The 42,552-nt window shown below is 58.9% G+C and carries 42 protein-coding genes and 7 pseudogenes; 12 read left to right on the top strand and 37 right to left on the bottom strand.

Annotated elements, in window-relative coordinates:
• Positions 1-65: 65 nt before the first annotated feature.
• The 4 genes and pseudogenes from ACCD05_RS28045 to ACCD05_RS28030 all read right to left on the bottom strand — a co-directional run bounded on the left by ACCD05_RS28045 (position 66) and on the right by ACCD05_RS28030 (position 3,880).
• Positions 66-1,283 carry an arsenic transporter gene (locus ACCD05_RS28045; protein ID WP_413396836.1) on the bottom strand — a complete coding sequence of 406 codons (1,218 nt, stop codon included), beginning with the start codon at positions 1,281-1,283 and terminating at the stop codon, positions 66-68.
• A 19-nt stretch (positions 1,284-1,302) separates the two neighbouring features.
• Positions 1,303-2,103 (bottom strand): efflux RND transporter permease subunit, encoded by an 801-nt coding sequence (locus tag ACCD05_RS28040; RefSeq protein WP_413396834.1) that lies wholly within the window; start codon positions 2,101-2,103, stop codon positions 1,303-1,305.
• Between the two features lie 89 nt (positions 2,104-2,192).
• A pseudogene (locus ACCD05_RS28035) lies at positions 2,193-3,143 on the bottom strand (efflux RND transporter permease subunit); the annotation flags it as partial.
• A 236-nt stretch (positions 3,144-3,379) separates the two neighbouring features.
• Positions 3,380-3,880: a hypothetical protein gene (locus ACCD05_RS28030; protein ID WP_112436322.1), complete on the bottom strand. Its 501-nt coding sequence runs from the start codon at positions 3,878-3,880 to the stop codon at positions 3,380-3,382.
• A 137-nt stretch (positions 3,881-4,017) separates the two neighbouring features.
• On the opposite strand from ACCD05_RS28030, the gene ACCD05_RS28025 reads away from it, so the two are divergent.
• The 3 genes from ACCD05_RS28025 (at position 4,018) to ACCD05_RS28015 (ending at position 6,581) form a co-directional block, all read left to right on the top strand.
• On the top strand, positions 4,018-4,683 hold the full coding sequence (locus ACCD05_RS28025; protein WP_111564790.1) for a response regulator transcription factor: 666 nt from the start codon (positions 4,018-4,020) through the stop codon (positions 4,681-4,683).
• The gene (locus ACCD05_RS28020; RefSeq protein ID WP_112436323.1) at positions 4,680-6,044 is read left to right on the top strand and encodes a sensor histidine kinase; all 1,365 of its coding nucleotides are present in this window, start codon (positions 4,680-4,682) and stop codon (positions 6,042-6,044) included. The genes ACCD05_RS28025 and ACCD05_RS28020 overlap by 4 nt, the downstream gene beginning before the upstream one ends.
• Before the next feature lie 219 nt (positions 6,045-6,263).
• Entirely contained in the window at positions 6,264-6,581 is a 318-nt protein-coding gene (locus tag ACCD05_RS28015; RefSeq protein WP_112436324.1) for a hypothetical protein, read from the top strand.
• 93 nt (positions 6,582-6,674) lie between these two features.
• Here the strand turns inward: ACCD05_RS28015 and ACCD05_RS28010 are convergent, their stop codons facing one another.
• On the bottom strand, positions 6,675-6,869 hold the full coding sequence (locus ACCD05_RS28010) for a hypothetical protein (protein WP_413396830.1): 195 nt from the start codon (positions 6,867-6,869) through the stop codon (positions 6,675-6,677).
• A gap of 73 nt (positions 6,870-6,942) precedes the next feature.
• On the opposite strand from ACCD05_RS28010, the gene ACCD05_RS28005 reads away from it, so the two are divergent.
• Positions 6,943-7,320, top strand: a complete 378-nt coding sequence (locus ACCD05_RS28005; protein WP_413396828.1) for a zinc-binding dehydrogenase — start codon at positions 6,943-6,945, stop codon at positions 7,318-7,320.
• Positions 7,321-7,576: 256 nt separating this feature from the next.
• Here the strand turns inward: ACCD05_RS28005 and ehuA are convergent, their stop codons facing one another.
• From ehuA to ACCD05_RS27950, 11 genes are all read right to left on the bottom strand, one after another.
• Positions 7,577-8,356 carry an ectoine/hydroxyectoine ABC transporter ATP-binding protein EhuA gene (gene ehuA, locus ACCD05_RS28000; RefSeq protein ID WP_112436325.1) on the bottom strand — a complete coding sequence of 260 codons (780 nt, stop codon included), beginning with the start codon at positions 8,354-8,356 and terminating at the stop codon, positions 7,577-7,579.
• Positions 8,353-9,045: an ectoine/hydroxyectoine ABC transporter permease subunit EhuD gene (ehuD, locus tag ACCD05_RS27995; RefSeq protein ID WP_112436326.1), complete on the bottom strand. Its 693-nt coding sequence runs from the start codon at positions 9,043-9,045 to the stop codon at positions 8,353-8,355. The genes ehuA and ehuD overlap by 4 nt, the downstream gene beginning before the upstream one ends.
• A 12-nt stretch (positions 9,046-9,057) precedes the next feature.
• Positions 9,058-9,723, bottom strand: a complete 666-nt coding sequence (gene ehuC, locus ACCD05_RS27990; protein ID WP_111564786.1) for an ectoine/hydroxyectoine ABC transporter permease subunit EhuC — start codon at positions 9,721-9,723, stop codon at positions 9,058-9,060.
• Positions 9,724-9,784: 61 nt separating this feature from the next.
• Entirely contained in the window at positions 9,785-10,636 is an 852-nt protein-coding gene (gene ehuB / locus ACCD05_RS27985; protein ID WP_112436327.1) for an ectoine/hydroxyectoine ABC transporter substrate-binding protein EhuB, read from the bottom strand.
• A gap of 61 nt (positions 10,637-10,697) precedes the next feature.
• Complete coding sequence (gene doeB, locus ACCD05_RS27980; protein WP_162718130.1) at positions 10,698-11,714, bottom strand: N(2)-acetyl-L-2,4-diaminobutanoate deacetylase DoeB; 1,017 nt, start codon at positions 11,712-11,714, stop codon at positions 10,698-10,700.
• Positions 11,715-11,718: 4 nt separating this feature from the next.
• The gene (doeA, locus tag ACCD05_RS27975; protein WP_112436328.1) at positions 11,719-12,897 is read right to left on the bottom strand and encodes an ectoine hydrolase DoeA; all 1,179 of its coding nucleotides are present in this window, start codon (positions 12,895-12,897) and stop codon (positions 11,719-11,721) included.
• Positions 12,894-13,907, bottom strand: a complete 1,014-nt coding sequence (gene eutC / locus ACCD05_RS27970) for an ectoine utilization protein EutC (RefSeq protein WP_111564783.1) — start codon at positions 13,905-13,907, stop codon at positions 12,894-12,896. Before eutC ends, doeA begins: the two co-directional genes overlap by 4 nt.
• A complete protein-coding gene (eutB, locus tag ACCD05_RS27965; RefSeq protein ID WP_162718131.1) occupies positions 13,904-14,917 on the bottom strand; it encodes a hydroxyectoine utilization dehydratase EutB in 1,014 nt (337 codons plus the stop codon). Before eutB ends, eutC begins: the two co-directional genes overlap by 4 nt.
• 69 nt (positions 14,918-14,986) lie before the next feature.
• A complete protein-coding gene (locus ACCD05_RS27960) occupies positions 14,987-16,435 on the bottom strand; it encodes a PLP-dependent aminotransferase family protein (protein WP_112436330.1) in 1,449 nt (482 codons plus the stop codon).
• 155 nt (positions 16,436-16,590) lie between these two features.
• On the bottom strand, positions 16,591-17,994 hold the full coding sequence (locus ACCD05_RS27955) for an aspartate aminotransferase family protein (protein ID WP_112436331.1): 1,404 nt from the start codon (positions 17,992-17,994) through the stop codon (positions 16,591-16,593).
• Between the two features lie 14 nt (positions 17,995-18,008).
• On the bottom strand, positions 18,009-19,487 hold the full coding sequence (locus ACCD05_RS27950; RefSeq protein WP_111564780.1) for an NAD-dependent succinate-semialdehyde dehydrogenase: 1,479 nt from the start codon (positions 19,485-19,487) through the stop codon (positions 18,009-18,011).
• Between the two features lie 121 nt (positions 19,488-19,608).
• Between ACCD05_RS27950 and ACCD05_RS27945 the strand changes: the two genes are divergently transcribed.
• On the top strand, positions 19,609-20,076 hold the full coding sequence (locus ACCD05_RS27945; protein WP_111564779.1) for an Lrp/AsnC family transcriptional regulator: 468 nt from the start codon (positions 19,609-19,611) through the stop codon (positions 20,074-20,076).
• Here the strand turns inward: ACCD05_RS27945 and ACCD05_RS27940 are convergent.
• The 3 genes and pseudogenes from ACCD05_RS27940 to ACCD05_RS27930 form a co-directional block, all read right to left on the bottom strand.
• Positions 19,989-20,432 (bottom strand): carbonic anhydrase, encoded by a 444-nt coding sequence (locus tag ACCD05_RS27940; RefSeq protein WP_283193905.1) that lies wholly within the window; start codon positions 20,430-20,432, stop codon positions 19,989-19,991. The genes ACCD05_RS27945 and ACCD05_RS27940 overlap by 88 nt on opposite strands.
• Before the next feature lie 25 nt (positions 20,433-20,457).
• A pseudogene (locus tag ACCD05_RS27935) lies at positions 20,458-20,780 on the bottom strand (AtaL-like protein).
• 37 nt (positions 20,781-20,817) lie between these two features.
• Positions 20,818-21,687, bottom strand: a complete 870-nt coding sequence (locus ACCD05_RS27930) for an NmrA/HSCARG family protein (protein WP_112436333.1) — start codon at positions 21,685-21,687, stop codon at positions 20,818-20,820.
• Positions 21,688-21,792: 105 nt separating this feature from the next.
• On the opposite strand from ACCD05_RS27930, the gene ACCD05_RS27925 reads away from it, so the two are divergent.
• Complete coding sequence (locus tag ACCD05_RS27925) at positions 21,793-22,683, top strand: LysR family transcriptional regulator (RefSeq protein ID WP_112436334.1); 891 nt, start codon at positions 21,793-21,795, stop codon at positions 22,681-22,683.
• Between the two features lie 37 nt (positions 22,684-22,720).
• On the opposite strand, the pseudogene ACCD05_RS27920 reads toward ACCD05_RS27925, so the two are convergent.
• Positions 22,721-22,865: pseudogene (locus ACCD05_RS27920) on the bottom strand (SDR family oxidoreductase); the annotation flags it as partial.
• Between the two features lie 32 nt (positions 22,866-22,897).
• Here ACCD05_RS27920 and ACCD05_RS27915 point away from each other — a divergent pair.
• Positions 22,898-23,134, top strand: a complete 237-nt coding sequence (locus tag ACCD05_RS27915) for a hypothetical protein (protein WP_283193537.1) — start codon at positions 22,898-22,900, stop codon at positions 23,132-23,134.
• 22 nt (positions 23,135-23,156) lie between these two features.
• Here ACCD05_RS27915 and ACCD05_RS27910 read toward each other — a convergent pair whose 3' ends face one another.
• The gene (locus tag ACCD05_RS27910) at positions 23,157-23,717 is read right to left on the bottom strand and encodes a hypothetical protein (protein ID WP_413396838.1); all 561 of its coding nucleotides are present in this window, start codon (positions 23,715-23,717) and stop codon (positions 23,157-23,159) included.
• A 70-nt stretch (positions 23,718-23,787) separates the two neighbouring features.
• Positions 23,788-23,922 (bottom strand): annotated as a pseudogene (locus tag ACCD05_RS27905) (CrpP-related protein); the annotation flags it as partial.
• A gap of 251 nt (positions 23,923-24,173) precedes the next feature.
• Here ACCD05_RS27905 and ACCD05_RS27900 point away from each other — a divergent pair.
• The 4 genes and pseudogenes from ACCD05_RS27900 (at position 24,174) to ACCD05_RS27885 (ending at position 28,703) form a co-directional block, all read left to right on the top strand.
• The gene (locus tag ACCD05_RS27900) at positions 24,174-25,154 is read left to right on the top strand and encodes a FecR domain-containing protein (protein ID WP_112436335.1); all 981 of its coding nucleotides are present in this window, start codon (positions 24,174-24,176) and stop codon (positions 25,152-25,154) included.
• Positions 25,155-25,234: 80 nt separating this feature from the next.
• Positions 25,235-27,919 (top strand): EAL domain-containing protein, encoded by a 2,685-nt coding sequence (locus ACCD05_RS27895; RefSeq protein WP_413396822.1) that lies wholly within the window; start codon positions 25,235-25,237, stop codon positions 27,917-27,919.
• A 124-nt stretch (positions 27,920-28,043) separates the two neighbouring features.
• Positions 28,044-28,259, top strand: a pseudogene (locus tag ACCD05_RS27890) (DUF1236 domain-containing protein); the annotation flags it as partial.
• A 318-nt stretch (positions 28,260-28,577) separates the two neighbouring features.
• Positions 28,578-28,703, top strand: a complete 126-nt coding sequence (locus ACCD05_RS27885) for a hypothetical protein (protein ID WP_283193941.1) — start codon at positions 28,578-28,580, stop codon at positions 28,701-28,703.
• An 82-nt stretch (positions 28,704-28,785) separates the two neighbouring features.
• Here ACCD05_RS27885 and ACCD05_RS27880 read toward each other — a convergent pair whose 3' ends face one another.
• The 6 genes and pseudogenes from ACCD05_RS27880 to ACCD05_RS27855 form a co-directional block, all read right to left on the bottom strand.
• A complete protein-coding gene (locus ACCD05_RS27880) occupies positions 28,786-29,565 on the bottom strand; it encodes a sulfite exporter TauE/SafE family protein (protein WP_413396820.1) in 780 nt (259 codons plus the stop codon).
• Entirely contained in the window at positions 29,562-29,993 is a 432-nt protein-coding gene (locus ACCD05_RS27875) for a DUF6691 family protein (protein ID WP_413396818.1), read from the bottom strand. Before ACCD05_RS27875 ends, ACCD05_RS27880 begins: the two co-directional genes overlap by 4 nt.
• Positions 29,990-30,400, bottom strand: coding sequence for a YeeE/YedE family protein (locus ACCD05_RS27870; RefSeq protein WP_112436338.1), 411 nt, complete (start codon positions 30,398-30,400; stop codon positions 29,990-29,992). Before ACCD05_RS27870 ends, ACCD05_RS27875 begins: the two co-directional genes overlap by 4 nt.
• Complete coding sequence (gene bigR, locus ACCD05_RS27865; protein WP_111564772.1) at positions 30,397-30,744, bottom strand: sulfite-sensing transcriptional repressor BigR; 348 nt, start codon at positions 30,742-30,744, stop codon at positions 30,397-30,399. Before bigR ends, ACCD05_RS27870 begins: the two co-directional genes overlap by 4 nt.
• Positions 30,735-32,033, bottom strand: coding sequence for a bifunctional sulfur transferase/dioxygenase Blh (gene blh / locus ACCD05_RS27860; protein ID WP_413396816.1), 1,299 nt, complete (start codon positions 32,031-32,033; stop codon positions 30,735-30,737). Before blh ends, bigR begins: the two co-directional genes overlap by 10 nt.
• Positions 32,034-32,375: 342 nt before the next feature.
• Positions 32,376-32,540, bottom strand: a pseudogene (locus ACCD05_RS27855) (IS3 family transposase); the annotation flags it as partial.
• Between the two features lie 234 nt (positions 32,541-32,774).
• On the opposite strand from ACCD05_RS27855, the gene ACCD05_RS27850 reads away from it, so the two are divergent.
• Positions 32,775-33,974 carry an IS256 family transposase gene (locus tag ACCD05_RS27850; RefSeq protein ID WP_112949848.1) on the top strand — a complete coding sequence of 400 codons (1,200 nt, stop codon included), beginning with the start codon at positions 32,775-32,777 and terminating at the stop codon, positions 33,972-33,974.
• A gap of 40 nt (positions 33,975-34,014) precedes the next feature.
• Here ACCD05_RS27850 and ACCD05_RS27845 read toward each other — a convergent pair.
• From ACCD05_RS27845 to ACCD05_RS27805, 9 genes and pseudogenes are all read right to left on the bottom strand, one after another.
• Positions 34,015-34,176 (bottom strand): annotated as a pseudogene (locus tag ACCD05_RS27845) (IS3 family transposase); the annotation flags it as partial.
• Between the two features lie 71 nt (positions 34,177-34,247).
• Positions 34,248-35,771: a cryptochrome/photolyase family protein gene (locus ACCD05_RS27840; RefSeq protein ID WP_112949849.1), complete on the bottom strand. Its 1,524-nt coding sequence runs from the start codon at positions 35,769-35,771 to the stop codon at positions 34,248-34,250.
• Positions 35,772-36,001: 230 nt separating this feature from the next.
• The gene (locus ACCD05_RS27835; protein ID WP_112949850.1) at positions 36,002-37,315 is read right to left on the bottom strand and encodes an ABC1 kinase family protein; all 1,314 of its coding nucleotides are present in this window, start codon (positions 37,313-37,315) and stop codon (positions 36,002-36,004) included.
• Entirely contained in the window at positions 37,312-37,659 is a 348-nt protein-coding gene (locus ACCD05_RS27830) for a thiol-disulfide oxidoreductase DCC family protein (RefSeq protein WP_413396813.1), read from the bottom strand. The genes ACCD05_RS27835 and ACCD05_RS27830 overlap by 4 nt, the downstream gene beginning before the upstream one ends.
• Positions 37,656-38,789 carry an FAD-binding domain-containing protein gene (locus ACCD05_RS27825; RefSeq protein WP_413396811.1) on the bottom strand — a complete coding sequence of 378 codons (1,134 nt, stop codon included), beginning with the start codon at positions 38,787-38,789 and terminating at the stop codon, positions 37,656-37,658. The genes ACCD05_RS27830 and ACCD05_RS27825 overlap by 4 nt, the downstream gene beginning before the upstream one ends.
• Positions 38,790-39,039: 250 nt before the next feature.
• On the bottom strand, positions 39,040-39,240 hold the full coding sequence (locus tag ACCD05_RS27820) for a DUF2256 domain-containing protein (RefSeq protein ID WP_413396809.1): 201 nt from the start codon (positions 39,238-39,240) through the stop codon (positions 39,040-39,042).
• A gap of 472 nt (positions 39,241-39,712) precedes the next feature.
• Positions 39,713-40,918, bottom strand: coding sequence for a tryptophan synthase subunit beta (trpB, locus tag ACCD05_RS27815; RefSeq protein WP_112436343.1), 1,206 nt, complete (start codon positions 40,916-40,918; stop codon positions 39,713-39,715).
• Positions 40,919-41,032: 114 nt separating this feature from the next.
• Positions 41,033-41,479: an NUDIX hydrolase gene (locus tag ACCD05_RS27810; protein WP_112949851.1), complete on the bottom strand. Its 447-nt coding sequence runs from the start codon at positions 41,477-41,479 to the stop codon at positions 41,033-41,035.
• Between the two features lie 286 nt (positions 41,480-41,765).
• Positions 41,766-42,552: SDR family NAD(P)-dependent oxidoreductase (locus ACCD05_RS27805; RefSeq protein ID WP_413396806.1), on the bottom strand; the 787-nt coding region annotated here is incomplete at its 5' end.

Here is a 42,552-nt window from a genome sequence, read left to right as displayed (position 1 = left end):
AACGGATGGCCCGCGCAGGATATCGACGCTCTGATGCCGTGGAACTTCCAGTCGAGCGTGGTCGGCTAACCGCTTACGAAGCATCCGATTTTCAGGAATGACAGCGCGCTCACGTGGACCCCTTCGCGTCTGAGAGCCGCCAGCCACAAAATTGTCGCAAGGGATCCCGTTACCGAAAGGTTGGGTCCGAGATCAACGCCGATAAGAACCGCGCCCGCCACCCGATCGGAAACGTGCGCTAGGCCAACGGCACTACCGGCGAACAGCCCCGCGGGAAGGTTGTTGACGACATTCGATAACAACGCCACGCTAACCCCTGCGACTGCAATTGCTCGTGTTTCGGAATGAGCACTCAGGGTTTGTAACGTCTGTGCGAGCATCGCTGTTACGCCTGTCTGGTTGATGGCCTCCACGACAACAAACAGACCCGCGACCAGTGGTATAACACTCCAACTAATCTCACGGATGATGTGAATTGGACTTTGCCGGACAACGGAAAGAACAATCAGCGTTGTGATTGTGCCGGCAATGAAGGTGGGAATGCCCAAGTCCAGATGGGCGCAGGACGCCCCCAGAAGGACGATGGCGGTAATGACCAGCCCTGCGCCGGCGACGAGAGCCGGTAGCGAAAGATCGGGGCGGGGAATGTCGATGGCCAACGTCTCGCAAGAGAGCGCCTTACGCTGGGTAAGGTAAAGGGCCACAAATGTCGTGATGATCGCTCCGATCGAAGGCGCAAGGAACGTTGTCATCCAGCGACCCAGCGATGGCATCTCGCCGCCGGCGAAAATAACCAGGTTCGCCGGATTCGAGATCGGCAAGACGAAGCTTGCGGCGTTGGCGATAAACGCGCAGATCAGCAGATAGGGGAGAGGGTTGTCGACCTTGGCCGCACGGCAGGCGGCGTACACTGCGGGCGTCAGCACTACCGCCGTCGCGTCATTAGACAACAGCGCTGTGACGATGATGCCAACTCCGTAAACTAGGAAGAACAGCTTTTTTGCAGAACCGTCCGCGCAAGAAGTGGCGATAGCCGCAACCCAACCGAACAGGCCTTCCTTGCGCGCAAGTTCTGAGAGCAACATCATCCCGATCAGGAAAAGATAGACGTCGGTCCCCTTCGTGACGCCCGTCCAAACCTCCTCAGGCGTAAGAATTCCAAGCGCAAGGATCAAGCCTGCGCCTGCGACAGCCCATATCGCCTCGGGAAGCCGGAAAGGGCGCACGACGACACCAGCTGCCGTCGCGGCCGCGATTGCAAACGTATAGACCGATGGGTTCATCTTGTTTCCGATTCGAGTTTCAGGCCGCTTTCTGGACGGGGGTCTGGTCGGGGTGGGGCTTGTTCGTTCGGCGGAGGCCGTCAAGCAAGAGGTAAATGACCGGGGTCGTATAAAGGGTAAGCAATTGGCTGACCAGCAGGCCGCCGACAATTGCGTATCCGAGCGGCTGCCTCAGTTCAGATCCCGCTCCATGCCCAATGGCAAGCGGCCGCCCCCCAAGCAGAGCCGCCATCGTGGTCATGAGGATCGGTCGAAAACGCATTTCCGCCGCTTGGACAATTGCCTCCTCACTCCTAAAGTCATCCCGCTCGGACTGTATGGGAAAATCAACGAGCATGATGCCATTCTTTTTGACGATCCCGATCAGCAGAATGACTCCAATCATCGCAACCAGCCCAAAATCAAACCCCGCCACATTCAGAGCGAGCAAAGCTCCGAGACCAGCGGATGGGAGTGTGGAGAGGATGGTGAGCGGGTGGATCAGGCTTTCATAGAGAACGCCAAGAATGATGTAGACGACGATGAGTGATGCAAGGATCAGGAGCGGCACGGTTCCGAGGGAATCCTTGAATGCTTTGGCGCTTCCCGAAGAACTCGTCTGTAACGAGGCCGGCGGATGCATTTCGGCCACCGCGGCTTCGATTGCCTTTGTGGCCTCTCCCAGAGCGACATTGGAAGCAAGATTGAACGAGATCGTGACGGATGGGGACTGATCCTGGTGAGAGATGGAGACGGGTGAAGCGCCATCTGTCGACCATTTAGCGACGACGGAAAGCGGTACCGGCGTGCCGTTGCTTGCTCGAACTGAGAGCCGGTCCAATGTCGCGATGTCGCGATGTCGCGCTGCAGGCTCGGAAGGACCTCGAGGATGACCCGGAACGTGTCGGTCTGGGTCGAATAAGACGCCACCTGACGTTGCCCAAAGGCGTCATAAAGCGTGTCGTCGATCGTTGAGGGAAGCACGCCGTAAAGGGTGGCGGCCGCGCGATCGATTTTGATCGAGAGGTTGGGCGCCTTCGCCTGCTGATCACTGCCGACGTCGTGCGATTCCTCGGGGCTTTGAAGTCGGCTCGTTATTTTCGACGCCCATTCGCCAAGCTCGGCGATATCGCCGTCCTGCAGGGTGAACTGGTATTGGGTCTTGGCCGGCCGCGCGCCGATATTGATATCCTGGGCGGATTGCATGAAGAGCTTGATGCCCTGCTGGGCGTTGAGCGCGGTCCCAGGCCGGTCAATGACTTGCTTGGCGCTCGCATCGCGCTCTACAAGCGGTTTCAGAGTAATGTTGACGTGGCCCTGGTTGAGAGCATTGCCACCATTGCCGCCGCCGATATCCATGAAGACCGAATAGACCGCGGGATCTTTCATGATGATGGCGCTGACGCGCTCCTCCAGCTTTGCCATTTCGGCAAAAGAAATGTCGGGCGAAGCCTGAGACAATCCGCCGATGAAACCGGTATCCTGTTCGGGGAAAAAGCCCTTGGGAACGATGAAAAATAGATACGCTGTCGTGGCAAGGGTGGCGATGAACAAGGCAAGCGTCAGCAGGCGATGACGGATGAAGGGAATTAGTGATCTGATATAGGCCGCCGTCAGTCTCTCGAAAAACAGCTCGCCCGCGCGGTAGAACCATCCTTGTTGCGATCGCTCGATCGGGCGAATGAATTTCGAGGCCAGCATCGGCGTCAGCGCAAGCGAAAATAGCGCGGATATGATTATGGCAATCGTCAGCGTCAAAGCGAATTCGCGAAATAGTCGTCCGACTGGGCAGAGGTGAGCTTGCCCGTCGCGGCAAGCGGTTGAACCAGATGCTTGATCATGCCCGCTTCTCCGTGAAAGTTGCCGAGTAACGCGCGCCATCGACTTTAGTTTCAATCATACGCGCTACTCCCTTAGACCTGAGCCACCGATGCAATTTATCGAGCGCGTCAGCGTTCGGTCCCGCCATGTGACTGTAGGAAGGCGACGGCCTACCAGAGACAACGATTGACAGGCTAACGGCCCTCAATGTGGAAGCTGGAGACCACGTTAAAAGAAACGTCCTCTCCGGCTCCCCCAAACTTGTTAATTAAGGCAGTGCTGAGCACGAGAGCCGACTACGGCTTCATATGACGCAAGGCCTCTTCCATGGGGCCACCATGCGGCCGAGGGCCGGGCGGGGGGCGTAGCGCGTCGGTCTTCCCATCTCCATGCACGATATAGCTCGCGTGTACAAATCCGTCTTCAAACCTGCCCTGGACGCTGACGGGTTCGCCGACCGCGACGAGCTTCCCATCATCCCCGGCAGATCCGGTCTCGATCAGCGCTCGGCCGCTGTCGTCCTGCACGATGAACTTGTTGCCATAGACTTCTGCAACATTGCCCTTGATCGTTACGATGCTGCGACCATCTTTGAGGCTGGTGATTACGACGGGGGCAAGTGGCGCCATTTCGATGCTTGGTCTGGTGAGTTTCATCGCTGTTGCACCGCCTGCCGCGCCGACTGCCAGGACGGCGAAAGCCGAGATGGCGAACGCGGCAAAGTGTTTCGTAGGCCGTTTGCGGGGGCGGGGCTTGTGGTCGGGGTGAGCTTCCGGAGTGTTGTCTTCGATGGACATCGCGGTGTCTCCTGTTGGTTTCGACAGGCTGACGATACGACCGTCGGTCCACACACAGACTGAATGGCGCGGTTCAGTTTCAGTTAAGCGAGTGCGCCCTAGTTCATAGTCAGATCACACAGAACACTCGGGTGCCTATGAGAATACTTCTTGTCGAGGATGATGCTGATCTTTCCCACCGAATTGCAGCCAGCCTGCGATTGGAGAACTTCGTCGTTGATGTGGCCCGAAACGGCGAAGACGGAGAGCATGCCGGGCTCACGGAAATATTCGACGCGTCCGTCTTGGATCTTGGCCTTCCGAAGATTGACGGGGTCACGGTTTTGAAATCGTGGCGCGATGCCGGGCGTACACTCCCTGTGCTCGTGCTGACAGCCCGTGACGGCTGGCCGGACAAGGTGGCGGCGTTCAAGGCAGGGGCGGACGATTTCCTGACGAAGCCGTTCCGGATCGAGGAACTCGTCCTTCGACTGCGCGCGCTCGTTCGACGCTCGGCAGGCCATGCGGCGTCCGTCATCACCTGCGGCGACTTATCGTTCGATGCCCAACTCGGAACATTCGAACTCGCAGGACTACCGTTGAAGCTGACCGCGTTCGAGTGGAGGGTGCTTTCTTGCCTGATGCTCCGCAAGGAGGTCATCGTTGACCGGAGAGAACTGATTGAACGGGTATACGAGGGCGACGCCGAGGTTGATTCCAACTCGATCGAAGTCATCATTGCGCGGCTTCGACGGAAGATTGGCACCGACAGGATCGAGACGGAACGTGGACGTGGCTACATGCTGACGGCAGGCGCGAAATGATTTCGTCGCGGATACGAAAGCCAACGACGATCGCGGGGCGTCTCATCGCCTTCTCCCTGGTCTATGCCACTGCAGCGTTGGTTGTTGCGTCCGCTGTCCTTGGGCTGATCGTTGCCAATGTAGTGAGGGATCAGGTCGACCAGCGGCTAAGTGTCCAAATCGAAGCTGTCAGGAACGCCATGAAGATCGGCGCAGACGGTTCGCTTGGCGTCGACGGCAATCTCGACGGCCCTCCATTCGATCGCCCCGGCTCCGGGTGGTATTGGCAGGTGACTGCTGCTGGAAAGCGGGTGACATCTCGTTCCCTTGCCGGAGCAAGCCTGTCGAACCCTCCTAAACCATTCGAATGGCGGAGCCTGATGACTGCAACCCCACGCGCTGGAGACGGGCGGGGCAACCGAGGGCAAGCGCTGCATTTCCTCACCTCGCAATCGTTCGCAGACGGAGAGCAGGTCGAGATCATTGCCACCGCGCCGCGCTCGGCTCTTATCAGGCCAATTATGCGATCGCTGTTGCTTCTCGTTCCGGCGATGTTTGTCCTTGGAGGTCTTCTTATCGCTGGTATCCTGCTTCAGGTGCGTTACGGTCTCGCGCCGCTCAGAACACTGGCCGAGAAGGTTGCCGACGTTTCCTCCGGCCAGGCAGGAGGGCTCGATCAGCCCCAGGCGGAAGAGCTGCGGCCACTCGTCGGGGAAATCAATCGTTTGGTCGATCAGAACCAAAAGCGGCTCGCGGAGACGAGGCTTCAGTTCGCGAACATGGCACATGGCCTAAAGACACCTGTAGCAAGTCTCTACCTCGCACTGAACGATAACGCCGACCCGACTGGCGAGGCACGGCTACAGGTGGACCGGATCGACCGTCAGATCAAGCACCACCTGGGGAGAGCCAGAGCAGGAGTGTCGGCAGCGGGCTTGGCTCCCACCACTCAGCTCCGCCAGAATATCGATGATATCGTAGCCATGATGCAAAAGCTCTACGTGGACAGGAAGCTCGCGACCACGATCGACGTGGAGCAGACTCTGAGCGTTGCGTGTGCGCCGGAGGACGTTGACGAGATCGTTGGAGCAATTGTTGACAATGCATTCAAGTGGGCGAGATCGTCTGTCTGGATCCTTGGCAAGGCCGAAAACGGCGAGATTGCTATTGTGATCGAGGATGATGGTCCTGGCATCGAAAGGGAGGACATCACTGAAGTTGGGAAGGCAGGTGTGCGCCTAGATGAGACTGTACCGGGAGACGGTTTTGGCTTGTCGATAGCCAATGAGGTTTCGAAGCTTTATGGCGGCCGCGTCACGCTCAAGACCCGGTCCGGAGGAGGCCTGTCGGCGACCGTCGCGCTACCGAAAGCGCCGGGCTGAGTTCCGGGAAGCTAGGCATTGATCTCACAGGCACCCAGGAGCTTGGGACCGGTTCTATATGAGAACATCGCTGCCAATCACCTCCACGTTTTACGCGGGGACGTCATGGTGGGGTCAACGTAGCAAGCCGTCACCGCCGAATTCTTCCCATCGGAGGACTGTGAACGCGTCCTGGTCACGCTTATACGGGGACCTCGGCCATGGCGTGTCTCGATCTTCTTGATTGGCGGGCTCACGCCGCGTTATCTGATCGAGAAGAAGCCGCCGGAGATTCTCGCACACGCAGGTACCGGCGATGTCGATGTCGTCATACAGCTCCACATGCTAGCGGATACCGACGCCTATCACACGCTTGAAGATAATTTTAAGCTCGGTTTCGAGCGCGGAACTAACAGCGCGGGTAAACCCGTTTCCTGGCGCTGGGAGATCAAGGCTGACGCGAAAACCAAGGCCATTCTCGAACTGCTCGCCGATGACCCTGAAAAGTCGGCGGCAAGGTCATGGTGTTGCCGACAGATTGCAATGTCTCGGCGCTGAATATACACCACTCCGGCATCGTCTCGACCACCACGAGACGAAGGAAATTACTGCGGAGCTCATGGGCGAAAATGGAGTTGCGACCGGTACGCTTCACCGCGCGGACCTCGTCGCCTTCACCTGGAGAAGCGCGCGAAGGCCGAAGCACTGGTTGCGGATGTCTCGGTCGATTACACCAAGCCAGACTAGGCTGACGATGTTCGCCTGATCAGCGATGGGCGAGGCGTCGACATCGGTCTCGAGACGGCGGAGGGCGACACCTGAACCAGGCACTTGATGTAATGGCATCGTTCGGCCTCAAGATTTTTCCGGCCGGTCCAGTGGAAAGACCGCGCTGGTTGACCCCTGGCGGCTTACGTCGATGAACCATAGCGTGGTCGGCTTCTACATTGGTGCCGACCTGGCAAATGCTGACTTGCTGATGGCGGCCATTGGTGAACTGATTGGCTTCGTGGCGAGCGGTCAGGTCAAGATCCAGGTCGGCACGGTACTCCCATTGTCGCGGGCCGCTGAAGCGCACCGCCTGCTTGAAGGTCGCCAGACCACTGGAAAGGTGGTGCTTCAGCCCTGGGCGCACCGCCTGACATTGGAAGCGCCGTGGAGGTCTGACCGCCGCGCTTGCGCTCCCGAAGGTGCCAGTATGCGCTCGGCTCTTGATCATCTCATGTGCCAGTCAACCGACCGAATGAAAGCGCAAAGCGGCCGTGGCGACGCCAGCCTTCACCTGTACCGGTTATGAACCGTCAACGCTACCCGCGCCATCCTCTAAGCAACCAAATTTTTGCCCACGTACTGTAGCGTCACATCAAGACGATCCGCCCTACATGAACCTGTTCTCCCGCCACCGTCGGCCATCATCTGCCTGTGCACAGACGTCTGATAATTGCCTTGGGCTGCGCGGTACCTAGTCATCTTCAACGGGACATTGTCAGGCAGACAAGTTAGGTTGTCATGCCGAAAATTCGCTTCTGCCCTCCGCCCGTTGGGTTTCCGTGTTATCCTAGAACCGATGACAGAAATTCGCGCGTCCGCTCCCTTTGGGGCGCGCCGAATATCTCCTCGGGCGCTCCCTGTTCGCAGATCCGGCCCTTGTCGAAAAAGCAGACCCGATCCGAAACTTCCCGAGCAAAACGCATTTCATGGGTGACGAGCAGCATCGTTAGGTCGTGCTCATGGGCAAGGCCGCGGATCACCGAGAGCACTTCGCCAACGAGTTGCGGATCGAGCGCCGATGTCGGCTCATCGAAGAGAAGCACCCGCGGGCGCATCGCCAGCGCACGGGCGATCGCCACGCGCTGCTGCTGACCGCCGGAGAGCTGCGAGGGATAAAAGTCCTTCTTGTCGGCAAGACCCACCATGTCAAGAAGTTGTAGCGCGCGCGCCTCCGCTTCTGCGCGGGCAATACCGAGCACCCGCAGCGGCGCCTCGACGACATTGCGCAGGACTGTCATGTGAGGGAAAAGGTTGAAGCTCTGGAACACCATCCCAACATGGTTGCGGATCTGGCGCAGATGGCTTTCCGTGGCCTTGAAAGGGCCTTTGCCATTCGGTTCATGATAAGACATGTTCTGTAACGTCAGCTTCCCATCCTGAAACGGTTCGAGCGTCATCAGGATGCGCAGGACGGTCGATTTTCCCGACCCGGACGGTCCGATCAGCGTCACCTTTTCGCCCTTCCGGACAATGAAATTGAAGTCGTCGAGCACCGTCAGGTGGCCGAAGCGCTTGGCGACGTTGGAAAATTCGATGATGGGCGGATTGTTGTTCTCAGTCATCGCAAGGGGATTCCTGCTTTCGGAAGAGCTTTCTGCAGCCGGTGGAGACCGGCCGAGCAGATCAGCGTCAGGAGGAGGAAGATCAGGCCGACAAGCGTCAGCGGCACGAGATATTCGAAGGTGCGTTCGCCGATCATGTTGGCAAGGCCCATCATTTCCATGACGGTGACAACGGAAAGGACCGGCGTTTCCTTGATCATGGCGACGAGATAATTGCCCATGGCGGGGACGATCCGCGGGATGGCCTGCGGAATGATAATGTCGCGGTAGGCCTGCATGCGGCTCAGATTGAGCGCCGTTGCCGCTTCCCACTGGCCGCGGGCCACGGCCTCGATGCCGCCGCGATAGACCTCGGATGTGTAGGCGGCATATTGCAGGCCAAGGGCGATGGCGCCCGTCAGGAAGGCCGGAAGCACGACGCCGAAGTCGGGCAGCACGTAATAGAGAAAGAACAGCTGCACCAGAAGCGGCGTGTCGCGCAGGAACTCAACGATGAAGGCGGTGGTCCAGGAGATCGCGATCACGCGGCTGCGGCGCAGCAGCGCGAAGACGAGGCCGAGCACGAGCGCGATGGCAAAGCCTGCCGCCGCTGCCTTCAACGTCACGGTCAAGCCGATCAGGATGATCGGCAGGATCGAGCTTGTATAGGTGAGCCAGGTCGTCGTATCCCATTCGTATCCATACATCATGTGGTCATATCCTCACGAACGGGGCATCTGCGGGAAGGCATGTCCTCGCCGCGCGAAACGCTCGATCAGCCGGATCGCCACCGTCAGCACCAGCGACATGGCGAAGTAGCAGAGGAGCGTGATCGAATAGATGCTCGCGCTATCCAGCGTGATGTTGCGGATCGACTGGGCCGCGAAAGTGAGATCGGCAATCGATATCAGCGACACGAGCGAGGAGAGCTTGAGGGTCTCGATCGCCAGATTGCCGAAGGCCGGCATCATCTCCACGATCGCCTGCGGCAGCGAGATGCGAAACAGCGTCTGGAAGCGGCTGAAATTCAAGGCGCGGGCGGCCTCCAGCTGCTGCACGGAAACGGATGACAGCGCCCCGCGCACGATCTCGGCGCCATATCCGCCGGCGTGGGCCGCCAGCACCAAGATGCCGGTGGTGATCGGATCGAAGCTCAGGCCGACGAGCGGCAGCGCGTAGTAAAACCAGAAAAGCTGAACGAAGAGCGAGGTCCCGCGGAACACCTCTGTGTAACACAGCGCGACAGCCGAGAGGATCGGTCCTCCCTCGACGCGCAGGATGCCGAAGATAAAAGCGAGCATCGCGCCGACGGCAATGGACGCCAGCGTGATCGTCATCGTGATGAATGCGCCATGCCAGAGCATCGGCAGGTAGGCTGTCCAGTTCATACGGAAGTCTCCTGATCGTTAGGAGCGGCGCCCGACCGATGGGATCGGGCGCCTTCTGCCGTTACTTGCCGGCGCAGAGGTCATCGACCTTCTTGTCGGCGGCAGCAGCGATACTCTGTTCGGACAGGCCGTATTTGGTGAGGATCGCCTTGTACTCATCCGTCGTGCGGAACTTGACGAGGGCGGCGTTGAAGGCGTCGCGCAGTTCCTTGTCTTCCGGGCGGAAGGCAAAGCCACCATAATTGCGAACCGGCGCATCCTTGACGATCGGGTCCGTGAACGGCGCGACCTGCTCGACCTGGGCCTGGCCCTTGGCGAGCGCCGCGACAGTCAATTCGGTCGCGGCATAGGCGTCGGTGCGGCTCTGCACGGTCGGGATAGCATCGGCATTGGCCGGAATGAAGACGATCTGCTCATCCTTGACACCGACGGCGCGCAGGAAGTCGACATTGTTGGCACCGGAGACTACGGCCACCGTCAGCGACTGGTCCTTGGCGATGTCGGCATAGGTCTTCAAGCCCTTCGGATTGCCCTTCTTAACGAGCAGGCCTTCGCCATAGGACGAGTTCGGCTCCGTGAAGGCGACCTGCTTGCAGCGCTCCGGCGAGATGTTCTGCTCGGCCGCGGCAAAGTCGAAACGCTTTGCCTTGAGGCCTGGGATCAGCGTGCCGAACGGCGTCACCGTCCAGTTGATCTCCTCGATCCCCATGGATTTCAGCACCGCGCTAGCGACATCGGGACCGATGCCGGCAGAGGTGCCGTCGGGCTGCATGTAGGAATAGGGCACTTCATTGGCGGTCGCGGCGCGGATGTAACCCTGCTGCTTGACCTCCTCGAGTGTCAGTGCGCTGGCAGACGTTACGCCCATCATCAGTGCAAGGGCGGAAAGGCCGGCGATTGTCTTGATTGGCATGCGAATTCTCCTCTGGTTAGGGTTTTCCTGTCCGTTTTCGGATCTCGCGGGGTCTCTTCGGTTAGGTCTCCTCCGTGAACGTCGCGATCACGGAAAGGCAGTCGCCGGCCTTGATCAGGCCGGGTACGTGGCGAGCCGCGAGCACGCCATCCATCGCGGCGCGGTACTCGATTGGCGCAATGCCGGTTTTGCCGACAGGGTAGACGCGGGCGATGACCTCGCCTCTCCTGACCGGGTCGCCGAGATCGGCGGCGAAGGCGATCAGTCCCTCATCCTGGGCAAAGGTGAAGCAGTCGCTCGATGGCATATCCAACCAACGAGTGGGCGCGGCATTCGGTTCACCCGAAAGAATCCCGGCATGCCGCAGCAAGTTGAGGCTGCCCTTGCGGGCAATCTCGATTGACCGCGCCGTGGCCGTCCCGGCACCGCCAAGTTCGGTGGTGACGAAGACCTTGCCCATTTCCTCGACGGTCGTATCGAGCATGCCGACAGCATCGATCTCCAGCATCTTCATCGAAAACGGTGCCGCGAAGGCGGCGACGGCGTCGAAGCAGCGCGCTTCCTGGTCTTTGTCCGGTAGCTCGTGGGCCGCTGCATAGGGCAGGAAATCCAGTGTCCTGCCGCCGGAATGGAAGTCGAGCACGATATCGGCGAGTGGTATCACATGGCGCGTGACGTAGTCGGCGATCTTCTCCGTCACCGTGCCATCCGGACGGCCCGGAAAGCTGCGGTTCAGGTTTCCCCGATCGATCGGCGAGGTCCGGGTTCCAGCACGAAACGCGGGATAATTGAGCGCCGGGACGATGATGACGCGTCCGTTAATCTCGGCGGGATCAAGCGTCTGTGCCAGTTCGAAGAGTGCCGCCGGCCCCTCATACTCGTCGCCGTGATTGGCCCCGGTCAGGAGCGCGGTCGGGCCTTCGCCATTGGCAATGACGCATATCGGGATCATCACCGAGCCCCAGGCGCTGTCATCGCGGCTATAGGGCAGGCGCAGATGTCCGTGCTGCACACCCTTGGCGTCGAAATCGACGGAAGGGTTGATCGGCGAGGGACGGAGCGCGGCGCTGGTCAGCATTGCATCACCCCTTCACGAAAAGCTGTCGAGGCACATTCGACAGGCATTCGACGCCGGTTTCTGTGATCGCGATGCTCTCGGTGATCTCCAGCCCCATATCCTCAAGCCAGAGACCGGTCATGAAGTGGAAGGTCATGCCGGTCTTCAGTTCCGTCCGGTCGCCGGGGCGCAGGCTCATGGTGCGCTCGCCCCAGTCCGGTGGATAGGAGAGCCCGATCGGGTAACCGGTGCGGTTGTCCTTGATGATCCCGTATTTCTTAAGCACCGCAAAGAAGGCGTTTGCGATGTCCTCGCACCTGTTGCCCGGTTTGGCCGCGGCAAGACCGGCTTCCATGCCTTCGAGGGTCGCCTTTTCGGCATCGAGAAAGGCCTTCGTCGGCTTGCCGAGAAAGACGGTGCGCGACAGCGGGCAGTGATAACGCTTGTAGGCGCCGGCGATCTCGAAGAACGTGCCCTCGCCGATGCGCATCGGTTTGTCGTCCCAGGTGAGGTGGGGCGCGGAAGCATCGGCGCCCGACGGAAGAAGCGGCACGATTGCCGGATAGTCGCCGCCGAAATCCGGCGTTCCCCTGATGCCCGCGTCATAGATCTCGGCGACGAGATCGCATTTGCGCATGCCGGGTTCGACGACATCGACGATGCGCTTGTGCATCAGTTCGACGATCCTGCCGGCCTTGCGCATATAGTCGAGTTCGGTCGGGCTCTTGACAGCACGCTGCCAGTTCACGAGGCCGGCTGCGTCCTTGAAGCGGGCATTCGGCAGGTTCTTCTGCAGCGAGGCGTAGGCTGCCGCCGAGAAGTAGTAGTTGTCCATCTCGACGCCGAAAGTGAGGCCCGACCATTTGTGCTCGTCGAAGATCTGCGAGAGCAAATCCATCGGGTGTCGCTCGGTCGATTGCACATAGTTGTCCGGGTAGCCGATGATATTGTCGTGGTTCAGGTAAGCGGTGCGCCTGGCGCCGTTGGCATCCTGCTTGCGGCCATACCAGATCGGCTCGCCGGATGGCGGCACCAGCACGCATTGATGCACATAGAAGGACCAGCCATCGTAGCCGGTGAGCCAGTGCATGTTGGACGGGTCGGTGACGACGAGCAGATCGATCCCGGCCTTTTCCATGGCGTGACGGGTTTTGGACAGGCGCTCGGCATATTCCTCACGCGTAAAGTTCAGCGTCACGCTCATGCGGCATCTCCCATTTCTCTCTTGTTCTCGATTACCTGACCGCTGCCCGCCGCTGCTGCACGACTTACGGCCAGATTGGCGATCGCGGTGTCCTGAACGCCGGTCCCGGTCAGGTCGGCAAAGGTTATGTCCCCGGCGCTGACGCGGCCCTTCGCCGTGCCGGCGATAACCGCACCGAGCTCGGCGAATTGCTGTTGTGGCGTCGCGGAGCCCGCCTCGATCGCGTGGTGCAACTCGCCAACGATGCGGGTCTGCGACAGGCGGTCGGCAATGTAGGTGGCGCGGACGAAGACGGCGGGATCAATCTCGTTCTTGTGTTCGGAATCCGAACCCATCGCCGTCAGATGCTGGCCGGGTTCCAGCCAATCGGCCATCAGGATGGGCTTTTCGGTCGGTGTGGTGGTGACGACGATGTCGCTGCCGCGTGTCGCCTCGCGCGGATCGGGGAGGGCGGCAACGGCGATGCCGAATTGCCTCGCGCATTCGGCCGCGAGCTTCGCCGCCTTGGCTTGATCACGCGCCCAGATGCGCGCTGATTTGATCGGGCGCACCAGCATCAGCGCCTGGAGCTGCAGCCGGGCCTGCATGCCGGCACCGAAGATCGTGGCGACTGAGGCGTCCTCGCGCGACAGATGCCGGGCGGCGACCGCACCGGCTGCGGCGGTGCGCACGTCAGTGAGGTAACCGTTGTCGAGAAGCAGGGCTTCAACCAAGCCCGTGTTAACGCTGAACAGGATCATCAACCCGTTGAGGCTCGGCAGACCGAGCTTGGGGTTGTCGAAGAAACCGGGGCTGACCTTGATCGCGAAGCAATCAAAACCCGGCACATAGGCCATCTTGACGTCGACTTCACCACGGAATTCGGGAATGTCGAGCCGCAGGATCGGCGGCATCGCGACCGGCTGCGTCGCGAGCGCCAGGAAGGCCTGCTCGATGTAGTTGATGGCCGAGATATCAAGGCTGACGACGGCGCGCAGGTCCCGTTCCGTCAGGATGCGAATGCGGCTCATGTAGCACCTCCCTCGATGATATCCCGGTGAACCCTGGCGTCGATATTGCTACCCGAGAGGACGACGACAGTGGGGCCGGTGAGTTCCACTTTGCCTGCGAGAATGGCGGCAATGCCGACCGCTCCGGCGCCCTCGACGATCTCGCCCTCTTCGCGCGAAGCGTGGCGAATGCCTGCGGCGATCTCGTCTTCGGTCAGCAGGACGATGTCGTCGAGCAGATCGCGGCAGAGCGGGAAGGTCACCCGGTTCGAAAGGCCGATGCCGCCACCAAGCGAATCCGCCAGCGTTTCCTCCTCGCGCACCGCAACGGGCCTGCTGGCGGCGATTGATGCGTGCATCGCCGCGCCACGTTCCATCGATATACCGATGATCCGCGCCCGCGGCTTAAGCGCTTTGACCGCGACTGCGATGCCGCCCGCCAATCCGCCGCCGGAAAGGGGGATAAGCACGGTTGCGAGATCGGGCAGGTCCTCGACGATTTCGAGGCCGATCGTGCCCTGACCAGCAACGACATCAGCATGATCAAACGGCGGGATCGGCGTCAGGCCGCGGCTTTCGACCAGCCGCTCGACCTCATCTTGCGCATCATCCTGCGACACGCCGACGATAAGGATTTCGGCGCCGAGCGCCCTGATGGCATCGACCTTGTTGGCCGGCACCAGCGATGACATGCAGACTGTTGCGGGGATACCGAGCGCGCGTGCCGCATAGGCGACGGCGCGGCCGTGATTGCCGGTCGAAGCGGTGACAAGGCCGCGCGCGCGGGCCGCAGGGTTGAGCGCGAGAACGGCATTCGTCGCGCCGCGCAGCTTAAAGGCGCCGATCGGCTGGTGGGTCTCGAGCTTCAGATGAACGGGCTGGCGAGCCCGCCTGGAGAGAGAAGCGGAGTGAACAAGTGGCGTGCGTGTCACTCGGCCACGGATGCGATCGGCAGCGCGCGAGATCTCAGCCAGGCTGACTGGCAGCGTCTCGTTCTCTATTGATCTAGGCTCGCTCTTCATGATTGTCATGTTGAGAGCGAAGTAAAATCATGTCAATTATTATATTGTAATGATTCAATGATTGTACTGAACCGGACATCACCCGATGGAACCGACGTCGTAGACGGGCGGTAATTGCTCGAAGGCCCGGCGCACCGTTGTTAGCGCTTTCCGGAGGGTCGTGTGGCTCATTCGCCCGCCGAGACAAATTCGGATGCCGCCGCCATGGCCGGGGCCGGCGATGAAAGGCTCCGACGGCGTGACCGCGACATTCTGGTTGGCTAGCGAGCGCACTAGGCCGTCTTCGGTCCAGTGTTGCGGCACTTTCAGCCAGGCGCAGAGCGAAAGCGGGTGGCTGGAGGCGAAATGGTCGCCGAGGATCTCGGCGGCGATGCCTTGGCGCGCGCGCGCCTCATCGCGCTGTATCGCCAGCAATTCCTGCGCCGTGCCATTCTCGACCCAGCGCGTGGCGATCTCGGCGGTCAGATAAGTGCCGCTCCAGCTGGATACACGCAGGATTGAGGCGGCGCGGATGGAATAGGCCGGCGGGACGACGAGGTAGCCGACCCGCAGGCCGGTCAGCACGGTCTTGGTGAAGCTTGTGGCGAAGAAACCGAGATCGGGCAGCAGCTCGGTGATCGAGGGCAGATCCTCCTCCATCATCGGTCTGTAAACCTCATCCTCGATGACGAAGATGCTGTATCGTTGCGCGATTTCGGCGATCGCGCGCCGGCGCTCGGTACCGGCGACATGGCTGGTCGGGTTGTTGAGCGTGGGAATGAGCACCAGCGCCCTCACGCTTCCCACGGCGCAGGCGGCTTCCAGCGCGTCGGGCAAAATACCCTCGGCATCGGTCGGCAATCCTTTCAGGCTGAAGCCGAGGATATTGGAGAGCCCTATGATGCCGTGATCGGTGAGGTTTTCGCACAGCACGACATCGCCGGAGCGGATGACGCAGCTCAGTGCGAGAAAGATGCTGTGCGCCGCCCCGTTTGTCACGATAATGCGCTCGACGCCGGCGCTGACACCCATCGGCTGCAGCCAGAGCCGTGCGGTTTCGCGATGCCGGTCGAGCCCAGCGATCGGCCGGCAAGGGCGCATGAAGCTCGCGATATCGCTCTCGGCAAGCTCGCGAAAAATCTCGCGCGAAGCGTCCTCATGCGCATCGAGATAGACGGCGCGGATGATTGAAAGGTCGAGTATCTCGTTCTGGCTGTGGTCGAGCATCATCCGGCCCGCGCGGTCCGTCACGCGCGCCTTGACGAAGGTCCCGCGGCCGATCTCGCCGCTGAGATAGCCGAGCCTTTCCGCCTCCTTGTAAGAGAGGCTGACGGTCTGCACGGAAAGGCCGAGTTCGCGCGCCAGATCGCGATGCGTCGGCATCCGATCCATTGGTTTGAGAATGCCGGAATCGATATCGGCGATGATCCGTTCGGTCAGAGCCGCGTGCTTCGTCTCGCCCTTCTGCTTCGCCACGCTCGGCCGCCAGATAACCGGTTTTGTCGCGGGAGTCGGATCGGTAGCGAAGGGATTGGCTTGGCGGCGCATGAATTGTCTCGTTTTTGAGGTGATAATTTCATGACATTATGCATGCTTCCTCTAGAAAGTTGAAGCCTTATGCATCGCGAGCCGCCATTGCCTCGGGAATAATCCAAAGACGCTGTTGCCGGGCGAAGTTCGTCTCGCCGGCAATCATGCTTTCCTCAGATCGTCTCGCCTGCACGAACCAATTCGTCCATGACGGAGCGGACGGCGGATTCGGCGATGGCAACGATCTCATCGACTTCTTCTTTGGTCGTGACAAGCGGTGGTGCGAAACCCAAGATGTCGCCATGCGGCATGGCACGGGCAATGAGCCCGCGACTGCGCGCGGCCTTCGAGATTCGCGCGCCAACAGTAAGGCCGGGTGCAAAACGTATTTTCTTTTCCCGGTCGGCCACAAATTCGATGGCGCCCATCAAGCCGACACCGCGGACTTCACCGACGATCGGAAGTTGAGCGAATCTGGCCTTTAGTTGCGCTTGGAAATAGGTGCCGACCGTGCGCGCATTGCCCGGTAGATCCTCTTTCTCCACGATGTCGAGAACGGCATTGGCCGCTGCTGCGCCAATCGGATGGCCGGAATAGGTGTAACCATGCGAGAAAGCGCCGACGCGGTCGGCCCCTTCTTCCATCACCTTGTAGACCTTCTCGCCGACGATGGCCCCCGATAGCGGGAAGTAGGCCGAGGTGAGGCCTTTGGCGATGGTGATCAAATCGGGTTCGATACCGTAGTGCTGTGATCCGAACATTGACCCGGTTCGCCCAAAACCGGTGATGACTTCGTCTGCGATCAGCAGGATATCGTATTTCCGCAGGACCTTCTGCACTTCGTCCCAATAGCCCTGCGGCGGGGGAGTGATGCCGCCGGTGCCAAGCACCGGCTCGGCGATGAAGGCACCGATCGTGTCGGGATCTTCGCGCAGGATCAAGGCTTCGAGCTCATCGGCACGGCGCTTGGAAAATTCGATTTCCGTCTCGCCGGCTTCCGCGCCCCAATAGTGATGCGGCACGCCGGTGTGGAGAATGCCCGCACGCGGTAGGTCCATGTGGTCATGGTAAAAACTCATGCCGGTCATCGAGCCGGAAACCACGCTGCAACCGTGATAGCCGCGTTCGCGGGAGATGATCTTCTTCTTGTTCGGTTTACCGCGCAGGTTGTTGTAGTACCAGACAAGCTTTGCCTGCGTTTCGTTGGCATCGGAACCCGACATGCCGTAGAACACCTTGCTCATCTTGCCCGGCGCCATTCTCACCAGTCTATCGGAGAGGATCGCGAGCTCATCCGTCGTGTGAGCGGCGTAAGTATGGTAATAGGCGAGGCGATAGGCTTGGCGCGAGATGGCTTCGGCGACCTCGGTGCGGCCATAGCCGACATTGACGCAGTAGAGGCCGGCGAAACCGTCGATCAGCTGCGTGCCGTTGGCATCCTGGATCCGGATGCCCTTGCCGGTTTCGACGATCGTCGGATCGCCGAGCTTGCCGCTTGCGAAATCCTTGAGCTGCGTGAAGGGATGCAGGACCGAGTTGCGGTCCATCGTGGCGATCTGGTTAACGTTGGTGGTCATAACGGCGGGTCCTTTCATGCGGCGAGATTGCCGAAGCAGACATATTTTGCTTCGAGATATTCTAGGAGGCCGTGGCGCGAGCCTTCGCGACCAAGGCCGGATTGCTTCCAGCCACCGAAGGGTATCGGGGCGCCGGTGAATTTCGGCGTGTTGACGGCAATCATGCCGTATTCAAGTCGATCGGTGAGGCGCATCGCCCTGCCAAGATCGTTGGTGTAGAGATAGGCCGCCAGCCCCATTTCGGTGGCATTGGCACGGGAGAGTACCTCCTCCTCGTCATCGAACGCCAGTATGGCTGCGACCGGGCCGAAGGTCTCCTCGCGGGCAATCAGCATTTCGTCCGTGACGTCGGCAAGCACGGTTGGCATTACGAAATTGCCACCGAGTGGACTGTCCTGCCCGCCGCACACGAGACGTGCACCGGCCGAGAGCGCCTGGGCGATCTGCTGACGGCATTTCTCTGCAACAGTCAGCCGCGTCATCGGCCCGATCTTGGTGGCGGGTTCAAGACCGTGGCCGACCTTAAGCTCTCGGGTCGCCTTCGCAAAGGCATCCACAAACCGATCGTGGTTGCCGCGCTGGACGTATATCCTGTTGGCGGCGAGGCAATCCTGTCCCGACGTGGCGAATTTGGCGCCGATACAGCCCTTTACGGCCTTGGAAAATTCGGCGTCGTCAAACAGGATGAACGGTGCATGGCCGCCAAGTTCCAACGAGGCTTTCTTCACGGTGGCCGACGACTGGCTGAGCAGGATGCGCCCGACTTCCGTCGAACCGGTGAAGGAAAACGCCCGCACATCCGTGTGTTCCAGCAGGCGGCGGGCAAGCGGCGCGGCTTCGCCTGTGATAACCTGAAAGACGCCGGCCGGCATTCCAGCCTCTTGGGCAAGTTTTGCCAAGGCGAGCGCTGAAAGCGGCGTTTCGGGAGCAGGCTTGACGATCATGGTGCAGCCAGCCGCCAGCGCGGCGCCCGCCTTGCGCGTGATCATGGCGCAGGGAAAGTTCCATGGCGTGATCGCCACGGTAACGCCGATCGGCTGCATCTGGACCGAAAGCCGGCTGCCTGGCAGGTGGCTCGGAAACGTTTCGCCATAGGCACGCTCGGCTTCGCCGGCAAACCATTCGAGGAAACTTGCGGCATAGGAAATTTCGCCGAGTGACTCCGCCAGCGGCTTGCCCTGTTCGGTCGTCATGATGATGGCGAGATCCTGGGCGTTGTCGCGCATCAGCCCGCCCCACGTGCGTAGGATCCGACCGCGTGCAACGGGGAGTTTGTCACGCCAGTCGACAAAGGCGTTTCTCGCAGCATCGACGGCGGCATCGGCATCTTCGAGCGAGCAAGCCGCGACTTCTGCGAACTGCTCACCGGTTGCCGGATCAATGACGTACAGGGTCTCTCCACGCGCAGCCCACGCGCCGTTCAGAAAGGCCCGGCGTTCGATCAGATCGGGTCGTTTCAAGTTTTTCAGCGCGGTATTGGCAAGGCCTTTCATGCGAAGCTCCAATAAGATGTTTACAAAGAGACTAACCTCTCGCCATGATCGATTGCCTGCATTGATGTCAGCCCGGATGCAGGAATCATGCTTATATTGGTGCTGATCGCAGGATTTCCGCATGCTAACGCTTGATCGAGCCGACAGGGCACTCCTCGATGCCGTCCAGAAGAACAACCGCTTGACCTCGGAAGAGTTGGCAAAGATCATCAATCTCTCGCCGACGGCTTGCCAGCGCCGTCTGAAGCGATTGCGTGAGGAAGGGGTGATCGAGGCGGACGTATCGATCGTCTCACCCAAGGCGGCCGGTCGTGGGATTACAATGATCGTCCTTGTCTCGCTTGAGCGCGAACGGGCCGATATCGTTGATCGTTTCAAGGCGGCGATCCGCGCCACCCGAGAAGTGATGATCGGCTATTACGTAACGGGCGATGCCGATTTCATCTTGGTGATAACGGCGAAGGACATGGAGGACTACGAAGCCTTCACGCGCAGGTTCTTCTATGAGAACCACGATATCAAAGGGTTCAAGACCATGGTCGTGATGGATCGAGTGAAAGCTGGTTTTGCGTTCCCGATGGACGAGTGATCGGCGCCGGCATGGATGGGTTGAATTAGGGCATGAGACAGTTTCCGCCCTAGAAACTTCATCGTTGCAACGCGCCTGGCTTGATATTTGATGGCTTGGACCTCGGGATTGTCCGCAAGGGAAACGAAGGCGCCCCTGCTGCCGTCGAAAGCTTCGATAAGCCCGCTCGCGATGTCGTAAATCCAGCCATGGAGGGTGACGCGCCCTTCTGCGAGGGCGAACCGTACCGACGGGTGGGGCTGGATGTTGGCGAGCTGAGCGATGACATTTTCACGCACCATCGACGCAACCTTGGCGGTTTCGTCCTTGTGCTGCCGGGCCTCGTTCACGACACGGGCGGAGTCTGCATAACGCAGGATCCGCTTGAAGGCCAGTGCGTGATCAGAGCTTGCCTTCTGCGAGCAGTTCGCGCGCCCGCTTCAGCGTCGACAGCAGCGCCGATCTGCAGCCCTCGTCGCTGTCGAACTGCGCCTGCTCGGCCCGCTCTTCCGGGCCGCCAGGCTGGTTGTCGCGCAAACCGAGATAGCAGTGGAATCAAAGCTTCAGTAAGCCGTTTCCACGACATCGCAGCGTGTGCAGAGACCGGGCGGGAGAAACAGGCGCGCATCGCGCACCTTCAGCTCCAGGCCCTTCCAGACCTGCTCCTGGGTAAGTTTTGTTTCGCCTTCGGGGTTCACCGTAACGGTTGCGGTCGAATAAATCATGATGATGTTCCTCGTTCGAGATGTGGGACGGCCTTCCTCAGAGAGAGGCCGTGGTCTCCGAGGCAAAGGCGCGATAAGAACGGAGTGGACGGCCGAGGAGCGTCGTCAGGCGCTCGACATCACCGTCCTCAGGCAGCATTCCGTCAGTCAGGAAGCGCTCGCCCATCATGCGCATGTCGTAAGCCATCCAGGCTGGCATGAACTGCTTGAGGTTCTGCTCGAATGCCGCGGTATCATCGCCGCCGTATTGGATGTGACGGCCAATTACGTCCGTCCAGATGGCGGCGATTTCCGTTCCGGTAAGCGCCGCGGGCCCGACCAGATTGAGCCGCGTGAACGGGAGTGGCTGTGCGGCCTGCTCGCGACGCAACAGCTCAAGGGCGGCGATCTCCGCGATATCTCGCGCATCAATCATGGCAAGTCCCTTGTCGCCGACGGGCATCGGGTAGACGCCGTGGCGTGTGATGACGTCCTTGATCGTCAGATCGTTTTGGATGAAGTAGGCCGGGCGTAGGATGGTGGCATGAAGGCGCATCTGCTCGATCATCCGCTCGACGCCGAACTTGCCGGCAAAGTGCGGCACGTTCACGTAAACATCGGGGTGAATGACCGACAGATAGACGATGCGTTCAATGCCAGCTGCGCGAGCCACATTAAGCGCGATCAGAGCCTGGGTGAATTCGTCCGGTGCTACAGCGTTGAGCAAGAACAGGGTGGAAACTCCGTCATAGGCGCTGTGCAGCGAGTCGACGTCGAGAAAGTCACCTTTCACGACGTCAACGCCTGCAGGGAAATTTGCCTTGGAGGGATGGCGGACGAGGGCGCGAACTTCAGCGCCGTGATTGACAAGGTGCTGGATGACTTGGCTGCCAATATTACCGGTGGCGCCGGTAACGAGAACGGTCATGGAAGAATCTCCGGGTTTGGATGCTTGACACGCCGAATATGGATGGTTCACTGATGGCTCGATAGTCCGATATTTTAGACTTGCCGTCTCACAGATGGAACGACGATGGACCTGATTGCTCTTGCTGACTTTAACCTGGTTGCCCGCCATGGAGGGTTCGGGAGAGCTGCGCGGGCCACCGGCCGGCCTAAGGCGACCCTGTCGCGGCGCGTAACCGAGCTAGAGGCTTCCCTGTCACTACGTTTGTTCGAACGTGGCGCGCGTAACCTCAAGCTTACCGAGGAAGGGCGGGCTCTTTACGAGCGAACAGCCGCGCTGCTGACCGAAGTGGACGAAACGGCGGCAGCGATTGCTTCGGGCGCTGAGACGCCGCGCGGCCGATTGCGGATCAGTGCGCCGCTTCTTCTGTCGCAAACTGCCATGGGCAAGATTGCCGCGGGCTTTGCCTTAAGACATCCGGAGGTGCGGTTGGAGATCACCGCGGAAGACCGGGCCGTCGACATGATCGAGGAGGGATATGACTTGGTGATCCGGGTTAATCCAGATCCGGACGAAACTCTTGTCGGTCGAGCTTTCCTGCGTGACCGGCTGGTCGTTGTGGCGAGCCCTGATCTTACCCGCCCTCGCGGCGAACTACCGGCCCCGGCCGTCGTGCGTGGATCCAGCAGTCCTGAGACCTGGAACTTCATGACGTCTAAGGGCCCTGAAAAGATAAGGATCGAACCGGTCCTCTCGCTGTCGTCCCTCATTATGGTTCGGGATGCTGTGCGAGCCGGCGTTGGCGCTGCACGTCTGCCGATCTCGCTGGTAGACCACGATCTGGCAGACGGGACTTTGCAACATTGGGGAGATGTCGAGGGTTCGGAGATCGCTCTATGGGCGCTTTATCCATCGCGGCGACTGCTCAGCGCCCGTGTCTCGGCATTCCTGGAATACTTGAAGCAGATTTTTCCCAACGCAACCCCCGATGAACTGGCAGCCTACATTAGTAAGTGACAACTTGGCCAGCCTGCTCCACACTTTTAATATTGGATCAGACCTGAGCCATACCCCCAGTCGACCGCTAGTTCCGCACCTGTCGTGAAACTGCTCTCGTCGCTGGCAAGGAAGAGGGCTGCCGCTGCCACCTGATCAGGTCTGCCCACACGGCCGAGAGGAATCATGTTGGCAAGCGCATCTCGAATTAGGCCGCCGCGAACCTCAAGCGCTCATGAGCACCGACACCGATCTCGAGCCAAGCCAAATCATTGCCTACTTTGTCCGTCGCTGGCAAATCGAGATGACCTTCGCAGAGACACGCGCTCATCTGGGTGTGGAGACGCAGCGCCAGTGGAGAGGTAACGCTATCCTTCGCACGACACCTTCGCTCCTCGCTATTTATAGTCTCGTGACGTTGTGGGCGGGCGACGTCCTCGGCCAAAACATGGGCCTTTATGCCGCCGGATAGGACAGGAAAACCGAGCTGACATTCACGGATGCGATGGGTGCAGTGCGCCTCGATTTATGGAGCGACGATGCTGCAGCAGCAGCTTGATGCCGGCCTGTGGCCTACGGAGCTGATGGGCGGCAAGATCGGAGAAACGCCGCTCCATGGTCAGCGAGCGGCCGAGCTTGCGCAGGAGATTGTTGAGTGGGTGCACAAGCGGGGTGAGATCCCGCAGCAACGTCCTGGTGGCGATAATCGATAGATCGTCCGACGTCTTTGTCCTGATCTGCGAAACCAGTCCCCTGATACTTCCAAGGCCGTTTTTGATCGCAAGCCCAGATGATGATGGCGATGACTGGCACGAGAACGAGAGGCGGAAAGGCGAGATTGAGGGGGATATTCTCGACAAGACCTTGTCTGAGATCGATCTTTTCGGTGACCTCAATCGTGACCGTTTATTTGGGATCGACAGCGAATAGATCCGCCAGAGCTCGCCGTGAAAGGTCTCGGAGAAGCCCGCCGCAAAGCGCGTGACCTGGGGGGAAGGCGTTGCTGCTTGCAAATGCAAGCGCTGCCCCTTTCCTGGCCCGAAACGAATGCGCATCGGCGTAATCGTCGGCATCCTCGTTGAAACGACGTGAGATGTGTATCCTTAAGGCTGCATCTTCCACTTCCCAACCGAACTTCCAAGCATCGTGCCTGATCGCGCGGTCTCCAACCAAATCGGGATCTGACTTAGCTAGCTGCTGTGGACGAACATAGGGATTGTCATGCATGGGTAGGCCTAACAACCGAGCTCTCCCACCCACCTCCTGTAGGTCAATCAATTCATCAATCGTCAAACGTGCCCCCAAGATTGCGAGGCAACTAACTCAAATGCAGTCGATTTCAAGGTGCACGACTATCAGTTTCTCGCCTGGCAACGGTTGTAGGTCAACGCCGCCACGGTTGCGGTAGCGACCGGTTCTGTACGCCAGCGGACGAGGGCTATTGCTGCTTCTCTATAATCATTCTTAACTGAAGCGTGCCCTTATACCATTATCAGTCTAGGGGGCAGTGCATGTCGTTTGTTTTTCGTTGGGTTTTTCTGGTGGTTGTTTTCTTTTCCGGTCCAGCCCAGGCTGCCAGCGATGACTGGGTTGTCGTTAAGACCACAAGTCAGGTTAAGGTAACGGTCGATCAATCGACCTGGTCCGACGTCCATGTTGGAGATGTAGTTCCAAACAAGGCATGGCTATCGACTGGGCCTCGCGGGCGACTGCAGCTTACGCGAGGCGTCGAAGCAATCTCATTGCAACCAGACACACTCGCTTCCATCACAACGTCTGGCTTCTTCGCCCGCAAGACTGAGATCCTTCAGCAGGTTGGTTCGATTGACCTCGAGATCGAAAGGAGAAGCCAGCCTCATACGACTGTTCAGACGCCGTTTCTCGCCGCCGTCGTGAAGGGGACCATCTTTCACGTGACGGTCGGCAGGACCAAGGCATCCGTTTCAGTGGATCGGGGACTGGTTGAAGTTACCTCATTTGCGAGCGGACAGCGGTCCAACATCGGTCCCCGTCAGAAAGCGGCTGTTGATCGCAAGCAAGGAATGACAGTGTCGGGCCAAGTAGAACCATCCATTATTAGTGTTCCGCGTTCGGCTGCGCGCATTCCTGCAATCGGGCAAGTGAAGCCGAGCGGAGGACCGGTAACCGCCGGCCGCGCTTCCGCAGGTAAAGGAGCGTCTGATAGCAAAAGCAGCAACGCAAGTGGAGAAGGTAGCAGTAATGGAAACGCTGGCGGTTCCGGCGGCAACACCAGTGGAAATGGCAACAGCGGCCACAACGGTGGTGGAAACGGCGAAGGAAATAACGGGAATGGAAACGGCAACGGTGGCGCAGGCGGGAACGGCAGCGGCGGCGGCAATGGTAACGGTGGTAACGGCAACAGTGGTGGTGGAAATGGAAACGGAAATAACGGGAACGGCAATGGTAATGGGGGGGCAACCGGAAACGGAAACAGTGGAAATGGTAACGGCGGCAGGGGCAACAACAAGTGATTGCCAAATCCAAGGCTCTCTGGAGGTCGCTAGGCGGTAGATCTGGGTCTGTTGTTCTTCGACTTGCCCTAATTGCCAGCATGATAGCATTGCCGTTGGTCGCGCCCGGTATGTTTGTGGTGCAGAATTGGAACGACAACTTCGTCGCGAAGCGATTTCAAATGGCTCCCCGCAGTGCCACCGGGACGCTCGCGTTCATAGCCATCGATAAAAAGAGCTTGGACGCTATAGGTATCTGGCCTTGGCCACGTGGCGTATACGCCGAGCTGATCGACCGGATTTCCGCTGCTGGTGCTGGTGACATTTTCATCGACGTCGACTTCAGCACACCTTCACAGAAGTCTGAGGATGATAAGCTTGCCGCAGGTCTCGACCGAGCTGGTGGAAGTGTCCTTCTCCCAATTTTTCGCCAGCAAGTCACAGCTAAGGGTTTTAAAACCACTATCACCAAGCCGATTGGCTTGCTGGCCGAGAAGTCATGGCCAGTGTTCGCAAATGTTGCATTGGATCTGGATGGCAATGTTCGTCGCTTCTCGCTTGGAGAGGAATCTGATGCCGTCTCCACGCAATCCGCTGCGGCTTCTTTGGCGAAATCAGACAGGCATACCGGGACGTCTTTGATTGATTTTTCAATACGTCCGGATACCGTTCCGACGTTCTCTTTGTCTGACGTGCTCAACGGTCATGTGGGCGCCGATGCGCTGAGAGGGAGATCGATTGTTGTTGGAGCCTCGGCCACTGAACTGAAGGACATCTTCCCCGTTCCAATTTATAGCGTGTTGGCTGGTCCAATGATCCATGTTCTTGCAGCCGAAACCTTGTTGCAGAATAGGGACCTTCGCACCTTCAACCAACTACCCCTTGAGTTGTTTTTTTCCGCGGTGCTGATTGTGGTCGCTCTGACCTGGCGCTCGATCGGCATCGCAAGCTTGGCAATTCTTACGGGATCTTTGGGGTTGCTGATCGAAATCGTCGCGTTTCTTCTTCAGAAGGAGTTCGGTTTCATCATTGGAACCGCCGTCCCGTGGTTGATCCTGTCGCTTTCTTTTCTGATGTTTCTCAATGAACGGCTTGATTTCGGGCAAATGCTCCTTGTCGTCGCAAACGTCGAGAGGAAAAATACCCGCCGGTTGATGGAACGGATCATTCAAGACAGTTCCGACGGTGTCATTGCGTTCGACGGTCGTCTCAAAATTATCGAAGCGAGCCAGTCTGCCAAGCAGCTATTCAATACAAAGGTCGGTAACGATCTTTTCAACCATGCCGATCCTACAGTTGTCGAAGCCGTGCAGGTGCTCATCGCGAAACATTGCGCCGACCCTTCGAAAATTCATTCGACGACCATGGAGTTCTCGACGCAGGTCGGTGCGAGGACCGTTCATCTCGAGGTCGTCACAACGATCTCACCGAACGAGCGAACTGACGCTACTCAACATGATGACGGTTTTGCTGGCTGCCTCATTTTAAGAGACGTGACAGCTCGTCGACTATATCATGAACGGCTGCGATACCTAGCCGAACACGATGAGCTCACTGGACTTCTCAATCGTCGCGAGTTCGCAGCCCGCCTTGATGTGTCCAAGGAGGCCCGCCAAATCGCGGTGCTTGACGTCGAGCGATTTTCTGGCGTCTGCGCGACCCTCGGTCGGGATACCGGCGACGACGTGCTGAGGGCTATAGCCACCCACCTGCGTTCAGAGTTGGGCGAGATCCTCATTGCCAGATTGGCAGGAGATATTTTCGCAGTCGCTTTGAGTTCCCCGGACCTTCAAGAGGCGGAACGTGTCGCTTCTAGGCTTCTTGATCTGTTTACGGATCCAATCGCCGTCGGGTTCACCTCGGTACCTGTCGGTATTCGGGTTGGTATTGCGCAGAACGCCGATGCCAGTGCTGAAAGCCGCGTCAGGGAGGCCGAGTCCGCACTGGATTTGGTACGCTCTGTGCCTGGCCGCCAGTGGGCGCAATATGATCCCGCTTCGGCCGTTCGCCAAGCGCGAGCGCGGCGTCTGGAAGCTGACATGCGAGAGGCGCTCGTACAAAGCCAATTCTTCTTGCTGTACCAGCCACAAATCGAACTCGCCAGTGGCCGGCTGATCGGCGCTGAGGCTCTTATCAGGTGGCAGCATCCGGAATTCGGTCTTATCTCGCCTCTCGAATTCATCCCGATCGCGGAGTCCACCGGGCTTATATGCGAAATGGGGCGCTGGACACTGATGGAAGCATGCACAGAGGCAGCCAATTGGCCAGGCGACATCTCGGTGGCAGTCAACGTGTCTCCTATTCAGTTCGCAAGGTCCGACGTTGAGGCGAGTGTTCAGGAAGCAATAGCCGCTTCCGGTTTGGCCGCGTCGCGTCTCTGCCTCGAGTTGACCGAGTCCACATTTTTGGAGCAAGGCGGACCAACTATCGAGAAAATGCGCAGATTGAGAGGTGTGGGAATTTCCATAGCACTTGACGATTTCGGCACGGGCTACTCGTCAATGAGTTACCTGGCTTCGCTTCCTTTGGATAAGCTGAAAATCGACCAGTCTTTCGTTCGGGTCATGAACGCCGATGGTGGTGCTCTGGAAATTGTCAAAGCTGTTGTTTCGCTGGCGCATGGGCTGAAGCTCGCCGTCGTCGCGGAGGGGATCGAGGGCAAGTCTGAAGTCGAAACCCTGCAATGGCTCGGATGCGAAACGGGGCAAGGCTATCTCTTTGGGAAGCCACAGGCGGCGCAGGAGCTCTTTGAGCGTACCACCGCACTTCTGGCAGTTGGAACGTGACCTCGTAATGGAGTTGCGATCAATCACTATAAGTACATTTCTTTTTGCCATCATTACTTCCAGCGCCACCTACGTGGCTGCGCCATCGGAGCCTGCAGCAATTACAGCCGTTTGTCCGGCGCTGCCGCCGCCGGCAAAGGTTGTTACTTATGTTCGCGAAGCGCCGGCTCCGGCAGCGCCTGTCGTCGTGCAGGAAAAGGTCGTCGTCGGTCATGCCTTGCCAGAGACTGTCGTGGTCACGCCGGTTCCCGAGAACCCGAGATATGGCTACGCGATCGTCAACAACGAGCGGGTCATTATCGAACCTTCGGCCCGCAAGGTGATCCATGTCATCAATTGATCGAGCCCGGTTGGCGGCCCGGCAACTGCCCGTGCCGCCTGACCCGATTGGACCGCCGCCGCCGAGTTGCGGCGGGCGAACATCCACGGCCTCGCAAGCGCTGCGTTTGGAATAGCCACGGTCGTGGGCACGGTTACGGTCGCAGCGGCCATGGCCTCCATCGGCATGGCGGAGACCACGGAGCAGGATTTGCGCGATCTGAGGGATCCCGATCTCTGGAGTTGGCTCCCGAGGCCGATATCGCCATTCTGGACATGCGCCTCGCCGATGGGCTGACAGGGCCGGAGATCGCAAGGCAGCTGGTCGAGCGTTTCAACATTGGTGAACGCGAACTGCAGCCGCGCCCAGCATTTCGGCTTCGAGACCAAGGAAGGTCATGATGACTTCATTGTTGATGACCTCAAACTTGATGCCGCCACCTCTGTTCCGGAAACGACATCGTGACTTCACATCTCGGTCCATTAGATCACAACGTTGGGTGATGAATGTTCAGGCCAACCATACCCGGCGCCTGGCAGGGCTGACCTCAAGAGGACGTGGCGCCCCCGCTCCGGTAGAAGATATAGCCGGCGACGATGAATATGAGCGCCCCGAACAAGCGGTTGAGGACGTTCTTGTAGGCGCTCAGCCGCGTCGCGAGCATCATGCCAAGCAGGCCGCCAACAACGCCTCCACCGATGAACTCGGCTGCTAGCCACCAGTCCACCAGCCCGGACGCTGCATAGTTCAGCGCGGTTGCCAGCCCGAACGCGCCGACTGAGAGGAGCGACGTGCCGACCGCGTTAATCATCGGCATGCCGGTGGCAAGCATCAGACCTGGGACGATCAGGAACCCCCCGCCGATCCCAAAGAAGCCGGAAGCCGCTCCCGCGGCAAGCGCCACGGCCGCAGTGACAAGGCACATCCTGAGATCGACCGGCCGATTTTCGACTGGTGTCGGCTTCCTGGGCTTGAGCATAAGAGCGCCGACCACGACCATCAGTATGCCGAACAGGAAGATCAGCCGGTCTCCGTCCATCGCCTTTCCGAGGCTGGAGCCGGCAAGCGCGCCGAGGACGCCTAGCGCGGAGAAGACGGCTGCGCACCGCCACCAGACGTGCCCCTTGATGGCGTGGCTCGCGAAGTTGGCGAAGGCGTTCACCGAGACCGCCAGCGCGCCGGTCCCGATCGCGACATGCGGCTGGGCGACGCCGACGACGTAGAGGAGGAGCGGGGTCGCCAGGATCGACCCGCCACCGCCTAGAAGGCCGAGCATGAAGCCGACGATCCCGCCGGAACCGACGGCCGCAAAGACGGAACCAGTCATGTCCTTGTGCTCCAGACCCGGTCGTAAAGGGTCATGCCGATCAGCATGGCCAAGACGAAAAGGACCGTCTGGGGGATGCCAGCCGACAGGGAGGCGACAGCAGGACCGGGGCAGAAGCCGCCAATCCCCCAGCCGAGACCGAAGAGCGCCGAACCAATGACAAGCGGCGCGTCGATCTTTCGGTTCGTGGGCAAATGGAAGCTGTCGTCGAAGGCCGGGTGCCGCATCCGCTTCATCACCTGCACGCCGACGAAGGCGACGGCGACGGCGCCGCCGAGGACGAAGGCAAGACTTGGATCCCAGTTGCCGAAGACGTCGAGGAAGCCCTGGACTCGAACAGGGTTCAGCATGCCGGAGAGCGACAAGCCGATGCCGAAGACGATGCCTGAGGCAACGGCGGCGCCGAATTGGTAGCTGTTTCTGCTCATAATCCAAGTCCTCGAAGAACTGCGACGGCCATCACGCCGGCCGACAGGAATGTGGCGACGGCCACCATGGATCTCGGCGACAGGCGGGCAAGCCCGAGAACGCCGTGCCCGCTGGTGCAACCAGAGCCCATGCGCGAGCCGAAGCCAACGAGCAGCCCGGCAACGATGATCAGCGGCCAGGTTGCGGTGATCTCGACGATCGGCCACCCGCCGAATGCCAGCAGGTACGCCAACGGCCCGATCAGGAGGCCAAGCACGAAGGCGAGATTGGTAGTCAGTCCGACGCCTTGCGCCAGACGCCCGACGATGCCGCTAATGCCGGCAATCCGGCCGTTCAAAAGCAGGAGCATGGCCGCGGATGCGCCAATCAGCATGCCGCCTGCCAAAGACTGGAGATAGGGGGTCATGTCTCTTCCTCCGCACAGAAGATATCGTAGAGGGCGCCGACGAGCCGGGCCGCCTTCTCTTCCGTCAGGCGGTAGAATATCTGCTTTCCCTCCCGCCGGGTTTCGACAATGCCCGAGTTCCGCAGCACCGTCAGATATTGAGAAAGATGCGGCTGATGGAAGTCGAGTTTTTCCTCGAGTTCGCTGACCGAGAACTCGCCCTCGACCAGCGTGCACACGATCATCAGCCGCGCCTGGTGGGACAACGTCTTCAGGAGATCGGCAACCTCTCCGGCCCGGCCTGCCATCTCGGCAAGGGAGAGGCCTGCCTTCGCTACAGCTTTCGATACGGGACTCATTCCCATGCGGCTCCCTGCAATGCGTCGAGCGGAAACTTGAGGTAGCGCTTGCCATTGGCTTCAGGCTCCGGCAAACGTCCGCCGCGAATATTCACCTGCAGGGCGTGCAGGATCAGCTTCGGCATCGGCAGCGTCTTGTCACGTTTCGTCCGCAGCGCGACGAACTGGTCTTCGCTCACGCCAGCAAGATGCCCGTTGGACTTCTTCTGCGCGGCGACAGTGCTCTCCCAGCGCGGAGCACGGCCGCCTCGCTGGTAGTCGTGTCCGGTGAAGATGCGGGTCTCGTCCGGCAGGGTGAGGATGTCCTGGATCGACGTCCAAAGGATGCGGGCGTCGCCACCCGGAAAGTCGGCGCGCGCCGTGCCGCTGTCGGGCATGAACAGCGTGTCATGGACGAAGGCCGCGTCGCCGACCACATAGGTGATCGAGGCAAGCGTATGGCCTGGCGAGAACATCACCTTGGCGTCGATGCAGCCGACCTTGAATGTCTCGCCGTGAGCGAAGAGCCGGTCCCATTGCGAGCCGTCGGTGACGAGCTCTGGCCAGTTGTAGATCCCCTTCCACAGCCGCTGCACATCCACGACGCGTTCGCCGATCGCGGTTCTGGCACCGGTCTTCTCCTTCAGATACTGGGCTGCGGAGAAATGGTCGGCATGCGGGTGGGTGTCGAGGATCCACTCGACCGTCAGATCATTCTCCCTGATATAGTCGAGGATCGCGTCGGCATTGATGGTCGCTGTGGCTCCGGCCTTTTCGTCGAAATCCAGCACCGGATCGATGATGGCGCACTTGCCGGTATCGGGATCGGACACGACATACTGGACGCTCCAGGTGCGCTTGTCGAAGAAGCCCTTCACTTGCGGGCGGCGTGCCGCGTGCTGCTTGAGCCAGGCCGCGGCGGCGCTCGTGTCGAAGCCGTGGGCACGGCCGAACTCGATGACGTCTTCGGCAGCCATCCGCCCGTCCAGAACCTCGCCGATCAGATACAGGCTGAGGGATCTCGTGCCGGACTTGCAATGGGCGAACACCCGGCCGTCGGACGCGTCGAGCGCCTTCTGGAACGATCGCACGTCCGCTTCGGTAATGGTGCCGAGCGTGATGGGAACGAAGAAATAGGAGAGGCCGCAATGTTCGGCCGCCTGGCGTTCGGCCTCCGTTCCCGGCTGGGCGGCGTCCTCGGCGTCGGGACGGTTGTTGATAAGCGTCGCAAATCCCTGGTCACGCAGGGACCTGATATCGTCGACGCTCGGCTGTGGCGAGACCGAGAGCTTCTCGCAAATCTTGATGACAGGCATGGCTGGCTCCGTAATCTTATCTAATATACATTTTAATATAACGTATAATGTTTATGTTTCAAGTCCGCTCGATGGGCAGATTGTCGCAGCGTACTGCGGGGCTGCCGCTTCGGTGCATGGCGTGCGCCGAACGAAAGACAGCCGAGACGTCACCACCTCTCGCTGATAAGAGAAGGACGTTAGGGCAGAAAGCAAAGGGGGAGAAAATTTGGACTTCATGAAACCGCCGAAGTCGCTCGAACAGCCGCTCTATGAGCTGATGTCCTGGGTGCTGTTTTATCCGATCACCATGTCGCGCTCTGGGCATCTCCGGTGGGGATGCGGATAAAAACTTGGACTGATCTAGACGCTGAGGCCAAGACTTCTGCGATACTCGATGGGACTGAGTGATCCCAATGATAATTTGATGCACTTTTCATTGTACCATCGGATGTAGGCATCAACCTCGCGGACAAACTGCTCGATCGTGATGGTTCTCCAGTCGCCAGGATAAAACAGTTCCGTTTTTCCCGGTTGATCAGGTTCTCCGGCGCAGGACTAACTTCTTCCATATGCGAGCCAAAACGCAGTCGCCCCGGTCTGGGATCGTGCCCCACCGAGTGGTGTAACTCGGCGGTAGCGCAGCCTCTCGCGAGCGCGCCCTTAATTGCGCTGTAGCGAGTGAGGGGCTGTGCGGGCGGCCATCAGTGTTTTCCGCTAGGGTCGGGTTGTTCAAGACACAACCTGACGGAAAGATCACTGATGACCACTGACATGATGAACGTGCGTTCGCTCGTTGAGAAGAGCGCTGATGCGGATTTGTTGCGCGAGATGATCGGCTTTGCCGCTGAGCGGCTGATGGAACTGGAGGTCGGCTCAGCTACGGGTGCAGGTTTCGGGGAGAAGAACCCTATGCGGCTTGCCCAGCGCAATGGCTACCGTGACCGCGATTGGGAGACGCGAGCTGGCACAGTCGAGCTTCGCATTCCGAAGCTGCGCAAAGGTAGCTACTTTCCGAGCTTCCTCGAACCGCGCCGCATGGCGGAGAAGGCTCTGACTGCTGTTATCCAAGAGGCGTATATCCAAGGAATATCGACACGGTCGGTCAATGATCTGGTCAAAGCCATGGGGATGAGCGGCATCTCCAAAAGCCAGGTGAGCCGTCTATGCGAAGAAATCGACGTCAAGGTGAAGGCGTTCCTCGACAGGCCGATTGAAGGCGAGTGGCCGTATGTATGGGTCGATGCGACCTACCTCAAAGTCCGGCGTGGCGGTCGGATCGTCTCGGTCGCCGTCATCATCGCGGTCGGCGTCAACAGCGACGGTCGGCGCGAAGTCCTGGGTATGGAAGTCGGTACATCGGAAGCTGAGCCAATCTGGACGGAGTTTTTGCGTCGGCTGACCCGCCGAGGTCTACGCGGGGTTAAGCTGGTTGTTTCCGATGCGCATGAGGGCATCAAAGCTGCCGTTTCCAAGGTTCTCAACGCCACATGGCAGCGGTGCCGCGTTCACTTCATGAGGAATGTGCTGGCGCATGCCGGAAAGAGCGGGAGGCGGGTCGTATCCGCCTTCATCGCAACGGCCTTTGCCCAAGAGACGCCGACGGCGGCCAGCGCTCAATGGCGAAGTGTTGCCGATCAAATCAGACCGAAAGTGCCGAAGCTTGCCACTATCATGGATGAAGCTGAAGACGATGTGCTCGCCTACATGACCTTCCCGAAAGAGCATCGGGCGAAGTTACACTCGACGAATCCAATTGAGCGTCTCAACGGCGAAATCAAACGACGAACCGAGGTTGTCGGCATCTTTCCCAACGATGAAGCCATCGTCCGTCTCGTTGGCGCATTGCTCATGGAGGCGAACGACGAGTGGACCGTCCAGCGAGGCAGATACCTGACCCTTGAGACCATGGCTCAAATGAGCGATGATCCCCAAATCAGCTTGCCCGCTGTGGCCCGCTGATAATCGCTCCGACCTGGGGCGGAAGGCACGGCACTCAGCCGCCAGCTACACCACCTATGTGGACACGATCCGGTCTGGCGACGACCAAACTCTCCTGTTTCATCAATCGCTGCACAACCTTTTCCGAGATTGTCACGCTCTGCCTTGCCAGTGACGCCTGCAGTCTGCGATAGCCGTAGCAGCGATCGTTGCTTTCGAAGATTCTGTCAGGCTGCGGCGGATGGCGTCGGGTGTGCGGTCATTGCGTTATTCCATTATAAGTGGATGGCAATTTTACTTGAGATTGGCCAGGAATATTCTGGCTTGTTGCCGTAGCTCGTTCTGAACCGCCCTATCCATCCGGTCCCAGGTGGCATAGGGCTGCGCCAGCCGGCGGTTTGACCGTAACTTGCTGCGATTGCGCGCGAGGAAATCCCAATAGAGTGCGTTGAATGGACAGGCATCCTCACCAATGCGCTTTTTGGGGTCGAAGCGGCAGGTCCCGCAATAGTTGGACATCCGGTTGATGTAGTTTCCACTTGCCGCATAGGGCTTAGTCCCGAGAAATCCACCGTCGGCAAACTGGCTCATGCCGACGACATTCGGCAGCTCGACCCATTCATAGGCATCGGCGTAAACTCCGAGATACCAGCGATGCACGGCCTTTGGATCGATCCCAGCAAGCAGCGCGAAATTGCCGGTGATCATCAAACGCTGGATATGGTGGGCGTAGGCATTCTCGATCGTCTCGTTGATGACCGTCGCCAGGCAGTTCATGTCGGTTTTGCCGGACCAGTAGAAGGAGGGTAGGGGACTTTCGTTGTCGAAGAAATTGCTCTCTGCGTAGCCTGGCCCTGCATGCCAGTAGACGCCTCGCATATATTCGCGCCAGCCGATGATCTGGCGTATGAAGCCCTCGACGGCGTTGAGCGGCGCGGCTCCGTCGAAATAGGCTCGCTCTGCGGCGCGACAGACGGCAAACGCGTCGAGGAAGCCGATATTGATGTAGAAGGACAGGAGCGAGTGATTGAGGAATGGATCATCCTGCAACATCGCGTCCTGCGTTTCGCCGAAGTTGGCCAGGAAATCGGCGATAAAACCGTCCAGAACCTCTTTTGCTTCCGCCCGTGTGACGGCAAAACCAAAGCGCTCAAGCTTGCCGAAATTGTCCGGAAACAGCTTCGCAACGGTCGCGAGGACCTCGGTCGTGATCTCGTCGGCTTCAAAACGGCGATGGCGCGGTCGCAATAGGTCAGGCTCGGCCGACTTGCGGTTTTCCGCGTCGAAATTCCAGCGGCCACCGACCGGCGCTTCGCCTTCCATCAAGAGGCCGGTCCTGCGTCGCATGTCGCGATAGAAGAATTCCATCGTCAACGATTTCCGACCCGCAGCCCAGGTCTCGAATTCTTCGTGAGAGCAGATAAAGCGGCTGTCGGGACGAATCTCGACTGGCATGCCAAGGCTTTTTGACCACCGCTTCATCTCCTCGAGCACCCGCCATTCGCCAGGTTCGGTGACACATATCGCTTCCGGCGTCACACTCTCGATGGCTCGCTTCAGCTCGCTTGTGAAAGAGCCCCCGTTGTCGGCGTCGTCGATTTTGGTATAGCGGACCGCAAACCCTGCCTCCCGCAGCTCATCGGCGAAATGGCGCATGGCCGAAAAAATGAAGGCGATCTTCTTCTTGTGGTGGCCGACATAGGCCGCCTCGGCCATCACCTCGCACATTAGGACGACGTCCTGATTCTTGTTCGCGCCATCCAGCGACGAAATCTGCGGACAAAGCTGGTCGCCCAGGATCAATATCAGTTTTGCCAAACGCTAACTCCTCGAATCTGCAATCACTATGGTTCTCGTTCGGGACGGCCGGATGCTAAGGTCTCGATGACGATGGGTGCATGATCTTCTCTAGTGCTACGATGATTCAATCGTGGAGCGGGGATTGCTAGACAAATGCGAGGGGCGTTTGGCTTACTCTTTGCTCGGCCACGCGTTTTTCGCACCAAAGTGAACGATCAGCATCGCTCGACAGCTGTGCTCGTAATGCATCAAGTATAGGCCGCGAGACGGTCCATTATATTCATTCGAGCCTCTAGCCGCGTCAGCAGAAGCACCATGCCGCTGATCTTCCTTTGGATGAAGAGTTTGTCAGGCGGCGGCAGCCCCCAGCTCGAGCGATCGGCGATGAGAGGTGCGGCCTGGTCGCGAACCGTTCCGACAAACTGTCGATCCGCAAAGTCAAATAATCCATCACGGCTAGCGTTCAAGTGACGCAGACCAGTTCTGATGACCGCGTCGAGTGCGGGGGCGTGCCTGGAAGCCTGCGCCTTTGAGACAAAGCCCATCGAAACAAGCGCTTCTCGGACAGCTGTCCTATCTCCCGCCAACCCGGCACGCAGAAGGCCACGATAGTGTTCGACGGTTTGAGCTGGTACTTGCCGTGTTGCTCCGAAATCGAGAAGCACAATCCGTCCGCTGTCTGGTTGCCATCTATAATTGGCAAAGTTCGGATCCGTCTGCATCAGACCGAATTCGAACAACTCTTTCAATACGAGATCAAAAAGAGCTTCCGTTGCACCTCTTCCTTCGGTGGCTGGGGCGCTTACCAACGTCTCGATCGGAACGCTCACCAGAAAATCCATCGGCAGGATCGTCGGGCGAAGCAGGGCTTCGATGGGTTCGGGAACGACAAAACGGCTATCTCCCGCCAGCAAATGCCCAAAACGACCCATTTGCTCTGCTTCGCGCAGATAATCCGCCTCGTCGTGGAGCTGACGCTTTGCCTCAGCCAAAAGCGGGGCCACATCGAGACCTCGCGGAAGCAGGCCTGACATCCGTAGTAGCGTGGCGACATTGTCGATATCGGCGTCGATACTAGCCGAAACTCCTGGATATTGGACTTTGACCGCGACCTGCCGCCCAGACGTGAGAACGCCGCGATGGACTTGACCGATCGATGCCGCGGCAATGGGTGTGATATCGAATTCGGCGAAATGTCGCCTCCAGTCGGCACCCCAAGCCGAATTCAGCGTCTTCTGCAACTGGCTTGATGGCATCACATGGGCCGCGTCCCGCAACTGGGAAAGTATCACGGTTAACTCAGCAGGTAACAGGTCGCCGGCATCGAGCGACAGCATCTGCCCGAGTTTCATGGCGGCCCCGCGCATCCTTGAGAGCTGATCGGTCACCCTGCGGGCATTTGTTGGGGTCAAAAGCAAGTCCGACAAATGCGGCCGGTCTCCCCGTGCCAGTCTTTCCAGGCCTTCGCCAAGGACGCCAGCGGCAATACCACCGGCAAGTTTTCCAAGGCCAGCGAGCCGAGTGAGCCGGCCCTGCGGGACGGGACGGGTACGGTCGTTCATTGAAGCATCCTCTGAAGACGGGGCCGGTGACGCAGGAAACCGAGATAGGCTGTTTCGAACAGCGGCGTGACGGGGGGGCAACCGGCGATCAGGCCAAGCGGGCGTAGCGCCGGAATGGCGCGCCACATTGCAGCAAAAGCTGCAGCACCCGACAACAGCGTGCCGGCCTCCTCTGCATGGAACCGAGCCAAAATGTCTGCTCGGTTTAAGGGGCATGCGGTCGCAGGGTCACAGGCATCGAGGAAACGGATCGCTCCACGGCGATCGAGACGTCGTATCAAAGCGATTTCGCGGCGGCACAGCGGGCAGTTGCTATCAAACCAGACGGTCACGCGTTCGGTCATACTCGGCGACCCCTCCGATTGAGAAGGCTTGGAATCTTTTCCCGAAGGTGAAAGAAACCCTTTCGACAGTGTGGCCAGGTGCGCCGATCCCAATCCCGCAGGTGCTCGGCAAGAGCTATACCTTGCGCTGCCGATTCTGTTTTTAGCTTCTCAAGCCGATCCGCTGTTGGCCCCACCGCAGCAAAGCCGGTGACGATTTGCACCCTTCCTGATGCCTTAACGTCAGACCAGGATGTTATATCAACCCAGTCTATCACCGCGGCATTGGGCCAACGAAGTCGTGCTCGCACCAGGGCGTCGCCTAGTGACAACCGGTCCGCGTCGGTTTCCCCTGGCATCACTGCAATCTCTTGAATATCCAGGGCATTGATTCCCGCCAAGGTTTCCAACGACACGACGGTCAGCAACAGGGTCGTCGGGCAAGAAGGGTCCGGTAAGGCAAACAGTCTCGGCGGCGAAGCATCGGGGATGGAAACATTGTCAAGTGGAATAAGGGCACGAGTTGCGAGACCAATGGGCGCGAACCGGCCGCCGGTCGTCGCTTGTACGCGTTCGGCATTCGCGAGGTAAGGTTTGCCACTCGTATGCAGTCCCGCGACCCAGCGCCATGACAGCGTATAGGAGGCCTGATCGCCGTCGACCAGACGCTCCAGCATGAAGTCAGCTCCAAGCTCCCACGGCAAACCGAGGGTGAAAATCCAGATCGAGGCAAACTGCATTCGCGCCCAGTTTTGGAGATATTCTGTGGCTTGCAACTCTTGCGACCACGCATCAAAGCAGTCGATCCCCATGCGCCCGTCGCAGGCATCGGTGTAGCGGCTTGCCAAACCCCTATCGCCTTCAAGTCGTTGCTTCGCGCGCTCGACTGCCTCTTTGTAACCAGCCCAAACGCCTGGTCGTTGCTCAAGCCAGCCTTTCCAGTAGGTGCGCCAAAACACCTCGCTAATAAACTTTTCGGCGACATCCGGGCCATGCTCCGCCACGACCGCGGCAAGCAACTCCTCCTCACTGATCAGTCGACGCCGCAGTGCCGCCGATAGGCGCGAGACATGCACATGGCTGTTCGCGCCGAGATCGACGTTGCGCTTGCGCGCGTATGCCTCACCGGCCAGAGGCAAAAACCCTTCCATTCGGCTGAGTGCCGCCTCGCGTGTGAGAGGGAACGCATTTCGATCCAATTTTGAGATCCGGCAATCCAATTGAGTTCCCAGCAGCTGAGATGCTCTAAATACGTAGAAACTTAGAGTGCGGATCAAACATTTAGGTCCGGCATTCGGAAGGGGCATAGCTCTTTGAGCCCGCATGCTGTCAAGTTTAGGACTGATTCTCGATAGCATTGCGGCTTTGAAGAGCGTCTTGATGAGCTGACGTCTGGATTGATTAGTTGCTCTTCGGCATGTTTTTGTCCTGACGGCAGCGGTCTGAACAGAATTTGACATCGTTCCAGTTTTTCGCCCAGTTTCGTCTCCACGCGAAGGGCAATCCGCAGGTTGCGCAGGTTTTGGTTGGCAATTCCGATTTCTTGATCATCTTCGGCATCACCGCTTGTCCTATTTCTGTGGCGACCGCAGCCTTCGTCATGAGTGCATTTCGACGCAAAAATTGCTTTTAGGCTAGGCCTGACTTCGCTTTTCTTTTCGGACTTAAGGGCAGACCAGCACGTCTCGGCAGGGCCGTGGCCGCTGTTTGGGGGCGACCAACTGTCCTTGGCTGACGGACAGATTTCACCGTAAGATGTCAAGGCTTCGATATGGAGGGTGCCGGTGTTTCTGGATCTTTACGAATATAGGGCACGCCGCGACACGCCACCTCGACCCCGGCATCAACCGCTGACCCGGAAACTAGAGACCATGTTCATCTGGGTGGTAGGCTTCAACATCGTCATGCTGTTCCTTGGACCGGTTTTGCGGTTCATCGATCCTGGAGGCCGCGATCTCTGCATGGCGAACCCTGTCGGTAAACCGAAATTCGCGGTCTGTAATCCGATTTCTAGGCTGTTCACGGCCTGTTCAGTACGCCTGATGGGAAGACGCCCGGCACTCCGCTTGCCAACCTACTCAAGCGTCAAAAGCGTTGATACCGTAAAGATGTCCTTATCGCCGCGGCCGCAGAGATTGACGATCATCAAGGCATCGCGGTCCATGGTCGGTGCTATCTTCATGACTTCAGCAATGGCATGCGCTGGCTCCAGCGCAGGAATGATGCCTTCCACCGTCGACAGGAGTTGAAACGCCTCAAGTGCTTCGACATCAGTCGCTGATGCGTAGGTCACGCGGCCCTCGTCCCTGAGCCACGAATGCTCAGGCCCGACACCTGGATAATCAAGGCCGGCGGAGATCGAATGACCCTCCATGATCTGTCCGTCGCCATCCTGCAGAAGATAGGTGCGATTGCCGTGGAGAACTCCGGGCGAGCCTTTCGTCAGGGATGCACAATGTTCCCTCGTATCGAGCCCTTTGCCCGCCGGTTCTACGCCGCGCAGGGAAACGCCGCTATCTCCCAGAAAAGGGTAGAACAAGCCGATTGCGTTCGAGCCGCCACCGACGGCTGCGACCAGCAGATCGGGCAGCCGCCCTTCGTACTCCAGGATCTGCTTTCGGGTTTCCCTACCAATCACGGATTGCAAGGTCCTGACCATCTCGGGGTAGGGGTGAGGGCCGGCTGCAGTTCCGATCAGATAGTAGGTGTCCTCGATGTTTGACACCCAATCCCGTAAGGCTTCGTTCATGGCATCCTTCAACGTGCCATTGCCTGAGGTGACGGCGCGAACCTCAGCGCCTAAGAGCTTCATGCGGAAGACGTTTGGCGCCTGACGGGCGATATCTGTCGCACCCATGTATATGATGCACTCAAGGCCGAAACGTGCTGCCATCGTTGCCGTGGCCACGCCGTGCTGACCAGCGCCCGTCTCGGCAATAATGCGCTTTTTGCCCATGCGCAGTGCAATGAGAATCTGGCCGAGGCAGTTATTTATTTTATGAGAGCCAGTGTGGTTCAGTTCATCGCGTTTCAGGTAAATGCGCGCGCCTTGTAGCCGCTCGGTCAATCTTTCGGCAAAGTAGAGCGGGCTCGGTCTGCCAACATAATGTCGCGACAGGTCCTCCAGCTCGTCCCAGAAGTCTTGACTCGTTTTGGCTGCCTGCCACTCCTCAGTGACGGAAAGAAGCAAAGGCATCAGTGTCTCCGAAACGAACCGACCCCCAAAATTGCCAAAGAACCCATTTTCATCCGGGAGCGCATTCGGTGCAACTTTTAGCATTTGTTCCTCTTATTTTTCCTATGGAGCTATTGCGGTTGTATGCGGTCTACCGTCGTTCGGTCCGTACTTGATCACGAAGAATGCATGAGTTGGGCACGGGGCTGGATCCTGGCCTCAAGGGGTCTCGATTGCCACCAAGGATGACGCCGCTGCGTCGTAAAGGTCTGGGTGTGCCCATTCCTGTCGTGCGCCAGCCGAGCGCAGGAACAGAACGGCCAAGCTTTCATCATCATGCGAGGTCGTGATCTCTGCAGGCTCATCGGTGCGAGCAATGATCAGGTTGTTGTGATATCGATCGGTGGAAAGTGATATTAGTCGCAAACCTGTCGCTTCGATAACACAGCCGGTCTCTTCAAGCACTTCCCTTCCTCCGGCTTCCTGCCATGTTTCTCCGCGCATCTGGTATCCGCCTGGAAGTCCCAACAGACCTTCGCCCGGAGCGCGCGCGCGGCGTATACATAGAAGTTCCCCATCGCCGTTAAACGCGATAACGAACACCGTGGTCAAAGTATTGTCGTAAATTTTTCGGGCATCTATATAGCCGTTCGAACAACCGACCATGGGGCGTTAATACCTCATCTAGTTTTCTCATTCCAGAACACTTCATCGACGCTGGTCTCGCGCACGAAAATCCAGTCAGGATGTGGTTGTACATGCCATCCATTGACTGGCTTTTTTCGCTCAGTCTGTATTAAGGCTGATTGTCCCTCGTAGATAGTTTCGGGGTCACCAACAGCTGCCCAAAGCCGATCGCACCGCCAATTGCCGCATCGCTACGAAGCCGAGCCAAAGTCGCCCCAATTCTCGGATGCTAGATCCGAACCATGCTTCCTGATGTCACTTAGCGTTACCATACGATTGGTTTGCCGTCATAAGCGAAGAATCCGCCGCTGTTGACGGGCTGAAGACTGTCGAGCACCTGGAGTATTGCAGAAGCCGCGCTTTCTGGCTCTGATCTCTCATGGCCGGCGGAGAACGGATCCGACAAGGATGTCATGACACTGCCCGGATGAACTGCAACGACGACCGATTCCTGATTTATCCTGGTGACCTCGATTGCGGCAGTGTGAACGATCTGGTTGAGCGCCGCTTTCGACGATCGATAGGAAATCCATCCACCGAGCCGATTGTCGCCAATCGAACCAACACGCGCCGACAGGAACGCGAAGATCACTCGCTTTTTCCTGGCAAGCAGCGGTACGAAGTATTTCAGTATCAGTGCGGGTCCGACGGCATTGACGGCGAACTGGTCGAGCATGGCTTGTTGCGACACTTGCCGGATAGACTTCTCGGGGCCTATGCCATTGATTGTCAGTGCACCGGTGGCACAGATGATCATGTCGAAAGCCGTTGACTTCAATCCATCCGCCGCAAGGCGGATCGTCTCCTCGTTCGTGATGTTTATTCCGTCAATGCTTCGCGAAAGTTGAACAAGTTTTGAACAGTTTCGGTCCGATGCGAGGCAGCCCGAAATCGCCGACCCGATGCCGCCGGTTGCCCCGATAACAAGAGCCGAGTATCCCGCATCGAGAGATTTCATCAATGTGTCGGCCATGCGATGCTCCAATGAAAGAACACAAGGGATAAAACACCAGCGTTGGCGGCGTTTCCTTGGGTTCTGGTTGTGTTTTGAC

This window comes from Rhizobium sp. Rhizsp42 (genome assembly GCF_047304155.1).
In the GTDB taxonomy this organism is placed as follows: Bacteria; Pseudomonadota; Alphaproteobacteria; order Rhizobiales; family Rhizobiaceae; genus Rhizobium.
The sequence above is the reverse complement of the archived record's forward strand: the minus strand, read 5'-3'. Positions and strand labels throughout refer to the sequence as shown.

Excerpts from the sequence above, each read along its gene's own strand:
- ACCD05_RS28045 (WP_413396836.1), bottom strand. The coding sequence starts at position 1,283 with ATGAACCCATCGGTCTATACGTTTGCAATCGCGGCCGCGACGGCAGCT.
- ACCD05_RS28030 (WP_112436322.1), bottom strand. The coding sequence starts at position 3,880 with ATGTCCATCGAAGACAACACTCCGGAAGCTCACCCCGACCACAAGCCC.
- ACCD05_RS28025 (WP_111564790.1), top strand. The coding sequence starts at position 4,018 with ATGAGAATACTTCTTGTCGAGGATGATGCTGATCTTTCCCACCGAATT.
- ACCD05_RS28020 (WP_112436323.1), top strand. The coding sequence starts at position 4,680 with ATGATTTCGTCGCGGATACGAAAGCCAACGACGATCGCGGGGCGTCTC.
- ACCD05_RS28010 (WP_413396830.1), bottom strand. The coding sequence starts at position 6,869 with ATGCCATTACATCAAGTGCCTGGTTCAGGTGTCGCCCTCCGCCGTCTC.
- ACCD05_RS28005 (WP_413396828.1), top strand. The coding sequence starts at position 6,943 with ATGAACCATAGCGTGGTCGGCTTCTACATTGGTGCCGACCTGGCAAAT.
- ehuA (WP_112436325.1), bottom strand. The coding sequence starts at position 8,356 with ATGACTGAGAACAACAATCCGCCCATCATCGAATTTTCCAACGTCGCC.
- ehuD (WP_112436326.1), bottom strand. The coding sequence starts at position 9,045 with ATGATGTATGGATACGAATGGGATACGACGACCTGGCTCACCTATACA.
- ehuC (WP_111564786.1), bottom strand. The coding sequence starts at position 9,723 with ATGAACTGGACAGCCTACCTGCCGATGCTCTGGCATGGCGCATTCATC.
- ehuB (WP_112436327.1), bottom strand. The coding sequence starts at position 10,636 with ATGCCAATCAAGACAATCGCCGGCCTTTCCGCCCTTGCACTGATGATG.
- doeB (WP_162718130.1), bottom strand. The coding sequence starts at position 11,714 with ATGCTGACCAGCGCCGCGCTCCGTCCCTCGCCGATCAACCCTTCCGTC.
- doeA (WP_112436328.1), bottom strand. The coding sequence starts at position 12,897 with ATGAGCGTGACGCTGAACTTTACGCGTGAGGAATATGCCGAGCGCCTG.
- eutC (WP_111564783.1), bottom strand. The coding sequence starts at position 13,907 with ATGAGCCGCATTCGCATCCTGACGGAACGGGACCTGCGCGCCGTCGTC.
- eutB (WP_162718131.1), bottom strand. The coding sequence starts at position 14,917 with ATGACAATCATGAAGAGCGAGCCTAGATCAATAGAGAACGAGACGCTG.
- ACCD05_RS27960 (WP_112436330.1), bottom strand. The coding sequence starts at position 16,435 with ATGCGCCGCCAAGCCAATCCCTTCGCTACCGATCCGACTCCCGCGACA.
- ACCD05_RS27955 (WP_112436331.1), bottom strand. The coding sequence starts at position 17,994 with ATGACCACCAACGTTAACCAGATCGCCACGATGGACCGCAACTCGGTC.
- ACCD05_RS27950 (WP_111564780.1), bottom strand. The coding sequence starts at position 19,487 with ATGAAAGGCCTTGCCAATACCGCGCTGAAAAACTTGAAACGACCCGAT.
- ACCD05_RS27945 (WP_111564779.1), top strand. The coding sequence starts at position 19,609 with ATGCTAACGCTTGATCGAGCCGACAGGGCACTCCTCGATGCCGTCCAG.
- ACCD05_RS27930 (WP_112436333.1), bottom strand. The coding sequence starts at position 21,687 with ATGACCGTTCTCGTTACCGGCGCCACCGGTAATATTGGCAGCCAAGTC.
- ACCD05_RS27925 (WP_112436334.1), top strand. The coding sequence starts at position 21,793 with ATGGACCTGATTGCTCTTGCTGACTTTAACCTGGTTGCCCGCCATGGA.
- ACCD05_RS27915 (WP_283193537.1), top strand. The coding sequence starts at position 22,898 with ATGAGCACCGACACCGATCTCGAGCCAAGCCAAATCATTGCCTACTTT.
- ACCD05_RS27910 (WP_413396838.1), bottom strand. The coding sequence starts at position 23,717 with ATGCGCATTCGTTTCGGGCCAGGAAAGGGGCAGCGCTTGCATTTGCAA.
- ACCD05_RS27900 (WP_112436335.1), top strand. The coding sequence starts at position 24,174 with ATGTCGTTTGTTTTTCGTTGGGTTTTTCTGGTGGTTGTTTTCTTTTCC.
- ACCD05_RS27895 (WP_413396822.1), top strand. The coding sequence starts at position 25,235 with ATGATAGCATTGCCGTTGGTCGCGCCCGGTATGTTTGTGGTGCAGAAT.
- ACCD05_RS27880 (WP_413396820.1), bottom strand. The coding sequence starts at position 29,565 with ATGACTGGTTCCGTCTTTGCGGCCGTCGGTTCCGGCGGGATCGTCGGC.
- ACCD05_RS27875 (WP_413396818.1), bottom strand. The coding sequence starts at position 29,993 with ATGAGCAGAAACAGCTACCAATTCGGCGCCGCCGTTGCCTCAGGCATC.
- ACCD05_RS27870 (WP_112436338.1), bottom strand. The coding sequence starts at position 30,400 with ATGACCCCCTATCTCCAGTCTTTGGCAGGCGGCATGCTGATTGGCGCA.
- bigR (WP_111564772.1), bottom strand. The coding sequence starts at position 30,744 with ATGGGAATGAGTCCCGTATCGAAAGCTGTAGCGAAGGCAGGCCTCTCC.
- blh (WP_413396816.1), bottom strand. The coding sequence starts at position 32,033 with ATGCCTGTCATCAAGATTTGCGAGAAGCTCTCGGTCTCGCCACAGCCG.
- ACCD05_RS27850 (WP_112949848.1), top strand. The coding sequence starts at position 32,775 with ATGACCACTGACATGATGAACGTGCGTTCGCTCGTTGAGAAGAGCGCT.
- ACCD05_RS27835 (WP_112949850.1), bottom strand. The coding sequence starts at position 37,315 with ATGAACGACCGTACCCGTCCCGTCCCGCAGGGCCGGCTCACTCGGCTC.
- ACCD05_RS27830 (WP_413396813.1), bottom strand. The coding sequence starts at position 37,659 with ATGACCGAACGCGTGACCGTCTGGTTTGATAGCAACTGCCCGCTGTGC.
- ACCD05_RS27825 (WP_413396811.1), bottom strand. The coding sequence starts at position 38,789 with ATGGAAGGGTTTTTGCCTCTGGCCGGTGAGGCATACGCGCGCAAGCGC.
- ACCD05_RS27820 (WP_413396809.1), bottom strand. The coding sequence starts at position 39,240 with ATGACGAAGGCTGCGGTCGCCACAGAAATAGGACAAGCGGTGATGCCG.
- trpB (WP_112436343.1), bottom strand. The coding sequence starts at position 40,918 with ATGCTAAAAGTTGCACCGAATGCGCTCCCGGATGAAAATGGGTTCTTT.
- ACCD05_RS27810 (WP_112949851.1), bottom strand. The coding sequence starts at position 41,479 with ATGGTCGGTTGTTCGAACGGCTATATAGATGCCCGAAAAATTTACGAC.